This is a genomic window from Streptomyces sp. CLV115 (assembly GCF_038448545.1).
GTDB lineage: Bacteria > Actinomycetota > Actinomycetes > Streptomycetales > Streptomycetaceae > Streptomyces > Streptomyces sanglieri.
The window spans coordinates 1-52,342 of the sequence record NZ_JBCEWQ010000047.1 but is presented as its reverse complement, the minus strand read 5'-3'; the positions used below and the strand labels follow the sequence as shown (position 1 = coordinate 52,342).

The window sequence follows — 52,342 nt, the reverse complement described above, 5'->3', positions numbered from 1 at the left end:
GGGGAGGGCCGTCGAGGGGGTGCGGGCGGCGTTGCCGCAGGCGCTGCGAGCCGTACTCGCCGCGTACCCGGCAGCCGAAGCAGGTGCAGGGCACCTTGCCGTTCGAGTCGGGGAAGTACCGCCAGCCGGTTACCTGGCTGACCGCGCGGATGCGGTGCACCTCGCGCTTGGTGACCGTCCGGGGGACGAACACCTCCCAGCCGCGCGGGTCGGGCAGGGCGGCGACCCGGCGTACGGCCTCGGCGGCCGTGACCGTCGCGGGGTCGCGGTGGTAGCGGCCCAGGGTGACGGGTTCGTCGTCCGGCAGGCGGATGTGCACGGCGACGAGTCCGCGCGGGCCGCTGCGCCGGGACAGTTCGCGCAGCCACTGGTGGGTGAGGGTGTACGAGGGGAGGACGGGGAAGCAGTAGAGACCCCGTGGCAGTGAGGCGTCGCGGCCGTGGCTGATGGCCCGTATTCCGGAGCGGCGGACGCGTGAAGCGTTCGCGGCGGGTGTCAGGTGCACGAACATTGCCATGCGGGCGATGCTAACGAGTGGGTGTGCGCCCGGAGGGGTCCGGTGTGTGTTCTGGGATGCTCGGCGGTGTGGATGCGGGCAGCGTGGTCGTGCAGATGATCGTCGTGCGGTGGTCCGTGTCGTCCCGGGGCGGCGAGGGCGCCCGACTGCGATCCCGGGTGCCGAAGGGTTTCCTGCTGCCCGAGGGGGTGTCCGGGCCCGTCGTCCACCGAGTGGAGTGCGACGAGCTGAACGGGTTCGTGCCGCGCTTCCGTACGTTCGACAGCCTTCGTCCGCTGGAGAGCGACACGCCGTTGCGGCTTGCGGTGGAGGCCGACGGCGTACGTGTCTTCGCCGACCGGAACCGCAGGGTCACCGCTCCTCCGGCGCGTCGGCTGAGGGCCGGGCAGTGGCTGCGCTGGCGGGACACGTCCAGCGGGCGCCGACGGGTCGAGATGACGGTCGTGAACGTCGCGGCCGTCGGCCGTCCGCCGTCGAACCTCTTTCTCGGGGCACCCGCGTACAGCGCCGAATCCGTGGAGACCTGGATCGGGTAACAGGCGGCCCGCCGGTCGTTGTTGATCATCAAGAGTGCAGAATGGGTCGTATGTCGATAACGAACACCCCTGAAACGGCAACGGTCGACGATGCTGAGGAGATCGGCCGCATGCTGGCCAGTGCCTTCGACGACGACCCGATGATGCGCTGGTTCTTCCCCGAGGGCTCCTCCCGCGAGGAGGGGATGGCCCGCTACTTCAGCACGATCTTCGCCCGGCAGTACGTCCGGCACGGCGTGTGCGAGCGGACCGGCGCGGCGGCCGCCTTCTGGGTGTCGCCGGAGGGCCAGGAGAAGGCCGTTCCCGACGCGGAGACCGTTCAGGAGCTGGAGAACATCCTCGGCGACCGGGCTCCGCTGTTCCGTGAGGCCGTCGAGGCGGCGGCCGAGCACGGGCCGAAGGAGCCCCACTGGTACCTGGCGGTGGTCGGCGCGGACCCGGCCGCCCGGGGGCAGGGGCACGGGGCGGCGCTGCTGCGGTCGGGCCTGGCCAAGGCCGACGCGGCGGGCCTGCCGGTCTACCTGGAGTCCTCCAAGCCGGACAACCTGCCCTTCTACGAGCACTTCGGCTTCACCGTGCTCGGCGAGGCGGAGCTGCCGGGCGGCGGACCGAAGCTGTGGGCCATGCGGCGCGCTCCCCGTACGCCGGACGGTGTCTGAGACCCCTCGTACGGAATGACCGGCCGGCGTCGGCTCCGGCGCCGGTCATCAGTCCTGGGCCGGGGCAGAACGGCCCTGGTTCCCAAGGTGGTTCGGCCAGGAGACGGCCACGAGACGGCCAGGAGCGCGGCGGCGGCCATGGAGGGGCCACGGACTTGAGCCGGGGCGGTCCGCCGGGGGCGGTCCCGGTCGCTCGCCCCGGACATGGCAGCCCTCTCCCGTACGGCTCTAGAGCTTGTCGGCGCACAGGAGGCGGTCGCTGCGCACCGGGTCGTCGTCGATCAGCGAGTTCTCGGTGAACATGGCGTCCGCCTCGCCGTCGCACGGGTCGTCGAAGCCGCCCACGATCGCGTCCTCAAGGACCTTCGTGACCTTGTGGGTGGCGCCGTTCTTCCTGCCCGTGGCCCGGCAGGCCACTTCCGAGGCGGGGCTGCCGTTCCCGGCCGTGCTGTGCACGCAGTCACCGACCTGGATCCGCGGGCCACCGCCTCCGCCAGGGTCGCCGGGGTGCGGGGCCTTCAGGTTGCGCATGCAGGCGTAGCCCTCGCCGGAGACCGGCCGGTCCTCCAGGATCGCCATGCTGATCGGGACGTTGACCGCGAAGTCGGTGTCGTCGGAACAGGCGGAGGCCTCGAAGGGGTCGGGGAAGCCGATGTCGGCCCGGTCGACGACCTTCGCGACGGCCTCGGGACCGTCGCAGGGAACCTCGCGGTAGACGTCCTTCTTGCCCGGCTCGGCGGCCGCGCACTCGCCCTCGGCGAGGAACTGCTCTCCGTACGACGGATTCACGGAGGGGGTCGGGGAGGCGACGGCGGATGCCCGGGTCACGTCCGACGGAGTGCCGTCGCCCGCCTTCCCGCAGCCGGTGATCAGCACCAGCGCCGCGACCGCGGCGGCGGTGGCGGTGGCGGCAGCGTGTCTGCCTGATGACGGCGGTATGCGACCGCTCTTCGTGCGCACGGTTCCCCCCTCGGGCTCGATCTCCGATTCTACGATCGACTGCCCTCTCCGGAGCGTGAGTTGCGCGGCGGAACCGGGGCGCGGGCACCGCGACGGGGGGACAGCCCGACCACCGATCCGGATGATCGCCCCATCGCGCCGGCCCCCGACCGGCGGGCACCGTGTGGGGCACAGGGCGGCGGGATGTGAATCCCCATCAGGAGTATCACCGCGGCCAGGACTTCGAGGATTGAGGACGTACACGTGACGAAGCACAAGCGGGCGCTGGCCGGTGCACTCACACTCGCCGTGGCGCTCGGCATCGCGGGGGCCGGGCTCCCGGGGAGCGCCGCCGCCACGACCACCGCCGCGGTGTCCGCGGGACACGGGTCCGCCACCGATCACGCCCGGTTGCAGGAGATCCTCCGGCGGCTGACCACCGTCGACGGCGCGCCCGGAGCCCTTGTCGAGGTGCGGGACCGGCACGGCAGCACGGTGCTGACCAGCGGTGTCGCGGATGTGAAGAGCCAGGCGCCGGTCGACCGCGACAGCAGGTTCCGGATCGGCAGCATGACCAAGATGTTCACGGCGACGGTCATGCTCCAGCTGGTGGGAGAGCACAGTGTCCGCCTCGACGCTCCGGTGGAGCGCTATCTGCCCGGCGTTGTTCGCGGACACGGCAACGACGGACGGAGGATCACCGTCCGTCAGCTGCTCCAGCACACCAGCGGCCTGCCCGATTTCCTCGACCACCTCAAGCCGCAGGAAGTCGTCTCGAACCCGCTGGTCCGCTACGACCCCCGCGACCTCGTGGACCTGGCGCTCAAGTACCCCCGGGTCTTCGAGCCGGGCACCGACTGGGACTACTCCAACACGAACTACCTGCTCGCCGGTCTGATCATCGAGAGGGTGACCGGCAACACGTACGCCGAGGAGGTCCGCGAGCGCATCATCGAACCGCTGCACCTGCACGAGACGTACGTGCCGCACGCCTCGTCGATCCCCGGCCCGCACCCGCGCGGGTACGCCCGGCCCGGCAAGGACGCGCCTCTCCTGGACATCACGGAGGTCGACCCGTCCGTCGGCGGCGCGGCCGGCGGGATGATCTCCAGCGGTACCGATCTCAACCGGTTCCTGGGGGCTCTCCTCCGCGGCGACCTGCTGCGCCCGGCCGAGCTCCGGGAAATGATGAAGACCCGGTGCACCGGCAGCAAGGGCGGCCGCGCGTACGGCCTCGGTCTGGAGAGCCGGCCGCTTCCCGGCGGCGGCCTCTACTGGGGGCACGCCGGTGACTTCCTGGGGTACGAGACGATGGCCGGTGCCACGGTCGACGGCAGGCGGGCGACGGTCGTGGTCAATCTCGGCCCGGGAGGCCCGGACGCCCAGAGCGATGACATCGAGAGCGCCGTCCGGACGGCGCTCTCCGCGGGCCGCCCCTCTGCTCGCCGGTAGCGTGCCCGCGGCGGGGTGGGGCGGCAACGCGGTCCTGCGCGGCACGGCTGCGGCGCTCGCCGCCTTCACCGGGGCCGGGTGCCGGAGGATCAGTACGTGAGGGCGTTGTCCATATCGCTCTGCCAGTACGTGACGAAGCCGTTGTCGCCCCAGAACGTGCCGGCGGGGAGCGTCAGCTCGGCCGGGGCGCCCGTGGAGCCCTGGTCGGCCTTGCCGGTGAAGTACACCGTGAGGTGGGTGCCCTTGTGCAGTTCCTGTCCGTCGGGCTCACCGGACAGCCCGATCGAGGCGTAGGCGGACTGGCCCGGCTCAAGGGTGACCACGGCCTGCGGGATGCTGTCGCGGAGGACCGGGAAGGCGGCCTGGGCGTCGTCGAACCGGAGCCCCGGAGCGTGGTACGCGTAGCAGGGGGCGGAACCGGTGTTGGTCGCGGTGAGCAGCAGGTGGTTGATGGGGCGGCTCACCTTCGTGATGGTGACCTTGGTGTTCGAGCCGGTGCAGGTGACGGGGGACTTGCTGCCGCCCCCGGTGGCGCCGGAGCCGCTCTTCCCGCTGCTGCCGCTGCCGCCGGTGGAGCCCTTGGAAGCGGTGGAGACGTTCTCGGCGGGCGCGTCGGCCTTGCCGCCGCCGGTCTCCTTCGCGTCCCCGGCGTCCTTGCCCGTGTCGGGGGTGGCGGTGCTGCTCGCTGCCGGAGCCGCCGCGTCGGACTTGCCGTCGTTCCCGTTGTCGTTGCCGCCGCAGGCGGTGAGCGAGAGGGCGGCCAGGAGGGCGGTCGCGGCGAGGGCGGTGGTGCGGATGTGGTTGCGCATGGTGCTGGTACTCCCCGTGTGGTGGTGTCGGTGTTCGGTCAGTTGTGGCAGATCAGGAACATGACGATCGCGGTGGACACGATCACCACTCCGATGGCCACGGCATCGATGGGCTCGATGCGGAAGTGGATTCGCACTGCGTTGTCCCGGTGGTCGCTGCGGTGTGGTCACAGATTGCGGGGCGGCGGATTCCGGCCGCAACGCCGAACAGCCCATTGGGGAAGCTGGAATGGCTGCGCGTACTGTGACCTGGGCAGATTCCACGTCCCTGGAACGGCGTTCCGGGACGGACCAGGAGGGGGAACGCCGCAGTGGTGACGCCGGAGGCCGGGGAATTCGCGGCCCTGCTGAAGGAACTGAAGGAACGTTCGGGACGCAGTTACGGGGTGCTCGCCGGGAGACTGCACGTCAGCACGTCGACGCTGCACCGGTACTGCAACGGTGACGCGGTGCCGAACGAGTACGCCCCGGTGGAGCGGCTGGCGCGGTTGTGCGCGGCGACTCCGGAAGAGCTGGTGGAGCTGCACCGGCGGTGGATCGTGGCGGATGCGGCGCGGAGACGCCCCGCCCAGACTGCTCCTGCGGCTGCTCCCGATCCGGCTCCGGCTCCTGCTCCCGCGCCCGTTCCGGCTGCTGTTCCTGCTCCTGAAGAGCCGGTGCGGGATGCGAGTTCCGAGGCCGGGGCCGGTGGCGGCGTGTCAGGGAGCACGTCCGAAGCCGGAGCCGAGCACGAGACCGCATCCGGATCGCTGTCCGGAGCCGAGTCCGGACCCACGATTCTGGCCGGTGGGCCGCGCCGGCCCCGGCGGTTCCCGGCCTCCGCACGGGCACGGGTGCTGCTCGCGGCCGTCGCCGTCGTCGCGCTGAGCGTGCCGACCTCGATCGTCGTCAGCAATCTGTCGGGCGCGGGCAAGGACGACCTCAGCAACGTCCCCGCCGTGGAGCCGAAGTACCCGGACGACGACGCGCGCGCCCGGTCCGGCCCCGACCCGAGCGCCACCGCCTCGCCCGGCGGGACGAAGAAGTCGGGCAAGCCCGTACCGTCCGGCTCGGCGACCGTCTCGTCCCCGCCGTCCGGCGGCGCCTCCGCCACGTCCGGGCGGCGCGGCTCGGGAGCCGGGCCGGGCGGGCAGCAGAGCGGGGGAGTACCGCTGAGCGCCACGATCAGCTCGTACAACTGGGAAGAGCCCTGCGGCCAGCACTACGTACTGGACCAGAAGCCGGAGGACGTGCCTCCGCCGCCCTCGCCGCAGGGCACCCGGGGCTGGGCCAAGGCGCTCGGCGGGGTGGACGGCGGCAGCATGCAGCTCGAAGTCACCGTGCAGGGGAAGTCGGGGCAGGCCGTCGTGCTGAACGGACTGCATGTGCGGACGCTGTCCCGGAAGGCGCCGCTGGCGTGGTCGGCGTACTCGATGGGCGAGGGCTGCGGGAGCGGCGTCACTCCGCAGTCCTTCGACGTCGACCTCGACGACAGCCGGCCGGACCTCACCCCGGTGGCGGGGCAGCAGGGGGACACCCGGGTGCCGCCGAAGGACTTCCCGTTCAAGGTGACCTCCACCGATGTGGAGGTGTTCGACCTCACGGTCCACGTCGAAGGGCACGACGTCAGCTGGTACCTGGACCTGGAGTGGAGCAGCGGCGGCCGGACGGGGATGCTGCGCATCGACGACGGCGGGAAGCCGTTCCGTACCAGCAGCATCCAGGCGCGGCCGAACTACATGTACCGGTACGACACGGCCCAGTGGGTGACCAAGGAGTAGGACCGGCGTCCCTCGTGGTCACGGCCACCGGGCCGGTGCGTACGAATCCGTGCGGACGACCGACCGGCGCCCCGGCAGAGGCGCTCGGCGGTCAGAGGCGCTCCGGGGTCAGAGGCGCTCGGGGGTCCGGATGCCGAGAAGTTCCATGCCCTGGTGCAGGGTGCGGGCGGTGAGGTCCGAGAGGAAGAGGCGGTTCTCGGCCACATCGCCCGGCACCTCGGGCTTGAGCACCGGGCACTGGTCGTAGAACGTCGTGAAGAGCGACGACAGCTGGTAGAGGTACGAGGCCAGCTTGTGCGGCTCGTACGCGGCGGCGACCTCGGCCACGACCTCGGCGAACTGGTCCAGGTGCAGGGCCAGCGCGCGCTCGGCCGGGGCCAGCTCCAGCTCCGGGTGGGGCTGGGACTTCAGCTCGCCCGCCTTGCGCTTGATCGAGCGGGACCGGGCGTGCGCGTACTGGATGTACACGCTGGTGTCGCCGGTCAGCGAGACCATCTGGTCCAGGTCGAACTTGTAGTCCCGGGCGGCCGACGTCGACAGGTCCGCGTACTTCACCGCGCCGATGCCGACCTGCGTGGCCCGCTCGGTGATCTCGTCCTCGGTGAGGTCCTTGGCCTTCTCGCGCACGACGGTGGACGCCCGGTCGATCGCCTCGTCCAGGAGGTCGGCCAGCCGGACCGTCTCGCCCTCACGGGTCTTGAACGGCTTGCCGTCCTTGCCGAGCACCGTGCCGAAGGCGAGCTGCACGGCCTTGACGTCCTCGCTCAGCCAGCCGGCCCGGCGGGCGGTCTCGAAGACCATCTTGAAGTGCAGGGCCTGCCGGGCGTCCACGACGTACAGCAGGGTGCTCGCCTTGAGGTTCTGCACCCGGTCGCGGACCGCGGAGAGGTCGGTCGCCGCGTAGCCGTAGCCGCCGTTCGACTTCTTGACGATCAGCGGCGTCGGGTTGCCGTCGGGGCCCTTCACATCGTCGAAGAAGACACAGAGCGCGCCCTCGGAGCGGACGGCGACGCCCGACTCCTCAAGGATCCGGCAGGTCTCCTCAAGCATGTCGTTGTAGCCGGACTCGCCGACGATGTCGGCGTCCCGGATCTCCATGTCGAGCTTGTCGAAGACCGAGTAGAAGTAGATCTTCGACTCGTCGACGAAGCGCTGCCACATGGCGAGCGTCTCCTCGTCGCCGGCCTGGAGCGCCACGACGCGGTCCCGGGAACGGGCCTTGAACTCCTCGTCGGAGTCGAAGAGCGCGCGCGAGGCCTTGTAGAGCCGGTTCAGCGAGGACATGGCGGCCTCGCCGTCCGCCTCGCTGCCGCCCTCGTGGGTCAGCTCGTCCGGGTGCTCGGTCAGGTACTGGATGAGCATGCCGAACTGGGTGCCCCAGTCGCCGATGTGGTGCCTGCGGACCACGGACTCGCCCGTGAACTCCAGGATCTGCACCATCGCGTCACCGATCACCGCGGAACGCAGGTGGCCGACGTGCATCTCCTTGGCCACGTTCGGCTGGGCGTAGTCGATGACGGTCGTGCCGGCGGCGCTGTTGTACGGCACGCCGAGCCGGCCCGCGTCGTCCGCGGCGCGCGCGGCGAGGGTCTCGACGATCGCCTTGTCGGTGAGCGTGATGTTGAGGAAGCCGGGCCCGGAGACCTCGATCTCCTTGATCAGGTCGCCCGCCGGGATCGCGGCCGTGACCTGCGAGGCGAGCTCGCGCGGGTTGCCCTTGAGCTTCTTGGCGAGGGCCAGGATGCCGTTGGCCTGGAAGTCGGCCCGGTCGCTTCGGCGCAGCAGCGGGTCCGCGGTGCCGGCATCCGGCAGGGCTGCCGTCAGGGCGTCCGCGAGCTGCTGCTGGAGCGTGGAAGCGAGGGAATTGACCGAGGCCATGAGCTGGCTGCCGTTTCCGTAGGAGTACAAGGGATCACGCCCAGTATCCCACGGGGCGCAAAGCCGTTTTCGCGCTGCCGGTGGGACCTGGGAGAATGGGCGTGCCCCTATGAGTCCCACAAGGGTGTTTCCTACGAGTCCTACAAGAGAGAAGGACGTGCAGACCGTGGCTCAGAGTCAGAGCAGCACAGAGACCGACTGGGTCTCCCGCTTCGCGGACGATGTCATCGCCGAATCGGAGCGTCGTGCGCCTGGCAAACCGGTCGTCGTCGCGTCCGGCCTCTCCCCGTCGGGCCCGATCCACCTGGGCAACCTCCGCGAGGTCATGACCCCGCACCTGGTCGCCGACGAGATCCGCCGCCGGGGTCACACCGTCCGGCACCTGATCTCGTGGGACGACTACGACCGGTACCGCAAGGTGCCGAACGGTGTCCCGGGCATCGACGAGTCCTGGGCCGAGCACATCGGCAAGCCGCTGACCTCGGTGCCCGCCCCGGCCGGTTCCGCGTATCCGAACTGGGCCGAGCACTTCAAGGCCGCCATGACCGCCGCGCTGGACGAGCTGGGTGTCGAGTACGACGGCATCAGCCAGACCGAGCAGTACACGGCGGGCACCTACCGCGAGCAGATCCTGCACGCGATGAAGCACCGCGCCGACATCGACGCCGTCCTCGACCGCTACCGGACGAAGAAGGACCCGGCGGCCGCGGGCGCCAAGGGCGGCAAGAAGCCGCAGCAGCAGAAGAAGGTCGACGAGGCCGAGCTGGAGGCCGAGGCGGGCTCCGGCGCGGCGAGCGAGGACGACGGCAGCGGCGGCTCGTCCGGCTACTTCCCGTACAAGCCCTACTGCGGCAACTGCGAGAAGGACCTCACCACCGTCACGTCGTACGACGACGACAGCACCGAGCTGAACTACACCTGCACGGCCTGCGGCTTCGCCGAGACGGTGCGGCTGAGCGAGTTCAACCGCGGCAAGCTGGTCTGGAAGGTCGACTGGCCGATGCGCTGGGCGTACGAGGGCGTGATCTTCGAGCCGAGCGGGGTGGACCACTCCTCGCCGGGCTCGTCGTTCGTCGTCGGCGGCCAGATCGTCCGCGAGATCTTCGACGGGGTGCAGCCGATCGGCCCGATGTACGCCTTCGTCGGCATCTCTGGCATGGCGAAGATGTCCTCCAGCAAGGGCGGCGTGCCGACCCCGGCCGACGCGCTGAAGATCATGGAGGCGCCGCTGCTGCGCTGGCTGTACGCGCGCCGCAAGCCCAACCAGTCCTTCAAGATCGCCTTCGACCAGGAGATCCAGCGGCTCTACGACGAGTGGGACTCGCTGGCGCGCAAGGTCGCCGACGGTTCGGTGCTGCCGGCCGACGCCGCCGCGTACGCGCGGGCCGTCGGCACGGCCGCCGGTGAGCTGCCGAGCACGCCGCGCCCGCTGCCGTACCGGACGCTCGCCTCGGTCGTCGACATCACGGCCGGGCACGACGAGCAGACGCTGCGCATCCTGAGCGAGCTGGACCCGGAGAACCCGCTGACCGCGCTGGACGAGGCGCGGCCGCGGCTGGACCGCGCGGAGAACTGGATCACCAGCCAGGTCCCGGCCGAGGCCCGCACGATCGTGCGCGAAGAGCCGGACAAGGAACTGCTCGGTTCGCTGGACGAGCAGGGCCGCCAGTCGCTGCGGCTGCTCGTGGAGGGGCTGGACTCGCACTGGTCGCTGGACGGGCTCACCACGCTCGTCTACGGCGTGCCGAAGATCCTGGCGGGCCTGGAGCCGGACGCCAAGCCGACGCCCGAGCTGAAGGTCGCGCAGCGGTCGTTCTTCGCGCTGCTGTACCGGCTGCTGGTCAGCCGGGACACGGGGCCGCGGCTGCCCACGCTGCTGCTGGCCGTGGGCGCCGACCGGGTCCGCAGGCTGCTGGGCGCGTAGCGGTTCGTAGCGGGTCGTAGGGATTCGTTCCGGTTCGATTCCGGTTCGTTGTTCACGTAAGGGCCGTCACCCGGTGGATCGGGTGGCGGCCCTTCGGCGTTGCTGCGGCGTCGCTGTGGTGTTGTCCGCGGTGTTGTCTGGGCTGTGGCTGTGGCTGTGGCTGTGGCTCGCGGCTCTCAGGCGATGTGGTCCGCTTCGAGTTCCGCGTGGTAGCGGTTCTTGAACTCCGGCATCATGCGGCGGATCAGCGCCGCGCTGCGCGGGTGCCTGACGTTGTGGCCGTCCGTGACGTGTATGTCCAGGGCGTCGACGCTCGGGTAGTCGTTGTGCTGGTTCACGAACGCGGCGAACACCTCGTACGCGATCGCGGCGAACTCCGCGTCCTCCTGCGCCCACTCGGCGGGGTCCGGCTCGGGCTCCTGGGGCTGTTCCTGGAGCTGTTCCCGGTCCTCGTGGTTCTGCTGGGGCTGCCCCTGCCCCTGCGCCTGTTCCTGCTCCTGCGCCAGTTCCGGGTCCTGCTGCTGGTGCTGTGCGGTACGGGGGCCGGGTACGGCGCCGATCGTGCCCACGCTGCCCAGGGGGCGGGTGCGGCCGCCGGGGCCGGTGGGGACCATCACCGGGGTCGGCTCAAGACCCTCGACGTACGTCGGGTTGTAGGCGCTCTCGTACGCCTCGTCCGGGACCTGGGGTGCCGCGAACCAGGGGCTCTCGTGCGAGCCGGGCCCTTCCTGCTGCCAGTCCTCGGGCAACTCCCCGGCGGCGCCGGGGTCGGAGGGGTGACCGTGTTGCGGGTGCTGCTGCTGTTGCTGATGTTGCGGTTGGGCCTGCTGGTGTTGTTGCTGCTGCTGGTGGTGTACGTGCTGGGCGTGGTCCGGTTCGTACTGCTCGGCGTACTGCTGCTCGGGGGCGTACGGCAACTCGGGCTGGAGCTCGCCGGTTTCGACCTGGGCCAGGGCCTGGGCCGGGGGCAGCAGGGCGGGTTCGATGCCCGCGGCGGCCAGGCCGGCCGGGGCGGTCTCGGCGAGCGGGACGCCGTACTTCGCCAGGCGCAGCGGCATCAGGGACTCGACCGGGGCCTTGCGGCGCCAGCTGCGGCCGAAACGGGCCTGGAGGCGGGCCTGGTAGATCAGCCGGTCCTGTTCGAGCTTGATGACCTGCTCGTAACTGCGGAGCTCCCAGAGCTTCATCCGGCGCCACAGCTTGAACGTCGGTACGGGGGAGAGCAGCCAGCGGGTGAGGCGGACGCCCTCCATGTGCTTGTCGGCCGTGATGTCGGCGATCCGGCCCACCGCGTGGCGGGCGGCCTCGACGGAGACCACGAAGAGCACCGGGATGACCGCGTGCATGCCGACGCCGAGCGGGTCGGGCCAGGCCGCGGCGCCGTTGAAGGCGATCGTCGCGGCGGTCAGCAGCCAGGCGGTCTGGCGCAGCAGCGGGAACGGGATGCGCAGCCAGGTCAGCAGCAGGTCCAGCGCGAGCAGGACACAGATGCCCGCGTCGATGCCGATCGGGAAGACCAGCGAGAAGTCCCCGAAACCCTTCTGGAGGGCGAGCTCGCGCACCGCCGCGTACGACCCCGCGAACCCGATCGCGGCGATGAGTACCGCTCCGGCGACCACGAGACCGATGAGTATCCGGTGGGTTCGTGTCAGCTGCATCGCGGCCACCCGCGTTCCCTCCCCGTTTCCCGTATCCGACGTCAGGTTCTGGCGTCGTGCTGTGACTTCTGGCGGGCACAGCCTGGCACATGGGGGCGCGGGGCATTGCGCGGGGAGGGGCGAAGCCCGGCGCTCGGGGGAGCGCCGGGCTTCGTGAAACCGCCTCCGGGCCGGAGCGTGACCGGCTCTTCGGACGGGCCGGGTGCCGCTAGCCGGCCGTCTTGACGGACGACTTGTGGGCGGAGGTCTTCTTCTTGTCCGTCGACTTCTTGCTGTCGTCGGACTTGTCGTCCTCGGCCTTGCCGTCCGAGGACTTGGGGTCGTCCGCCTTGTCCGTGGCCTTCTCGCCCGGTGTGGCCGTGCCGGCGGCGACCGCGGCCACCGCTTCCTTGGCCGCCTTCTCGGCGCCCTTCATGATGTCGCCGGCGGAGGGGGTCTTCGCGCCCGCGTAGCCCGCACCGTTGTAGGTGAGGGTGATGACGACGTTCTCCGTGCGGGTCACGACCGTGGCGTACTTGAAGTCCTCGCCGGTCTTGCTGAGGTCGTAGGCGATCGTGCTCGCCTGGTCCCCGATGCCCGTGGCGGGCGTTTCGACGACCTTCTTGGCGCCCTCGGCCGCCTTCGCCTTGTCGACCTGCTTCGCGAAGTCCTGCTGCGCGCGCTTGGCGCCGCTGCCCAGGGCCTGGTCCGATTCGAAGCGGGTGAAGCCGACGTCGAGCCAGCGGTACTGGGAGCCCTTCACACCGTTGTCGTCGAGGCCGTTCCAGGAGCAGCCGGCGCGGGAGGTGATGTCGCTGGAGTTGGCTGCCGTGCCGTTCTTGGACTTCGCCGAGGGAACCAGGGACGTGACCGTCTTCTTGGTGATCGACTTGCACGGGTCGGGCAGCGCGGCGAACTTCGCGGGCTCGACGGTCGGTTCCGCCTTCTTGCTCGCGCTCGGCGATGCGGACGACTCGGACGAGCCCGATTCCTTCTTGTCGCCGGAGTCCGACGAGCAGCCGGCGACGACGAGCATCACCGGGACGGCGGCGCAGGCGAGTATGCGGGAGAGTCGCGGGGCTGAACGGTGCATGGTTCCTTCACTCGGGTGGCGCGGCGGGCGGGCTGCCAGGTGGTCGGGCGGGCGGTCGGGCGGTGGTCCGGAGGGTGTTCCGGAAGCTGCTCCGGAGGGTTTTCCGGAGGGCCACGGTACGACGGACTGCGACCGGATGCCGCCTCGGCCGGGGGCCCGGCGGTCGGGAGAGAGGCGGGTCAGGGGCGCCCGGGACGGGTCATTCGCTGAACTTCTCGACCAGCTTCCGGGCCAGCGCCTGGGCCCTCTCCTGCAGTTCCTTGCTGTCGGGGACCACGGTGGAGACGGACGGCTGCTCGGCGTACTCGACGGTCACGATGACGTTCGATGTGCGGAATACCACCTTCACCGTGCGGTGCTGTGCGGCGGAACCTGCCCGGGTGAGCAGATCGTCCAGAAATGCGCTGTCGCCGAGGTCGTCGAGGACGCGCGGCTGAAGGCTCTCGTCCGAGGTGCCGGCGTCGTCGGTGGCCCCGCCGTCGGTGGCGTCGTCCTCGGGGGAGGGGCCGGACAGGGCGTGCGAGGTGACGTCGGAGGCGGCGTCGGAGGCGGCGGACGTCTGCTTCTTCCCGTCCTTGCCCTTCTCGGCCTCCTTCTCCTTGTCCGCCGCGTCCTCCGTGCTCTTCGCGGCGTCGGGGGTCGCGGAGGGAGAGGACAGCCCGGCGGCGGTCTCCTTCTTCGTGTACACCTCGCGGGCGCGGTCGTCGTCGCTCACCGCGGGGTCGTAGGACACGACGCGCTCGAAGTCGATGAACAGGGTGCGCGAGGAGGCGGGGTCCTCGGACTTCCAGCTGCAGCCGACCCGGCGGTCGGTGTTGTAGGTGACGGAGGCGGTGCCCTCGTACGCCTTCTGCTGCTGTTCCTCGGTGAGTTCGTCGGTACCCGGGAGCAGGTCCTTCAGCGTCGAGGTCTCGACGGCGCGGCAAGGCTCGGGAAGAGTGCGGTACTTGCCGGGGGCCGCGGCGGCGACGGTCTCCTCGCCGGGCTTGCTGTCGGCTGCGGAACCACCGGTTCCGGAGTCGGCGCTGCAGCCGACGACGAGCGCTGCCAGTAGCGCGGTGCCGGTTACGAAGGCCATTCGTCGCACGGTCCTGGGCTCCCTTCGTGCGAAAAACGGTTGCCGCCCGATGGCGACCGATGGACACAATGTGTATCGCACGCGCCGCTGTGAATGCCGGTCGACCGACTCATTTGCCGACCTTGGCACCGGTTTTGCGCTTTCAGACTTTTCGGGGGAATCGAGGAATTATGTCTTATGTAGAGGTGCCGGGGGCGAAGGTTCCCATCCGCATGTGGGCCGACCCGGCCTCGGTCGAGGACGTCGCGATGCGGCAGCTGCGCAATGTGGCCACGCTGCCCTGGATCAAGGGTCTCGCCGTCATGCCGGACGTCCATTTCGGCAAGGGCGCGACGGTCGGTTCGGTGATCGCGATGCACGGTGCGGTCTGTCCGGCGGCGGTCGGTGTGGACATCGGCTGCGGAATGTCCGCGGTGAAGACCTCGTTGACGGCCAACGACCTGCCGGGCGACCTGTCCCGGCTGCGGTCGAGCATCGAGCAGGCCATTCCGGTGGGCCGGGGCATGCACGACGACGCCGTGGAGCCGGACGGGTTGTACGGCTTCCGGGCGCCGGGCTGGGACGACTTCTGGGGACGGTTCGACGGGGTGGCCGACGCGGTCAAGTTCCGTCAGGAACGCGCCACGAAGCAGATGGGGACGCTCGGATCGGGCAACCACTTCATCGAGTTCTGCCTCGACGAGGCGGGTTCGGTCTGGCTGATGCTGCACTCCGGATCGCGGAACATCGGCAAGGAACTGGCCGACTTCCACATCGGGCAGGCGCAGAAGCTGCCGCACAACCAGGACCTGATCGACCGGGACCTGGCGGTGTTCATCGCCGACACCCCGGAGATGGCGGCCTACCGGAACGACCTGTTCTGGGCGCAGGAGTACGCGAAGCACAATCGCGCCATCATGATGGCGCTCTTCCAGAACGTGGTCCGCAAGGAGTTCAAGAAGGCCAAGGTGACCTTCGAGCCGGTCATCTCCTGCCACCACAACTACGTGGCGGAGGAGCGGTACGACGGCATGGACCTGCTGGTCACGCGGAAGGGCGCGATCCGTGCGGGGTCCGGGGACTTCGGGATCATCCCCGGGTCGATGGGCACCGGTTCGTACATCGTGAAGGGCCTCGGGAACGAGAAGTCGTTCAACTCGGCCTCGCACGGTGCCGGTCGGAAGATGAGCCGGAACGCCGCGAAGCGGCGCTTCTCGACGCGTGACCTGGAGGACCAGACACGGGGCGTGGAGTGCCGGAAGGACTCCGGCGTCGTGGACGAGATTCCGGCCGCGTACAAGCCGATCGAGAAGGTCATCGAGCAGCAGCGGGACCTGGTGGAGGTCGTCGCCAAGCTCAAGCAGATCGTGTGCGTGAAGGGCTGAATCGGCTCTTCATCGGTTCGACGTCGGTCCATCGTCGGATTTCCGGCAGATCTCCGTCGGCTTTTCTGACGGTTTTCTGCCGTTTTTCTGTCGATTTCTGACGGTCCTTCGCGCGCGGTGGACGGAGGGGCCCGGGACGCGGGTGGTGTGTCCCGGGCCTCTTCCTGTTCCTGTCCGCTTCAGTCTGGTCCGGCCCGGTCTGGCTCGTTCCGGTCCTGTCCGGTCTGGTTCGCTCCGGTTCGCTCAGGTCCGCTCCGGTCAGGCGGTGCGGTGGACCTTGGAGTTGGAGGCCTGGGCGCGGGGGCGGACGACCAGGAGGTCGATGTTGACGTGGCTGGGCCGGGTGACGGCCCAGGAGATGGTGTCGGCCACGTCGTCGGCGGTGAGGGGGGCGTCGACGCCCGCGTACACCTTGGCGGCCTTCTCGGTGTCGCCCCGGAAGCGGGTGGTGGCGAACTCCTCGGTCTTGACCATGCCCGGGGCGACCTCGATGACGCGGACCGGGGTGCCGACGATCTCCAGGCGGAGGGTCTCGGCGAGAACGTGCTCGCCGTGCTTGGCGGCCACATAACCGCCGCCGCCCTCGTACGTGGAGAGGCCCGCGGTGGAGGAGAGGATGACCACCGTGCCGTCGCCGCTCGCGGTGAGGGCGGGGAGCAGGGCCTGGGTGACATTGAGCGTGCCGATGACGTTGGTCTCGTACATCTGGCGCCAGTCGGCGGGGTCGCCGCTGGCGACCGGGTCGGCCCCGAGCGCCCCTCCCGCGTTGTTCACGAGGACGGCGAGGGTACGGAACGCCGTGGCGAACTCGTTCACCGCATCGCGGTCGGTGACGTCCAGCTCGTAGGCCGTGGCCTGGTGGCCCGCCTCGTTGATCTCGGCGGCGAGCGCCTCGATGCGGTCCTTGCGGCGGGCGGTCACCACGACGCGGTAGCCGGCGGCGGCGAGCTGCCGGGCGGTCGCGGCACCGATGCCGCTGCTCGCTCCGGTGATGACGGCGATCGGGGTGGCGGCCATGGCGGACTCCTCGGACAGCTGATCGGTACGGGGGTCAGGATAGGCAGGTGCCGGGCTCAGTGGCCGCGGGGGGCGTACATGATCACTGCCATGCCGGCCAGGCAGATCAGCGCGCCGATCACGTCCCAGCGGTCGGGGCGGTAGCCGTCGGCGACCATGCCCCAGGCGATCGAGCCGGCGACGAAGACCCCGCCGTACGCGGCGAGGATGCGGCCGAACTCGCCGTCCGGCTGAAGCGTGGCGACGAAGCCGTAGGCGCCCAGCGCGATGACGCCCGCCCCGATCCAGATCCAGCCCCGGTGCTCGCGCACGCCCTGCCAGACCAGCCAGGCGCCCCCGATCTCGAAGAGCGCGGCGACGACGAAGAGGGCGACGGATCGGGCGATCGACATGAGGCAAGCGTGTCATGTGAGGAGAAAGGCGCGCCGAACCGGTCGGTAAATACGGATGATTCGGGGCGATCTGTATCTTCGGGGCATGGTAGTGACACAGAGAGCTGCGCGAGCCGTCTCCGCGACGGCACTGTTGGCCGGGAGCGTGGCGCTGGGGTCGGGGGCCGCGGCTGCCGCCCCGTCTGCGGGCGTGTCATCCTCCGTGGCCGTGATCTCCCCTGCGGTCGTGACCTCCCCCGCAGCCGTGGTCTCTCCTGTGTATGTGGCCTCTCCTGTGGCAGTGACCTCCCCCGCGGTCATGACCTCCCCCACGGTCGGCGCGCTGTCCGCGGCTGCCACGCCCTCCGTTCTTCCTGAGCCCTTCGTGGGCATCGCGCCCGAGGCCGATGTGTCGCACCACGGGCATGTCCTGCTGTGGGGCGCGGGACTCAAGGTCCGGGTGCGGACCGAGAACCACGGCCCGTCGAGTCTGACCGGAGTGACCGTGCGCGTGCGGACCTCGGTGGCGCTCGCCGGACGGCAGGTACTTCCGCAGCGCTGTCTGCGGGCCGACCGGCGGACCGTGCTGTGCCGGACGGGCAGCCTGCGCGCCGACGGGGTGCAGGAGCGGCGGATCGCCCTCGAACTGCGGCTCGACGGGCGGCCGGACGAGGTCGTCGTGCGCGTCGACACTCTGTGGAACGGCGGCGCGACCGACCGGAATCCCAAGAACGACGACCACAAGGTGCTGGCCCCGGCCACCGGTGACGAGTACGTGTTCTGACTCCGTACGTGTTCTGACTCCGACTACGTGTTCTGAACCTCCGGCGGGTGACGCGGCGGGTGACGCGAGGAGCGCGCGGTGGGTGACGCCGGCGGGGACGCGAGGGGCGCGCGGCGGGTGGTTCGGGTCCGGTGTTCGCGGGGCCGCTTGATGCGGGCCCGGTGCTCGTCGTGGGCCCCGTGTTCATCGGCCGAGTGCGGCCCGCAGGGCCGTCGGGTCGGGGTGGTCGCTCGCCCAGGCAATGTAGCCGTCGGGGCGGACGAGCAGGGTGGTGGTGCGGTCGCCCCGCCAGTGGGCGTGCACCAACGGGGCCGGTGATGCCGGAGCGGCGGAGCCGTCGGGGGTGACCAGGACGAACGTGCCGTCGCGCAGCAGTTGGTGCAGGCGGCCCTCCTGGAGGCTCAGGTCGGGGGCACGCTTCGCGGTCAGGGGATGCGCGCCGCGCGGGGCCCGGTAGGCGATCGAGATGCCGGAGACCATGCCGATGGCCTTGTCCGAGGCGGGGCGGACGGCGGTCAGCGTCTTGGAGGTGACGGTTCTGACCGTCCGCTGGAGCGGGGTGTGGGCCATGGCGAGGCGGACGAGCGCGCCGCTGGTGCGGAGCACCATCGCGCCGACCGGGTGCCGTTCGGCGTGGTAGCTGTCGAGGAGCGCTTCTGGGTCGGCCGTGTGTCCCCGTAGTACGGCGGCGAGCTTCCAGGAGAGGTTGGCCGCGTCCTGGAGGCCGGTGTTCATGCCCTGGCCGCCCGCGGGGGAGTGGACATGGGCGGCGTCCCCGGCAAGGAAGACCCGGCCGGTCCGGTAGGACGGGGCCTGGCGTTCGTCGCTGTGGAAACGGGAGATCCAGCGGGCTTCGTGCATGCCGAAGTCGGTGCCGAAGGCGGTGCGGCAGATCTCGCGCAGCTCGTCGAGGTCGACGGGGTCGCTGTCGGCCGCCTGGTGTGCGCGGTCCCACCCCATCACTCGGTACCAGCCGTCGCCGAAGGGGGCGACGAACGCGAAGGCGTCTCCCCCGCCGCTGACCGTCAAAATGTCGGAGGGCTCGTCGGTGAGCCGGACATCGGCGAGGACCATCGACCGGATCACCGATCCGCCGGGGAAGGGGAGCCCGAGCGCATGGCGCACGGGGCTGCGCATTCCGTCGGCGCCGACGAGATAGCGGGCGGTGAGGGTGGTCCGGCTGCCGTCCGCCTCGCGGAACTCGGCGGTGACGGACTCCGCTTCGGCGCTCTGGCGGAGCGAGGTCAGCTCCGTCTCGTACCGGAAGTGGACGCCGGCGGTGCGGGCGCGGCGCTCCAGCAGGTGCTCCACCTCGTACTGCGGGGTGATCAGCACGAACGGGAAGCGGGTGTGCAGCCGGGAGAGGTCGAGCGAGAGCTTCCCGAAGAAGCGCAGGGAAGTGAGGGAGGTGCCCGTCCGGATCAGCTCGTCGGCCAGGCCGCGGCTGTCGAGCAGTTCGAGCGTGCGGGCATGCACGGCGAAGGCGCGCGTCATGTTGTTCGTCCGGTGCGGGCGGCGCTCGACGAGTGTGACGGAGATGCCCTGGGCGGCCAGGTCCCCTGCCAGCAGCAGGCCGGTGGGGCCGGCGCCCACGATGAGTACGTCGACGGTTTCGGACGCGGTGTTCGGGGTGGTGGTCATGACTGCCTCCTGGGCCCGTTCATCAGCTGTCACCGTTATGCCAACGACTGTTGGTCAACGCTTGTTGGCAACGGTAGTCCCGGGGGGACTGGCATGTCAACGCTTGTTGGCCTACATTTGTTGGCATGACAGAGCCCGCCACCGCGCCTCGACGCTCGGATGCCACCAAGGCCGCGATCCTCTATGCCGCACGCGAGCGGTTCGCCGCCGACGGGTACGAGCGCGCGACCATCCGGGCCATCGCCCGCGACGCGAACATCGACCCGTCGATGGTCATGCGCTACTACGGCAACAAGGAGGGGCTGTTCGTCGCCGCCTCCTCGATCGACCTGCGGATACCCGAGCTGGGTGCGCTGCCGGGCAAGCACGTGGGTGCGGTGCTGGTCGGGCATTTCCTGGACCGCTGGGAGGGCGACGACGTACTCACGGGCATGCTCAGGGTCAGCGTCACCAATGAAGCGGGCGCCGAGCGGATGCGGGCGATCTTCGCCGAGCAGATCGGCGCGGTCACGGTCGGGGTCTGCCCCGTCCCCGCCGAAGCGGCCCGCCGTGCGGTGCTCGTCGCCTCGCAGATACTCGGAATGGCGCTCGCGCGATACGTGCTGCGGTTCGGGCCCGCCGTCGAGATGTCGCGCGACGAGGTGATCGCCTGGCTCGCGCCCACCGTCCAGCGCTATCTGACCGCAGAGACGCCGTAGCCGGGCCGGGGCGCCGTGGCTGGGCCGGGGCGCCGTGGCCGGCCTGGCCGCTGTGGCCGGACCCGACCCGATCGGACTCGATCCGGCCGGACCGGGCCGGACCCGGCCCGGTTGCTCCTGGCTGCTCCTGACCGGTCCCGACCGGCCCTGACCTGGTCCGACCTGACCCGACCTGACCGGGCCGAGGTGGTTGGCTGCTCCGTACACTCTCTGTATGTCGCAGAAGCCCCAGCCCGGCCGCAGTGCGCTGATGGCCGAGCTGACCGTCGAGTCACGCCGCTACATGGCCGCCTTCGCGCTCTTCAACCAGGCCGTCGCCGACCATCTGCGGCTCCACCCGACCGATCTCCAGTGCCTCAACCTGCTCGGTCTGGAGGCGACGCCGGTCACCACGGGCCACATCGCGGAGCTGACCGGGTTGACCACGGGGTCGGCGACCCGGCTGGTCGACCGGCTGGAGCGGGGCGGGTACGTGACGCGAGAGCGGGACACCGTCGACCGGCGACGGGTGCTCGTCACGACCGTGCCGGAGCGGATGGCGGAGATCGGTGCGGTCTGGGAGCGGCTGAACGGGGCGTGGGCGGCGATGTTCGAGGCGTACGACGACGATGAGGTGGCCCTGCTCATCACCCACATGCGGCGGACGACCGAGCTGAGCGCGCTACAGGTCGAGTCGCTGCGGGAGGCCGCCGGCGGCGCGTGACGGACGGCGGACGGCGGCGCGTGACGGACGGCGGACGGCGGGGCGCCGAGGCGCCGGGATGTCGAGGTACCGGGATGCCGGGCGCCGGGGTTGCGCGCTGTCCGCCGGGGCTGTCCGCCGGGGCTATGCGCCGTCCGCCGATGTGGGCGCGAATTCCCGGAGGGCCCTGGTGACGATCGCCTCCAGGTGGGAGTGGTGGGCGCCCCGCCAGTAGACACGGTCGCACTCCGTGCACTGCGCGAAGACGTCGTACGAGCTCCGGGTGCCGTGCTCCAGCTGATCGCTGACCGTGTCCTTGTCGGCCGCCTTCAGCGGGCCGTTGCAGGCGGTGCACCTGGTCCACGGGGCGAGGTGCGGGGCGAACCGCTCCAGCACATCGCGGAGTTGATTCTCCGGACGGTCGCTGTAGACGTACGCCCCGGCCCAGATCTCGCGCCGGTGCAGCAGCCCCCGGTCCCGTGAGAGCAGTACGCGCCGCTCCTGCGCCGAACGGGCGGCCAGCGCGGGATCGCCGATGTCCTCGCTCTCGTACGCCGCGTCGACACCCAGCAGCCGCAGCCGCCGGGCCAGGGTGCCGAGGTGGACGTCGAGCAGGAACCGCAGAGGCGCGCCCGGGACCTGCTGGGGGCGTGCCACGGCGCGAACCTCGACCAGTTCGCCGGCGCCCGGAATGTGTGAGACCGGCACGGGCCGGCCGTCGACCAGGATCTCTCCGGCCTCGGTGAGCGGGATGCCGAGCGACTCCACGACATGACCGAGGGTGGACGAGCCGTCCGTTGTCACGGCCGTGCGTCCCCGGCGGCGTTCATGCGCGACGAAGAGCCGCAGCTCGGGGGCGACTTCGAGGTGGATCTCCGGTCCGTTCACCCCGCCAGGATGTCATCGGCCGGGGTGTGCCAGCCAGGGGGTTTCGCCGCTCGGGGGTTTCGCCGCTCAGGGGCGGAAAGCCGCGGCGTTCTCCTCGGCCCAGGTGGCGAAGGTACGGGCCGGGTGGCCGGTCAGCTTCTCGACGTCGCTCGTCACCTCGTCCGGGACGCCGTCCAGGGCGGCCGCGTACGCGAGCAGCGCGTCGGCGATCGGACCGGGCATGAAATCGGCCACGGACTCCTTCCATGCGGCCCCGGTCACGGTGTTGACGGTGACGGGGCGCCCGGACGCCGCCGCCAGCATGCCGACCTGCTCGGCGGCGGTGAGCGATTCGGGACCGGTCAGGTGGTACGCCGCGCCCTGCAGGCGGGGCTCGGTGAGCGTGGCGAGGGCGGCTTCGGCGATGTCGGTGGCATGGATGGGGCTGGAGTGGCTGTTGGGGTGGGGAAGGTCGACGGAGCCATGGGTCCGTACCGACTGCACCCACTGGAACGCGTTGCTCATGAAGGATCCCGGGCGCAGCAGCGTCGTGGTGAGGGGCGAGGCGATCGCGGCCTGCTCCACCGCGTGGTGGGAGGAGGCGATCAGGTTCTCCCGGGCGTTCGGGGCCAGGACCGAACTGGAGGAGAGCAGCACGACATGGCTCACCCCGGCGGTCTCGGCCGCGGCGAGGAAGGCGTCGATGCCGGACGGGTCGGCGTAGAGGAAGACGGAGTCGATGCCGTCGAGAGCGGCCCCGAAAGTGGCCGGATCACCGAGGTCGCAGGCCACGACGGGCACGCCGGCGGGCAGTGCGTCGGCCGTGGCGGCAAGGCTCTCGGGGGTGCGCGAGGCCGCGCGGACGGCGTGGCCGTCGCGGTGCAGCAGCGAGACGAGCGTGGAGCCGATGCGGCCCCGGCATCCGGTGACGAGAGTGGTCATGGTGGAGGAATCCCCTCTGCGGGTACGGCAAATATGCTTGCGACAGGAATAAGCTGTGTCGCGCAGATAAATATTGCGGGGGATGGGTGAAGTGTCAAAACGTTTTCGGACGTCCTGGAGCCCCGCTCTCGGAGCACCGCTCCTGGAGCCCCGTCCTCGGAGCACCGCCCCCGGAGCCCTGCCCCTGGTCCCGTCCTCGGAGTTGCTGTCCTGGAGACCTGCCCCTGGAGCCCCGCCCCTGAAGATGCGCGCCCGGGGGCAAGCCTCGGGGGCGCCCCCCGGAGGCGGGGTAACTGCGGCTGCGGTTGCGGCTGCGGCTGTGACTACAAAGCGAGGTGGCCGGGGCCGGGGGCAAGGTCGAGGTCGAGCCGCCAGTCGTTCGTCAGCAGCGCGTGGCCGGGCGGGTACTCGAAGTCGCACTCGCCGATCAGGGTGAAGCCCGCCTTGCGGCACACCGCATTCGACGCGCCGTTCTCCACGGACGGGTAGGCGTGCAGGAAGCGGTGCTTGCGCTCGGCGCGGGCCTGCTCGGCGACTGCCCTCGTGGCGGCCGTCGCGATGCCCAGGCCCTGGTACTCGGGGAGGACGGCCCACCCCGTCTCGTACACCTCCTGGCCCTGCCAGGTCCGCTCCCAGAAGCCGATCGTGCCCACCGCTTCGGCCCTGTCCGCCAGTGCGACGCGGAACATCCTGCCCCGGCCCGTGCGGTCCGCGCTCAGCTCCACGTAACGCCCGTGGCGCGCCATGAGCTGCTCCTCCGTCTCGGGGCCGCCCAAGTGGTCCATCAGCTCAGGGGCGTTGGCGCGGCGGAGCAGCTCCAGGTCGGCATCCGACCAGGCTTCGATCCGTACGGGAGATGAAGCGGCGTGTTCCATACCGGAACTGTAGGACGCGGCACTGACAGCGGGCGGTCAGCGCGGGGCGAACGCCGTCGGGGGTACGCCGACCGTGGCGGTGAAGTCCCTGATCAGGTGGGCCTGGTCGCTGTAGCCGAGCTCCGCGGCGAGCGCCGCCCAGTCCACCTGCGGGTCCGACTCCGCCCGCTCCAGGGCCTCGTGGATGCGGTAGCGGAGGATGACCCACTTGGGGCCGACGCCGACGTACGAGGCGAAGAGCCGCTGGAGCGAGCGCGGCGACAGCCCCGCGGTGCGGGCGAGTTCGTCGACGCGACGCACCGTGCGGTCCGTGCGCACCAGGTCGGCCAGGGCCACCGCGCGTTCGGCCTGCGGGTCGGGTTCCGGGCCGAGCGCCAGCAGGTACCGGTCGAGCGCCGCCACCCGCGCGTCCTCGTCCGCCGGGCCGAGGATGTCGGACGGCGGGGCGGGCGGGGCGAACACCTCGTCGGCGGGGAGCCGCCGCCCCGTCCACTCCGAGACCGGCCGGTCCGGTGCGAACGGCCGGAAGCCGCCGGGCCGGAACTTCACCCCGCAGACCCGGCCCCGGCGCTCCAGCTTCTGCGTGAAGAGCTCCAGCCCGATGCCCGAGACCTCCACGAACCCGGCGGGGCCGGGCCGGGCCGTGCCGTCGTCCTGCTCGAACCGCTGGAAGACCAGGTTCACGGACGGGTGCGGCACCACATGGGAGGCGTACGGCTGGGACAGGTCCCAGTCGATGAGCCAGTAGTTGTCGACGTACGGCCGCAGAACGGCGGCGGGTTCACGGCGGCGGAAACGTACCTGGGCGAAGAGTTCGGGGGCATCGACGATGCCCCGGGTGTCGCGTCGAGGACCGGCCATGGCGGCGATCCTACGATCCGTGGGCGATCCGGGCGCGGACGGTGTCGCGTTTCTTCAAGCGCCCGAACGCCCGGTCGTGCATCGTCGGAGGATGACGAAGATCAGTGAATTGCTGGCCATGGCCGTCGGACCGGCGATGGTGGTGCTGGACGGCATCGACGACGACGGCCTCGACGCCCCCACTCCGTGCGCGGAGTACGACGTGCGGGCCCTGATCAGCCATCTCTTCCAAGTGGTCGTGAACTTCCAGGCCCTGGCGGCCAGGGAGGAGGCCGACTTCGGTACGACGCCGGACATCGTCACCGGGGACTGGCGGGCCCGGTTCGGCGAGGAGGCGGCCGGGCTGGTGGCGGCCTGGGCCGTGCCCGGGGCGGACGAGGGGACCACGGGGGCCATGGGGCTCCCGGCCAGGACCGTCGGGAACATGGTGCTGGGCGATCTGACCGTCCACGCCTGGGACCTGGCGCGGGCCACCGGACAGGAGTTCGCCCCGGCCCCATCCGTACTGGACGAGATCGGCCCCGCGCTGGCCGCGATGGCTCCGATGGCCCGGGAGGCGAAGGTGTTCGGCGAGCCGCACCCCGTGCCGGACGGGGCCGGCCCCTTCGACGAGGTGCTGGCGCTGACCGGCCGGGATCCCGGCTGGCGGCCCCCCGGCGCCTGACGCCGGCGGCTGGCGTCACGCGCCGGCGGGCGAGGGGCCCGGGGCCTCGCCCGCCGATGCCTCCGGTGTGTGGAATGGCCGGATGCGGGCGGGAGCGGGGATACGGATGCGGGGGTGCGCGGGCGGTCTACCGGCTCCACACGTGCACTGCGTCGCCCGCCTCCGACACCGTGTACCAGGTGCCGTCGCCGAGCGTCGTGGGCGCGCCGGATATCGGGAACGGGTACGTGACCTGCGCCGTCAGCCGCATCCGCGCCCCGGCCGTGCTCACCAGCCAGTGGCGGTGTTCGCCGTACTCCGCGTCCCGCTCCGACGTACCGGCGATGACGGTCTCCTCGTCGAGGAAGCCGCAGTCGTAGTCCCAGAGCGCCTCGTCGGCGTCCCGGTCGTCGGGATCGGCCTCGGGATGGCGCGGGACGATGTGCTCGGTGTCGAGTTCGGAGAGTACGCAGCCGTCGTCGATCCGGTGCACGCCGAGCGTCTCCTCGTAGTGGGTCACCGTCAGGAAGCGGTCTCCGGAGGGGCTCACGCCCGTCAGGATCCGTTCGTCGTCGCAGAACTGCTCGACGGAGAGTTTCGCGCCGTCCCACCGGCCCCACCGCAGCGGCACCCCGTCCTGGCCCTCGCCGACGCTCAGCCCCATCCGGGCGGGGTCGGGATGCGGGACGTGGTCGGAGCCGACCGCCACCGTCGCGGTCTCCGCCCGGCCGAGCACCCGTCCGTCGGCTGCGTCGACGACCAGCCACTCGTCCAGCGCCTCCGGATCGGAGCCGGAGGCGGCAACGGGGCCGCGGACATGGGCCCAGACGAGCGTCCCGTCCGCGGAGAACACGGCCGAGCCACTGTCCGCGTACAGATGCCGGCGGTCGGCCGCGTACTCCTCGTACGTGGTGTGGAGGGTGCGGCAACTGCCCTCCCAGCAGCCGTGCGCCACCTCCCAGCGCACCGCCCCCGACGGATCCACCGCGCGTACCGCGTGCACCCCGGCGAAGACCGCGAGGCCGCCGCCCGGCGCCACCGTGCAGGTGCCGAAGGCGCGGGGCCAGGGGGCGGGGAAACGGACCGGCGCCGCGTCCGGGACGTCGGGGTCGACGGCGATCAGTTCGGTGTCGCCGCGCTGGACGAGCAGGCGCCGGACGCCTGTCGACGGCCCGCCGCCGGGACCGGGCCGCGTGTCCGGCCAGTGCAGGAGGTGCGGGGCGTCCGCCGTTTTCCGTGCGTGATCCAGCGGTGCGGCGAGCGTGGTGACAAGGCGTGCGGCGGTGGTGTCGGCCATGGGACGGGCCCTCCCCCTCGTGCGTGAGTGCGTCGACTCGTGCGAGCGTGCGTGCTTCGGTACTCGTGCGTGCCTGCGTGCGTGCCTGAGTGAGTGCTTCGGTACGTCTCGTGCGTGCGTGAGTGCCGAGTTACGACTCGCGCGTGTGCATCGGTACGATTCGCGCGTGCGTGCATCGGTACGGGGAGAACCGTAAGGCCGGCCGGTGGGTGCCTGGCCGGCGGCCTCAGCCCTGGTACGTGTCCGGGACGACGGCGACCGGGCACGGTGAGTAGTGCAGCACCGCGTGGTTGACCGGGCCCAGCTGGAGTCCGTGCCATCCGCTGCTGCGCCGGGCGCCGACGACCAGGAGCTCCGCGTTCTCGGCGGCTTCGATCAGTACCTGGTGGGCCGGGCCCTGTGCGACGGAGCGGTGGACGACGACGGCTCCGGAGCCGCCCTGGCCGGGAGCTCCTTGTGGATCCTGCGCACCTTGTGTCCCTTGTGTCTCCTGTGCCCCCTGTGTCCCTTGTGGCTCCTGTGCCTGCTGCTGTTTCTTCCGGTTCTCCAGGGTTTCCAGGGCCTTCAGGACCTCGTCGAGGTGTTCCTCGGCCTGTCGGCGGTGGGTGGAAGAGGGGACGCCCGGGAGGGGCGGATGGGTCAGGAGCGTGTGCGCGGGGCGGCGCCAGGCGCGTACGGCGGTGAGCTCGCCGTGTCGCGATGCGGCCTGGGCCAGGGCGAAGACGGCGGCGGCCGACGGGCCGGCGTCATCGCTGATCCCGACGACGATGTGGCCGGGTTTCGGCGGTGTGCCGGGCTGCCTCGCCGGGATCACCACGACCGGGCAGTGCGAACGCCCGGCCAGCGCCAGCCCCACGGACCCCAGGAGCATTCCGACGATCCGGCCCCGGCCCCGCGAGCCCAGGACGACGAGCGACGCCTCGTGGCTCTCCTGGACGAGCGCGGCCACCGGGTCCTCGGGCTGCACGTCGGCCACCACGCTCACCTCGGGTCTGAGGTCGCGCACCCGGTCCCGGGCCGAGGCGACCAGGTGCTCGGCGAGGAGCTGTTCGCCGGGCACCCCGGCGTCCGCGGTGGGCCGCAGGCCCTCGTAGTGCTCCCACAGCGACGCGTGCACGACGCGCAGGGGGAGCCGGGAGCGTGACGCCTCGGCCGCGGCCCAGTCCAGGGCGCGCAGGCTGCCCTCCGAGCCGTCCACCCCGACGACCACCGGGAGCCCCATCGCTCCCACCGCCTCTCTCTACGGTTCGATCGTCAGCACCCGGTCCACCCGGCGGCGCGGCGTTCGCGGGCCGGTGGGCCCGTACCCCATGCGGATGACCATCTGGGGGTTCCCCGTGCCGTGGACGGGGTCGCGCAGGACCCAGCGCAGGTCCGGCCATTCGACGGGCTGGGTCGCGAAGGAGGTGGACACCGAGTCCAGCGTGGCGGTGAGCAGGACGCGTTCCAGCGCCTGACCCGCACGGAGCCAGTCCGCCGGGCGGTCGTCAGCGGTGGACAGCAGGGTCAGTTGCGGCCGTCGCTCGAACAGGACGCGGGCCCGGCCCGCCGGGGCGCCGGTGCCGGTGAAATCGCGGTTGGTCGCCCGCTCGGAGGCGTCACGCGGGCCGAAGGCGTAATCCGGGATCCCGTCGTCCGGCGCGTCGGTCTTCGTGAACCGGGTCCAGTGCTGCTGCTCGGCCTCGCGTGCCGGGTCGCCGCGGTCGTAGCCCTCGGCGTCCCGGATCAGGTCGAGCACGGTCTCCAGATGCGGCGAAACCAGGAACACGAGGTCCGCGCCCTCGGCAAGGGCCGCGCTCACCAGGCGGGCGCGGACCTCGTCGGGGATCGGCTGCTCGTCGAACGGGTAGCGGCTGGTGTGCCGGTCCGCGATCGCGGGGTGCAGGGCGCGCAGCGCCCCGTCGGCCCGGTCGCGCGGGGCGTCGGGGCCGGCGTCCAGGCGTACGGCGGCCAGGAACGCCGGATCGGACGGGTCGGGCAGCAGGGTGGTGGCCGCGGCCAGGCCGTGGTGGGCGGCGGACACCCGCAGGTTCAGCAGGGCCGCGCCGCAGCCCACGTGCAGGGCTCGGGCGGTGGGGTCGGCCGCCGGCATCGCCCGCTCGAAGTCGGCCCGGAGGGCGAGGGTGCGGTCGCCGCGCGCGTAGCGGAAGAGCCAGGGCTGGGCGTTGTGCATGGACGGCGCGGCGGTGGCGTCGGCCACGAGGTCGGCAACCATCGTGTCGGTGAGCGTCTGGGCGGACATCTGACCCCCGCGGATCGGGAACTGTCGATGTCTTTCCAGCATGTATCAAGTGCCGCCGTGACGGTACGGGAGAAGGTCCGGGTTTCCGGGATCCCGTCGGGTGGGGGATCGTGGAGGGGAGGCAGGGGAGGGTGGCGGCGGAACTTCGCGCACCGGAGGTGGATCATGACCGTCCCCGTGACCGTAGGCCTGAACGGGACGCCCGCGAGCATCGCCGCGGCGGACTGGGGCGCCCGTGAGGCGGCGCTGAGAGGTCTGCCGCTGCGGCTGGTGAGCGCGTGGGAGTGGCAGCCGTTCTCGTACGCGCCCCTGGCCGGCGGCGAAATGCCCGAGCAGTGGTCCGTGCGGGTGCCGGAGGAGACCGCCGCGGAGCTGCGGCGCCGCTACCCGGGCCTGGACGTCACCGCCGACCGGCTCACCGGCCCGCCGCCCGAGGTGCTGTGCGAGGTCGCGAAGGGGAGCGAGCTGCTGGCCCTCGGGAGCACCGGGCTCGGCCCGCTCGCCGGATTCCTGCTGGGGTCCGTGGCGATGGCGACCGTCGCGCACACCGAGCGGCCGGTCGTCCTCGTACGTGCCCATGAGGGCGAGGGCGACGAGGGCGAGGGCGGGGAAGCGGGCGGTGGTGGCGGTGGGGCGTCGGAGGCGGGTGACCGTGCCGTGGTGCTCGGCATCGACCTGAGCAGCCCCGGGGACGAGACGATCCGGTTCGGCTTCGCGGCCGCCGCAGCCCGGTCGGCGCCGTTGCGGGTGATCAATGGCTGGAATCCGCCGCCCTACTTCGGGCACGGCATCGGTGACGACGAGGGCCGCCGGGCCGAGGTGATCGACCGGACCGCCGCATCGATGCGGGCCGCACTGGAGCCGTGGCGCGAGCGGTACCCGGCCGTCGAGGTGGCCGAGGAGCCCGGGATCGGGCGGCCCGCCCGGCTGCTGTCGGAGGCCGGGGCAGGGGCCGGACTCGTGGTCGTCGGCCGCCGGGCGACCCCGCGCAGGCCCGGACAGCCGCGCATCGGCCACGTCGCCCACGCGGTGATGCACCACTGCCCGGCGCCGGTGGCCGTCGTACCGCAGGCGCTACCGCCGGCGGCGGCCTGAGCGGCCCGGGCGACCGCGGGGAACCACGCGTCCCGACCGGTCTCAGACGGTTGCCCCGAGGCGGTCGACCAGGTGGTGCCAGGCTTCCTCCAGGTGCTCCGGAGGCATGCCGCGCTCGGTGGTGAGGTGGTGGACGAGGGCGGTGTCGATGGAGGCCAGCAGGGTGTGGGCGAGCAGCTCCGGCTCGCCGGGCACCTCCGCCTGCCGCAGCAGCATCGCGAGGTGGTTGAGGCGCAGCCGGAGCGCCGGGACGGCGTAGTTGCGCAGCGGGTCGGTCCGGCTGGCCAGGATCAGCGGGTGGTGATCGCGTTCGTGGCGCAGCACGGCGGGCCCGAAGGCGTGCAGCCGTTCCGCCGCGGGGGCGTCCGGGCCCAGCGGCGGCGGGCCGGAGAGGAAGGCGGCCTGGAGCTGCTTCTCCCGGTGGTCCAGGAGCGCGAGCAGGAGTCCGGCCCGGTCGCCGAAGCGCCGGAAGACCGTTCCCTTGCCGACTCCCGCCGCGGCGGCCACCGACTCCATGGTCAGGTCCGCCGCCCCGCACCCGGTCAGCAGCCGGGAAGCGGCGTCGAGCAGGAGCGTGCGGTTGCGGGCCGCGTCGGCCCGCAGCTGCGGGGGCTCGTCGATCGGGGCGAGCGGGAGATTCGTCCGCGCGTCACCTGGTTCGGGCAGCGGTTCGGGCAGCCTCGGCGTCGGAGGGATATCGGGGCCGGTCATGGTCTCAGCGTAACGCCCGGAAAGGACAAGTGGACCGCGGTCCGTTTAGGTGGTACAACTTTAAACGGACCACGGTCCGCTTGATTCGATCTGCTCGGCGCAACCGACGCGTCCGCTCGGTGCGCCTGTCTCGCCGCCTCCCCGGGAGTTCCTCATGTCTGTACGCATCCTCGCCCTCGTCGGCAGCCTCCGCGCCGGTTCGCACAACCGCCAGCTCGCCGAAGCAGCCGCCAAGCACGCCCCCTCGGGCGTCGAGATCGAGCTGTACGAGGGCCTGGCCGAGGTGCCGTTCTACAACGAGGACATCGACGTCGAGGGAGGCGTCCCGGCCGCCGCCGCCCGGCTGCGTGAGGTGGCGGGGCAGGCCGACGCGTTCCTGCTCTTCTCGCCCGAGTACAACGGCACCATGCCGGCCGTCCTGAAGAACGCCATCGACTGGCTGTCCCGCCCGTTCGGCGTCGGTGCCGTCTCCGGCAAGCCGGTCGCCGTGGTCGGCACCGCCTTCGGTCAGTACGGCGGCGTCTGGGCGCAGGACGACGCCCGCAAGTCCGTCGGCATCGCGGGCGGCGTGGTCCTGGAGGACGTCAAGCTGTCCATCCCCGGCTCCGTGACGCGCTTCGCCGAGACCCACCCGGCCGACGACGCCGAGGTCGTCACCGCGCTCGCCGAGGTGCTCGGCAAGGTGTACTCGGCCGCCTCCGCGGCTGCCTGATCCTGGTCGGACCTGTCCACCGGAGTACCCCCTCGTCGATGACGTGGGGGTACTCGTCGTCGGTGACGTGCTCGCCCGATTCGCTCCCGGAGCCCGGGATCAGGGCCACACCAGGCAGTACGCCTGATGCCCGGCGTCGTGCAGGCGGTGCGAGAAGTCCTGCCACTCGTGCAGCAACTGGTAGACGTTGAACGCGTCGCGCGGGCCGCCGCGGTCCGGGACCGTGGACCAGATGAACGCCGCGGCGCCCACCGACTCCTCGCCGACGCCGCGCAGCGGGTCGACGACCGTCATCGGAAGCTTGACCACCGCGTAGTCGGGGTGCAGCACCACCAGTTCGAGCGGCGGGACCTTGTGCAGCGGTATGCCCTGTATTCCGGTGAGGACCATCGCCGCCACCGTCTCGGGCTTGATCTTGGTGAACATGCCGCCCATGCCCAGCTCGTCACCGCCGAGCTCCTCGGGGCGCATCGAAATGGGCACGCGTGCCGCAGTGGCCCCGTCGGGGGCACCGAAGTACTTGTAGGTCACCCCCACCCGGCCACCACTCCTGCTTCCGGCTTCGCCACCCTGCGCCCCACCGGCCCGTATGCCCTGCTCGCGCTCCGCGTCACGCCGGTGCCGACCCCGCCGGGCAGGCTCGGGCCCCAGGTCGTCGGTCCCTTCGCCCACTCCGCCACCGCGATGCATATCTCATCCACCCGACTACTACTTAGGAGACACAGCCCCCGCCGCGCAACCCGATCATCGTGTCAGTGACCTCCCCCACGGGCGTGCGGTGAAACACCTGTCCGCAAGACCGTCCGCGGCTCTGACACCATGGCTTGTGTGAGCTTTCCCTATGACGCCCCAGTTTCGCAGACGCTTTTCGACCGCGCGTCCCTCGTGACGCCCGGCGGCGTGAACTCTCCCGTACGTGCCTTCCGGGCCGTGGGCGGTACGCCCCGCTTCATGGTGTCCGGCAGCGGTCCTTACCTCACCGACGCCGACGGCCGTGAGTACGTCGACCTCGTGTGTTCGTGGGGGCCGATGATCCTCGGCCACTCCCACCCGGAGGTCATCGCCGCAGTCCAGGAGGCCGTCGCCCGCGGCACCTCGTTCGGTACGCCCGGTGAGGGCGAGGTCGCGCTCGCCGAGGAGATCGTGGCCCGGATCGAGCCCGTGGAGCAGGTGCGGCTGGTGTCGTCCGGCACCGAGGCGACCATGTCCGCGATCCGCCTCGCCCGCGGATTCACCGGCCGGGCCAAGGTGGTGAAGTTCGCCGGCTGCTACCACGGCCACGTCGACGCGCTGCTCGCCGCCGCCGGTTCCGGGGTCGCGACCTTCGGCCTCCCGGACACCCCGGGGGTCACCGGCGCCCAGGCCGGCGACACGATCGTGCTGCCGTACAACGACCTGGCCGCCGTCCGCGAGGCGTTCGCCGCGCACCCCGGCGAGATCGCCTGTGTGATCACCGAGGCGTCGCCGGGCAACATGGGCGTCGTGCCGCCGCTGGACGGTTTCAACGCCGGGCTCAAGGAGCTCTGCGCGGCCAACGGGGCGCTCTACATCTCCGACGAGGTCATGACCGGATTCCGTACGTCGAAGGCCGGCTGGTTCGGCGTCGACGGGGTGCGGCCCGACCTGATGACCTTCGGCAAGGTCATGGGCGGCGGCTTCCCGGCCGCGGCGTTCGGCGGGCGCGCGGACGTGATGGCGCACCTCGCTCCGGCAGGCCCCGTCTACCAGGCGGGCACTCTCTCCGGGAACCCGATCGCCACCGCCGCCGGGCTCGCCCAGCTGCGACTGCTCGACGACGCGGCGTACGCCAAGGTGGACGCGGTCTCCGCGGAGATCCGGGGCCTGGTCAGCGAGGCGCTGGACAAGGAGGGCGTGGCCCACACCGTGCAGGCGGCGAGCAACATGTTCTCCGTCTTCTTCACCGACCGGCCGGTGCGGAACTACGAGGACGCGAAGCAGCAGGAAGCTTTCCGCTTCACCGCCTTCTTCCACTCGCTGCTGTCGCAGGGCGTCTACCTCCCGCCGTCGGCCTTCGAGTCCTGGTTCGTCTCCACCGCCCACGACGCGCAGGCCGTCGAGCGCATCGCCGCCGCCCTGCCCGCCGCCGCCCGCGCCGCCTCGGAGGCCACCGCATGAGCGAGAACGGAAACCGCAAGGACGACGGAGGCCGCAAGGACGTCACCGTCGTCCATCTGATGCGGCACGGCGAGGTGCACAACCCGGAGGGCGTGCTCTACGGGCGACGGCCCGGCTACCACCTCTCCGAGCTCGGCCGGCAGATGGCCGACCGGGTCGCCGAGCACCTGTCCGGCCGCGACATCACCCATGTCGTCGCCTCGCCGCTGGAACGCGCCCAGGAGACGGCCACGCCGATCGCCAAGGCGCACGGCCTGGACCTGGCCACCGACGGCAGGCTCATCGAGGCGGCCAACGTCTTCGAGGGCAAGACCTTCGGCGTCGGCGACGGCGCGCTGCGCAAGCCGGACAACTGGAAGCACCTGACGAACCCGTTCCGCCCGTCGTGGGGCGAGCCGTACATCGAGCAGGTCGTACGGATGATGGGCGCGCTGGACGCGGCGCGCGACGCGGCCCGCGGCCACGAGGCGGTGTGCGTCAGCCACCAGCTGCCGATCTGGATCGTGCGCAGCTTCGTCGAGCGGCGGCGGCTCTGGCACGACCCGCGCAAGCGGCAGTGCACCCTCGCCTCGCTGACCAGCTTCACGTACCAGGGCGACAAGATCGTGTCGGTCGGGTACTCGGAGCCGGCCCGGGACCTGGTGCCGGCGCACCTGCGGGCCGGGGCGAAGCCGGTGAAGGGGAAGTCGAAGGCGTTCGGCGCGTAGCCGGCCGGAGGCCGGTGGGGAGCGGTGCCGAGGAGCGCCCCCGCGCGGCCCGGTCACTGAATTTTCCTCGATCGCCGGACGGGCCGGATGTGCCGCTCGTCCGGCGATTCGCGTTCTGACGCGATTGGCGTCCCGTCTGGCGATTCGCGTCCCGTCCGGCGATCGTTTCCCTGACGCGCTCCGGCGGCGGTCGAACGCTGCCCCTGCCCCGCTCCGGCGGCGGTCGAGCACTGCTCCCGCCCCGTCCGACCTGCTAGGTCACGCGTTCGCTCATGGCCAGGGTCTGGTCTCGCAAAGATTAATGTGTTAATCAGCGGAACCCTCGTGTTGATTCCACCATCTAAGCCTTCGCCAGTTTGTATGGACTTAAGGCAAAACGACCGCAGATGGGGTAATCATGCGCGACATCAGCCGAAGGGGTCTGCTCGGAGCCGGGCTGGGGGCCGCTGCCGCGATCGGGGTGGCGGGCTGCGGCGCCTTCGGCTCTTCGGGCTCGGGCCGGTCGGGGACCACGGGGGAGAAGGGGACCGACGAGGCCACCCGGGGGACCGGGCCCGCGAAGAAGGACGTCAAGGAGATCGGGGACGGTTCCACCGCGGACACCGGGAAGCAGCCGCACCAGCCCGCCAAGCCGGTGCCGCTCGAACCCGGGCAGACGCCGCCGCAGTTCGTGATCTTCTCCTGGGACGGCGCCGGCGAGGTCGGCAACGGACTCTTCCCGCGCTTTTTGGAACTCGCCAAGGATCATGACGCGGCGATGACCTTCTTCCTGTCCGGGCTCTATCTGCTGCCCGAGTCGAAGAAGTCCATGTACCGGCCGCCCAACAACCCCGTCGGCGCCTCGGACATCGGATATCTCACCGACGGTCACATCAAGGAGACGCTGAAGAACGTCCGGCAGGCATGGCTCGACGGACACGAGATCGGCACCCACTTCAACGGGCATTTCTGCAGCGGTTCCGGATCGGTCGCCAACTGGTCGTCCGCGCAGTGGCGCAACGAAATCGATCAGGCGGTCTCATTCGTCACCGAATGGCGCACGAACACCGGCTGGACCGACCTCGATCCGCTGCCTTTCGACTACCGCAAGGAACTGATCGGCGGCCGCGCTCCCTGCCTGCTCGGCCAGGAGAATCTGCTGCCCACGGCGAGCAGGCTCGGCTGGCGCTACGACGCCAGTTCGCCCGGCGGCACCCAGGTCTGGCCCAAGAAGCGGGAAGGGGTCTGGGACCTGCCGCTCCAGGCGATGCCCTTCCCCGGGCACACCTTCGAGGTCCTCTCGATGGACTACAACATCCTCGCCAACCAGTCGCTGAATTCGACCAAGGGCATGCCTTCGCGCTATCCCGAATGGCGTGAGCAGGCCACCCAGTCGTACCTCGCCGGTTTCAACCGCGCGTACTCGTCGAATCGCGCGCCCTTCTACATCGGAAACCACTTCGAGGAGTGGAACGGCGGCATCTACATGGACGCGGTCGAGGAAGTGATCAAGAAAATCGCGGGGAAGCCGGATGTGCGCCTCGTCTCCTTCCGGCAGTTCGTCGACTGGCTCGACGTCCAGACTCCGGCCGTGCTCGACAAGCTCCGCACACTGCAGGTCGGTCAGTCGCCCGAAGGCGGCTGGAACGCCTTCTTTAAACAAGCCTGACAACGGGCTTTACGGGCACCGAGGGGGGTGCCCGAGATCGCCGGAACCCTCATGCGAAACTTTTCACATGAGCCATGGCCGCGCACCCCGACGCCGCTTCACCCTGCTCGCCGCCCCCGTTGCGGCCGCCGCCCTCGCCCTCACGCTGACCGCGTGCGGCGGGGACGGCAACAAGGCCGGCGGCGGTGGCAACACGAACTTCGTCACGGGCAGTGGCGGCATCTCCACCGTCGACAAGGGCGACCGCAAGGCCGCCCCGAAGCTGGACGGCGAGACCCTCGACGGCAAGCAGCTCGACGTCGCCTCCTACAAGGGCAAGGTCGTCGTGCTGAACATGTGGGGCTCCTGGTGCGGGCCCTGCCGTCTTGAGGCCCAGTACTTCTCCCGGGTCGCCAGGGAGATGAAGGGCAAGGACATCCAGTTCGTCGGGATCAACACCCGGGACGCCCAGAAGGGCCCCGCGGTGAGCTTCGAGAAGGACTACGGAGTCCCGTACCCGAGCCTCTTCGACCCGACCGGCAAGCTCATGCTCCGCTTCCCCAAGGGCACGCTGCGTCCGCAGGCCATCCCGTCGACCGTGGTGCTGGACCGGGACGGGAAGATCGCCGCCCGTTCGCTGGCCGCGCTCGACTCCGACCAGCTGCACAAGATGATCGACCCGCTGATGGCGGAGAAGTGATCAGGTGATCGCCCTCGCCGTCGCCGGCCAGAACGAGACCGTGATGAGCGGGGCCCTGGTGGTCGCCCTGCCCCTGGCCGTACTCGCCGGGCTCGTCTCGTTCTTCTCGCCGTGCGTCCTGCCGCTCGTCCCCGGCTACCTCAGTTACGTCACCGGGGTCAGCGGCACGGACCTGGCGCAGGCCAGGCGAGGGCGCATGGTCACCGGCGCCTCCCTGTTCGTGCTCGGCTTCACCGCCGTGTTCGTCTCCGGCGGCGCGCTCTTCGGCTTCTTCGGCCAGACCCTCCAGCAGCACAGCGAGATCCTCACCAAGATCCTCGGCGGGCTGATGATCCTCATGGGCATCTTCTTCATGGGCCTGATGCCCTGGATGACCCAGCGTGAGTTCCGTATCCACAAGAGGCCGGTGACCGGGCTGGCGGGCGCGCCCGTGCTGGGCGCCCTCTTCGGGATCGGCTGGACCCCGTGCCTGGGCCCCACCCTCAGTTCGGTGAGCATCCTCGCGGTGGAGCAGGGCACCGCCGGGCGCGGGGCGATACTGACCGTCGCGTACTGCCTCGGCCTCGGCGTCCCCTTCGTGCTCGCCGCCGTCGCCTTCCGCAAGGCGCTCGGCGCGTTCGGCTGGGTCAAGCGCCACTACGCATGGGTCATGCGCATCGGCGGCGTCATGATGATCGTGACCGGTCTCCTCCTGCTGACCGGCGTGTGGGGCACGATGATGCAGCAATTGCAGGTCTGGTCCAACGGCTTCACGGTGGGGATCTGAGTTCCATGAGCAACACCAAGTCCAACCCCCCCGCCGCGGAGCGGGAGGCCCAAGACGAGCGGGAGACGGAGAACGCCCGCGAGCTGGGCGCGGCCGGCTCCCGGCTCTCCACCGCCCCGAGCGAGGAGAGCTCGGCAGGGCTCCCGGCGATGGGTGTCATCGGCTGGGCCCGCTGGTTCTGGCGGCAGCTCACCTCGATGCGGGTCGCGCTGATCCTGCTCTTCCTGCTGTCGCTCGGCGCCATCCCCGGCTCGCTGATCCCGCAGAACAGCGTGGACGAGATGAAGGTGGAGACCTTCAAGAAGGCCCACACCACCGTCTCGCCGATCTACGAGAAGCTCCAGTTCTTCGACGTCTACAGCTCGGTGTGGTTCTCCGCGATCTACATCCTGCTGTTCGTCTCGCTCATCGGCTGCATCGTGCCGCGCACCGGCCAGTTCGTCGGCCAGCTGCGCAGCCGGCCGCCGGGCGCCCCCAAGCGCCTGACCAGGTTGCCCGCGTACACCACCTGGCGCACCGGGGCCGAGCCCGAGCAGGTCCGCGAGGCCGCGCTCGCGATGATGCGGAAGCGGCGCTACCGCGCGCACACCGCGGGCGACGCGGTCGCCGCGGAGAAGGGCTATCTGCGCGAGGCCGGGAACCTGGTCTTCCACGTCGCCCTGATCGTGATGCTGGTGGCGTTCGCCTTCGGACAGCTCTTCAAGTCCGAGGGCGGCAAGCTGGTCGTCGAGGGCGACGGCTTCTCCAACACGATCACCCAGTACGACAACTTCAAGTCCGGTTCGCTCTTCGACGCCGACTCCCTCGCCCCGTTCAGCTTCAAGCTCGACAAGTTCACCGGCACGTACGAGCGCAGCGGCCCCCAGAGGGGTACGCCCAGGACCTACGAGGCCCATGTGACGTACGAGAAGGGCGCGTACGGCAAGCCGCAGAAGTCCGTCATCAGGGTCAACGAGCCCCTGGTCGTCGACAGCACCAAGGTCTACCTCAACGCGCACGGCTACGCGCCGATCGTCTCCGTCAAGGACGGCAAGGGCAAGGAGGTCTACCGGAGCGCGGTGCCGCTGCTGCCCATCGACAACAACGTCACCTCCACCGGTGCGATCAAGGTCTTCGACGGCTACCGCGACAAGAACGGCAAGAAGACCCAGCTGGGCTTCCAGGCGTTCTTCGTGCCGACCTTCGCGGGCAACGGCAAGGGCACGATGTTCTCGCAGTTCCCGGCCCCCGACATGCCCGTCCTGGCACTCAACGGCTACCAGGGCTACCTCGGCCCCGACTCCGGGCTGGCGCAGAACGTGTACCAGCTGGACAAGTCCAAGATGACGGAGTTCAAGGACGCCGAGGGCAAGCAGCTCAAGCAGCGGCTGCTGGTCGGCGAGACGATGAAGCTGCCCGACGGCGCGGGCTCCATCACCTTCGAGGGCATCCAGGAATGGGCCAGCTTCCAGATCACCGAGCAGCCGGCCACCGGCTGGGCGCTCACCGGGGCCGTCGCCGCGATCGCCGGACTCGCCGGCTCGCTGTTCATCCAGCGGCGCCGGGTCTGGGTGCGGGCGGTGCGCGGCGCGGACGGCGTCACGGTCGTCGAAATGGCGGGTCTCGGCCGCAGCGAGTCCGCGAAGCTTCCCGAGGAGCTGGCCGGTCTCGCGGTCGCGCTCATCGCATCGGCACCCCCCGTGCCCGACGCCGCACCGGGCGCCGAGCCCGGTTCATCCCCCGAACCCGATTCCGACTCCGTCGAAGAATCCTCCGAAGAACCTGCCGAAGGGGCTGAGAAGTGAATCTCGCCGCCGCAACCAACGAGAACCTGGCGCACACCAGCAATGTGCTGATCTATTCGTCGATGGCCGTCTACACCCTGGCCTTCTTCGCCCACATCGCGGAGTGGGTGTTCGGCAGCCGCAGCAAGGTCGGCCGCACCGCCGCCGCGCTGACCGGCGAGGGCGCGGGCGCCGCCGCCTCGGTGAAGGTGCAGGTCGCGCAGCAGGGCGGCGGCACCGCCGTGCTGGAGCGCCCGAAGATCATCACGCGCGCGGCGGCCGGTACCCGCGACGTGCCGGACGGGCCCGGCGCGGCCGGCGGCACGTTCAAGGGCGACCTCTACGGGCGGATGGCGGTCTCCATGACCGTGCTCGCCTTCCTCGTCCAGGCCGGCGGGGTCCTCACCCGCGCGATGTCCGTGCAGCGTGCCCCCTGGGGCAACATGTACGAGTTCTCCATCACCTTCTCCACGGTGGCGGTCGGCGCGTACCTGATCCTGCTCGCGCTGAAGAAGAACGTCCGCTGGATGGGACTGCTCCTGGTCACCACGGTGCTGCTGGACCTCGGCATCGCGACCACCTGGCTCTACACCGACAGCGACCAGCTGGTGCCCGCGCTGCACTCGTACTGGCTGTGGATCCACGTCTCCACCGCCATCATCTGCGGCGCCGTGTTCTTCCTCGGCGGCGTCGGCACGCTGATGTACCTGTTCCGCGACAGCTACGAGAACAAGCTCGCGAACGGGGGCGAGCCGGGTGCATTCGCGCATTCCGTACTCTCCCGACTGCCCTCGGCCGCCTCGCTCGACAAGTTCTCGTACCGGATCAACGCGGCCGTCTTCCCGCTGTGGACGTTCACGATCATCGCGGGCGCCATCTGGGCGGGCGACGCCTGGGGCCGCTACTGGGGCTGGGACCCCAAGGAGGTCTGGTCCTTCATCACCTGGGTCGCGTACGCCTGTTACCTGCACGCCCGTGCCACCGCCGGCTGGAAGGGCCGCAAGGCCGCGTACCTGGCGCTGATTGCCTTCGGCTGCTGGATCTTCAACTACTACGGTGTGAACATCTTCGTCACCGGCAAGCACTCCTACGCCGGCGTCTGACCCGGTCCCGTACGGGTGCGGATCCCGCACCACCGGGCCACGCTGGAACCATGACCGATGCGACCGACGTCATCGAGCCCGGTACCAGCGAGACCCACGGTGACCTGCACACTCTGAGGTTCACGCTACGGCTGCCCCACCCGGTGCCCCGGGTGTGGGCAGCCGTTGCCAGTTCCGGGGGGCTGCGCGGCTGGCTGGCCGCCGCCGACCCCTTCGAGCCGCGGATGGGCGGAGCGATCACGCTGCGCTGGCTCAACACCGACCAGGAGGGGCAGGCGACGGTCGCGCCCGGCACCGTCACCGCCTGGGACGTCGAGCGGGTCGCCGAGTACACCCTCGAAGGGCTCCACGGCCGCATCCGCTTCCACCTGGAGCCGCCGCGCGGCGACCATGTGCTGCTGAGGTTCACCAACGAGTTCCGGGGCGACGACGAACTGCGCCTGGACTGCCTGGCCGGCTGGCACGACCACTTCCGCTACCTGGTGGACGCGCTCGACGGGTACCCCGCCGACTGGTCGAAGTGGACCCCGCTCCGGTGGGCCGGGCTGCGTGAGCAGTACGCGGCGGCCGAGCGCTGACCGGTCACGGCGCCGAGGCCGGCGGCAGGCACTTCGGATCCGGCGGCCCGCCCTCCGGCCAGGCGATCGCCACGAACCGCTGAACGGCGTCCCCGGGCGCCAGCTCCACCACCGGAACCGCCTTGTTGTACGGGTTGCCGTGGTTGTCCAGGCAGATCCAGCCGCCGGCCCCCGACACCTTCAGCGAACTCTTCACCCGCGGCCACTGCTCGCCCACGTCCGCGAGCTGCGGCAGCCGGCTGTCCTGCCCGGTCGCCTGCCGGACGGCGTGCACCGCCAGGGCCATCGCGTCGTGCGCGACGATGACCTGGCCGTCGGTCAGGGACTGGTGGTCCGTCGGGCCGATCGGACCGGCCGGCGCCTTCGACACCGTGGCCAGCAGATCCAGGAAGTCCCGGTAGTCCGCCGCGGAACCGCCCGTCGCCTTCCCGTTCCCCTTCTCCGTCGCCCAGGCGTCCGGGTGCGCCAGCGAGGCATAGCGGACGGTCACCTTCCGGCGCAGCGCGCTCCGGTCGAGCTTCTTGTCGTTGCCGAGGTACGAGCCCTCGTCGCCGGTCAGGATCGTGAACGCGCGGTTCTGGCAGCCCCGGGCCCCCAGCGCGTTGATGAACTGCCGCAGCTGGACGTGGCGTCCGGCGAAGAACACCGTCTCCGCGTCCGTGTCGCAGATCAGGTGGGTGATCTGCTGGAAGGTGTTGGCCGTGGTGCCCTCGTCGTTGGGGTCGCCGCGCGAGGTGAACAGCTCCGGCTGGTACCGGGTGCCCTTCACCAGCTCGGTGAAGGCCGCCCGCAGGGTGTCGGTGTAGTGGTCGCCGGTACGGGTGTCCTGCACCAGCAGCGCCTTGGCGGCCCTGACCTGCCCGAAGCGGGCCAGGGCGCGGGCCTCGTCCCGGTTGGTCGGCGAGACCCGGGCCAGACCGGGGAACGGGTCGTCCTTCGGGCCGTTGGCGATGTCGTCGGCCGTGATCGTGGTGCCGACGACCGCGATGCGCGCGGCGGTCAGCTCCTTGACCGCGGACTTGACCTGGGTACTGCTGGTGGCGACGCCCGAGACGGCCCGCAGGTTGTCCGGAGCCCCGGTCATCGTCTTCAGCCGGTCCACCGTCGGCCGCCACAGCAGGTTGTTCTTCCCGGTGTTGGCGAGCACCAGCCGGATCTTCGGCACCTGGTCGTTGGAGAGATGGTTGGCCCGGTACTGCGCGGCGAACGCGCCCTGCAGCTCCCGCTGCATCTTGGTCTGCATCGCCCCGTCCGTCGACGTCAGCGGCAGCAGCAGCGCGATCGTCGCGTACCTCCCGGACTTCAGGCCGGCGTTCTCGCGGGCGATGGCCGCGGCGACCTCGGTCAGCTTCGGGCGCCCGAAGTCGTAACCGTCGCCGGAGACACCGACGCACTCGTCGCTGCCCTGCGGCCGCTCGACGCCCTTCGCGCAGGAGCGGTCCTCGGGGGCGGTCAGCCGGCCGATGCCGTACCAGCCGGAGGTGATCACCAGGGCGCCGGCCAGCACCGAGGTGACGAGCTTCTGCCGGGTCGTGTACCAGAGGCGGTAGCGCAGTGGATTACGCATCCAGGCCACCGTTCCCCCGCTGTCGCCGCTGCCCGCCGCCGTCCGCAGCCGGCTCTCCCGGGGGCATGGACAGCGGACGCCAGGCCCTGACGTCCCGGGGCCAGTGCGACGCCGCGTCCCACAGCACGCTGTTGCCCGTGGGATGCCTGCCGGACAGTTGCCGCAGTTCGTGCGCCATCTTGTCGATCACCTCTTCGTCCGGCAGGGCCAGTGGATCGGACAGCAACCAGATGCCGTGCAGCAGCCGGCGCAGCAGCACATGGAGCTCCGCGACCGCCGGTTCGAGCCCCCTCGGCGCCGCGTTGTCCGCCCGGCCGAGCGCGACCGCGCGCCGCGGATCGGGGCCGGCGGACCCCCGGACGCGGGGGTACGGCGCCGAGGCGATGAAGCGCAGCGATTCGAGCCACGCCGCGACGTCCGGCTCCTCGAACCGCAGCCGCAGATGCCCCACGCACGCCTCCGCGTCGCCCAGCACCAGCTTCTGGTGCAGCAGATGCGGGACGCTCGGGCGCCGGCCGCCGGGCCCGTACGCCCCGCGCAGCGAGACATGTACCGCCTGCCACACCGCGTACGAGGGGTGGTCGTCGTCCTGGAACCGCAGCCGGTGCAGCAGCAGCGCGCGCAGCAGCGGATCGGCGACGAAGTGACCGGGCCCGACCGGCCAGTCGTCCGCCCGCAGCGCGTCCCGCATCCGCAGTGCCACATCGCCGTCCGGCGAGCCCCGGCCCAGCCGGCTCTCCGCCAGCAGCCGCGCCGACTCCTCGCCGTGCGCGGCGGCCAGCACGCTCAGGAACTCCAGCCGCTGCCCGGACCCCGGCAGCAACCGGGCCAGCAGCTCGTCCGCGACCCGGGCCGGTGCCCGGTCCTCGCGCACCTCCACCACGCAGTCCAGCAGCGATCCCGGCACCAGCGAGGCGGGCTCCGGCGTCTCGCCCGCCGCCAGCGCCAGCAGCTCCACCGCCAGCGGACGCCCGCCCGTCAGCCGGTGCACCCCCCGGGCCAGCCCGGCCGGGATGCGGCCCGCCCGGTCGTACCGGTCGAACGCGGAGCGCACCTGTTCCGGGCCCAGCGGTGTCAGCTCCACGGCCAGGATCCCGGCCGTCACCCCCGTGCCCCTGGACCAGTGCGAGCCGTGCGCCACCTCGGGCAGCCGCCGCCGCACCGCATGGCTCAGCCCCTCGTGGTCCCGGACCCGGGCGGAGGCGAACACCGCGATCCGGTCGAGCACCCCGGCGGCCCGCTGCCGCAGCAGCGGCTCCACCAGCTGCCGGCCCAGCGGGGTGTGCGCGTTGTCGACGAGCAGCACCGGCCGGCCCCGGCGGGCGCCCCAGGCCAGGCCCCCGTAGGCCGCGACCAGGTCCGCGGCCAGCGCGAGCACCAGATGGTCCTCGGCCCGGCGGCGCAGATCGCCGCCGCGCTCGAAGTCGACCGCCAGCTGCCGCAGCCCGATCCGGCCGTTGCCGCCCGCGTGCGGATAGCTTCCGTACCAGTCGGCCGAGCGTCGCTGGAAGCGGTTGAACGATTCCTCCAGGACCGTCTCGACCGTGGCCTCCGCGACCATCCCGGCCATCGGGGCCACCGAGTCGAAGGCGCTGGCGGCCAGCTTCGTCAGCACCTTGGTGACCCAGCCGGTCGCCGCGTCCCCACGGCCGTCCACGGTCGCCAGCATCGGGCCGAGCGACTGGAGATCGCGCCGCGCCCGGGTCTCGTCCTCGCGGGTCCAGGAGATGGAGGCGACCGCCACCAGCCCGAGGCTCAGCCGGGGGAACTGCACCGGACGGGCGGCCCGCACCCTGGCCGTGAGCTGGGTGGCGAGCTCCGGCAGCGCCCCGGTGACCGGGGTCCAGCCGGGCCCCGCGTCGTCCGGGGCCACGACGGCCTCGCAGTCGACCAGGGCGACCGGGGTGATCTCCCGGTAGAGGTGGCGCAGTTGCTTGAGGACGGCGGTCTTGCCCATGCCGCGGCCGCCGGTGAGCACGGCGACCGGCAGATCGTCGCGGTGCTCGTAGCCGACCCGGACGGAGCCGTGCGGAGTGAGGCCGGTCAGGCGCGCGGCAAGTCCGTCGTCGTCGAAGATCGCCTCGCGTCCGTACAGCTCTCTCTGCACAGCACCCCCAGCGCCGGAGCTCCATCCGATCTGTCACACCGTCAACACGAGCGTATCGCCCGGGTGTTGGGGAGTGGAGGGGATTTTCGAACGTTCCGGGGGAGTGTGCGGCCGGGGATCAGCCGGCGCCGATGTCCTCGTTCCAGAGGTCGGGGTGGTCGCGCACGAACTCCCGCATGAGCGCGACGCATTCGGCGTCGTCGAGCAGCACGATCTCCACCCCGTGCCGGGCCAGCCAGTCGTGCCCGCCGCTGAACGTGCGCGCCTCGCCGATCACCACCCGCGAGATCCCGAACTGCCGCACGAGTCCGCTGCAGTACCAGCACGGGGAGAGCGTCGTCACCATCGTCGTGCCGCGGTACGAGCGCTGCCGCCCGGCGGCGCGGAACGCGGCGGTCTCCGCGTGCAGCGACGGATCGCCGTCCTGGACGCGGCGATTGCGACCACGGCCGAGGAGCGCCCCGTCCGCCCCGTACAGGGCGGCGCCGATGGGAACACCGCCCTCGGCAAGACCCGTACGGGCCTCGGCGAGGGCGGTGGCGAGCATGGTCGCGTCGTTCATACGTACGTGGTCCGGGAGCTACTCGCCGGAGGGGCTCGGGCTGTCGCCGTTCTCGCGGCGCTTCAGCTCCTCCTCGCGGCGGCGCAGATCGGCCTCCCAGTCCTTGAGGAGCGACTCGTCCTTCTTGTTCTCGTCCTTCAGCGCTTTCAGGAACTCCGGATTGTCGTCCGGCGCCACCCACTGCGAACGGTGGTTGCGGTGCCACTCGGACGGCGTACGGCCCCCGGCGGGCGCGTGGCGCATCTTGCCCGCGGCCAGCCAGACGATCGGGCCGACGATCCAGAACAGCAGGATGATGAAGACCCAGGCGATCTTCGGCAGGTGCTTGGCCTCGTCCTCGGGGGTGTTCAGGCAGTCGATGAACGCATAGATCGTCAGCGCCAGAGGCAGGAGATAGATCAGGGCCCGGAACATGATGGAAAGGTCCCCCTGCGGAGAGTTGGCGGGGCTTGTCCCGCCCCGGTTCGGGCCCAGGGTATCCGGTGGCCGTGACATATCACGGCGAGCGGGGTGAACCGGCCGGGGTACGGGGGCGCGCGGGTCACGGCCGGCCGGGGTGGGGCCCCCGGGGTGATCGGCGACGGTGATGACAAACTGGACGGCATGGCTTACGACGATCTTCGTTCCCTCCTCCGGGCCCTGGAGCGCGAGGGCGAGCTCAAGCGCATCAAGGCCGAGGTCGACCCCTACCTGGAGGTCGGCGAGATCGTCGACCGGGTGAACAAGGCGGGCGGCCCCGCGCTGCTCTTCGAGAACGTCAAGGGGTCCTCGATGCCCCTGGCCATGAACGTCTTCGGTACCGACAAGCGGCTGCTCAAGGCGCTCGGCCTGAAGTCGTACGCCGACATCAGCGACAAGATCGGCGGGCTGCTCAAGCCGGAGCTGCCGCACGGCTTCGTCGGGGTGCGGGAGGCCTTCGGGAAGCTCGGCTCGATGGTGCACGTGCCGCCGAAGAAGGTGAAGCAGGAGAGCGCCCCGGTGCAGGAGGTCGTCCTCACCGGCGACGACGTGGACCTGGACCGGCTGCCCGCGCTCTTCACCTGGCCCGAGGACGGCGGCTCCTTCTTCAACCTGGGGCTCACCCACACCAAGCACCCGGAGACCGGCGTGCGGAACCTGGGGCTGTACCGGCTCCAGCGCCACGACAGGCGCACCATCGGGATGCACTGGCAGATCCACAAGGACAGCCGCAACCACTACCAGGTCGCCGCCAAGCGCGGCGAGCGGCTGCCGGTGGCCATCGCCTTCGGCGCCCCTCCCGCGGTGACGTACGCCTCCACCGCGCCGCTGCCGGGGGACATCGACGAGTACCTCTTCGCCGGGTTCATCCAGGGCAAGCGGATCGAGATGGTCGACTGCAAGACCGTGCCGCTCCAGGTCCCGGCGCAGGCCGAGGTCGTCATCGAGGGCTGGCTGGAGCCCGGCGAGATGCTTCCCGAGGGACCGTTCGGCGACCACACCGGTTTCTACACGCCGCAGGAACCGTTCCCCGCGCTGACCATCGACTGCGTGACCATGCGGAAGCGTCCGCTGCTCCAGTCGATCGTGGTGGGCCGGCCGCCGACCGAGGACGGGCCGCTGGGGCGGGCCACCGAACGGTTCTTCCTGCCGCTCCTCAAGATCATCGTGCCGGACATCGTGGACTACCACCTGCCCGAGGCGGGCGGCTTCCACAACTGTGCGATCGTCTCGATCGACAAGAAGTACCCCAAGCACGCCCAGAAGGTGATGAGCGCGATCTGGGGCGCGCACATGATGTCGCTGACCAAGCTGATCGTGGTCGTGGACTCCGACTGCGACGTCCACGATCTGCACGAGGTCGCCTGGCGGGCACTCGGCAACACGGACTACGCGCGGGACCTGACCGTCACCGAGGGGCCGGTCGACCATCTCGACCACGCCTCCTACCAGCAGTTCTGGGGCGGCAAGGCGGGCATCGACGCGACGAGGAAGTGGCCCGAGGAGGGCTACACCCGGGACGGAGGCTGGCCGGAGATGGTCGAGTCCGACCCCGAGACGGCGGCGAAGGTCGACCGCCGGTGGAAGGAATACGGACTGTGAGCGCAGCCGAAGCAGCAGCACTGGGCTCAGGGCCCGTACATCCGACCGGCAAGGTCAAGGCGTTCCTGCGGCTCGTGATGATCGAGCACTCGGTCTTCGCGCTGCCCTTCGCGTACATCGCCGCCCTGACCGCGATGTTCCGGGCGAACGGTTCCATTCACTGGGTCACGCTGCTGCTCGTCACCGTCGCGATGGTGGGGCTGCGGACCTTCGCGATGGCCTGCAACCGGATCATCGACCGGGAGATCGACGCCCGGAACCCGCGCACCGCGAGCCGGGAGCTGGTCACCGGGGCGGTCTCGGTGAAGTCGGCGTGGACGGGGGCGCTCGTCGCCGTCGTCGCCTTCCTCGGCGCGGCCGCGCTGCTGAACCCGCTCTGCCTGGCGCTCGCGCCGGTCGCCGTCGTGCCGATGGTGGTCTATCCGTACGGCAAGCGGTTCACCCACTACCCGCACGCCATTCTCGGTCTCGCGCAGGCCATAGGGCCGATCGGTGCCTGGCTGGCGGTGACCGGCAGCTGGTCCTGGGAGGCGGTGATCCTCGGCCTCGCGGTCGGGATCTGGATCGGTGGCTTCGACCTGATCTTCGGCTGCCAGGACGTCCAGGCGGACCGGGCGCACGGGGTGCGTTCGGTGCCGGCCCGGTTCGGCATTCCGGCCGCGCTGTGGGGCGCCCGGGTCTGCCACGCGGTGACGACCGGGCTGCTGGTCTGGTTCGGGCTGGCCACCGGGGCCGGGCTCTTCTACTGGATCGGCATGGTGATCGTCGCCGTCGCGTTCGTGTACGAGCACCGGGTGGTGCGGCCGCACGATCTGTCCCGGCTGAACCGGGCGTTCTTCTCGGTCAACGGGTTCATCGGCATCGCGCTCTTCGCCTGTGCGCTGCTGGATCTGCTGGTGCGGGGCCTGACGGTCTGAGCCGGTCCCGGGCCGTGTCCGGCAGACCGGGGACCTCGCCCTCGACCGGCCGCCCAGGGCGCGGCGCGCCGGTTTGACGAGGTGGGCCGGCTGTCGCGGTCAAGATCCGCCGCGTCACGGGTTCGTCCCGGCGGCCGGCGGTCGCGGGCAACCGCGCGACGACGGCGGGAACCGCTGTGCGGCCAGGGGCGGCGCGGCCCGGCGCGGTGCGGTGCGCCCGTTCGGGTTCTGTGCGTGTAACAGGGGTGTATTAGCGGGTGGTTGGGCGGAACGCGTGGTCCCGCCGGGCTTCTCTTGGTGGGCAGAAACGCTCGCTCGTACCGATCCGTACCGAGCAACCGCACCCCCCACCGATCCTGAGGAAGTAACGATGCGCGTACGCAAGCTCACCTTCGCAGCCCTGGCCGTCGCCGCAGGTCTCTCGCTCACGGCCTGCCAGAACGGCGAGGACGACCTGGGACAGACCGCTCCGCCGTCGTCCGCGTCCGGTGCGGCTTCCGCGAGCAATGGTTCGGGTTCGGGTGGCGCGGACCAGGGCGGCGGGAAGGACTCCGACGGGAAGGGGTCCGGTGGGCAGGGCACGGCCGCCGGGACCGGTTCCAACGAGAACGGCAAGACCGGCAAGTGCCGCACCGACGAGCTGGAGATCAGCGCGACGGACGCCACCGTCGGCGGCGACACCGACGGCACCGTCGCGGTGGAGCTCAAGAACGGCGGGGGCAGGGACTGTCTGCTCTCCGGGTACGCGGGTGTCGATCTGAAGACGAGCGCGGGGTCGCTGTCGGCGGTGCGTACGGGTGAGAAGTCGACCCCGATGACTCTCAAGGACGGGAAGTCGGTGTACTTCGGCATCAGCTACCCGGTCAACGAGTCGGGTGGTTCCGGTGTCCGGGTCACGGGGCTGGTGGTGACCCCGCCGGACGAGACGAAGTCGGTCACCCTCGACTGGCCGGGTGCCGCGTCGCTGCCCGTCACGGACGGGTCCGGTTCCCAGGTGAAGGTCGGCCCGATGGGCAGCGCCGGCCAGGGCGAGGGCTGACCCGGACACACCGGCTCCGCCCGCGCTCTACGGTATGAGCGGCCGAACGGGCGTCGCCGTGCCCCGGCCGCGCGCGGGGCGGCGGAAGACGAACGCCGCCGCCACACCCGCCGCCAGCCCGAAGAGGTGCCCCTGCCAGCTGACCGAGGTGTTGGCGGGGGAGATCCCCACCAGGATCGACGAGCCCCATGTCGCGCCGATCAGCAGTCCGGCGCCGACGTCGAGCATTCTGCGGTCCACGAAGCCCCGGACGAGCAGATAGCCGAAGAGGCCGAAGACCAGCCCGGACGCGCCCGCCGTGTTGGAGCCGCTCGGCGAGACCAGCCAGACGCCGAGCCCGTCGACCACGATGATCATCGCGGTCACGGCGGCGAATCTGCGGACACCGCTGAGCGCGGCGAGGAAGCCGAAGACCAGCAGCGGCACGCTGTTGGAGGCGACATGGCCGAAGCCGAAGTGGATGAACGACGCGGGCACCACGTCCAGCAGCTCGGCGGCCCGGCGGGGCTCTATCCCGAAGCCGTCCAGCGAGTGACCGGTCGAGGCGTCGACGATTTCGAGCAGCCAGAGGAAGGCCACCCAGCCCAGCATCAGCTTGGCCGCGGTCCTCGCGCGCCCGCCCGCACCCCATGCCGGTGCGGATCGGTCCGGCATCACGGCCATCGTGCCCCCTGGTGTCCCCTGACGTTCCCGGTCGTCCTGCTCCCGACCCTGGAACGACCGGGGCACCTTACCCGGTTCCGCTTTCGTACCGCCGGATAGGCTCGGGTATGTGAATTCCGGGACTTCAGTAAGTCAGCACCAGCGACAGCCTTGGATTGTCGGGGTTTCAGGCGCTTCGGGCACCCCTTTCGCCGCCGCAGTGCTGCGCGGCCTGCTGGCCGCCGGGGAGAGCGTCGACCTGGTGGTGAGCCGGGCCTCGCGGCTGACCCTGCTGGACGAGACCGGGATCGCCTTCCGCGACGCGCACTGGCAGGAGGACCTGCGCGGCTGGCTGGCGCGCGGGGCGGACGGGAAGCCGCACACCTTCGACGTGGACGTCGACGACGTACGGCACTGGGCGGCCGGTGACCTCGCGGCGGGGCCGTCCTCGGGTTCGTACCCGGCGAAGGGGATGCTGATCGTCCCGGCCTCGACGGCCTGTGTGGCCGGAGTGGCGCTCGGGCTCTCGAAGGATCTGCTCCAGCGGGCCGCGAGCGTGACGCTCAAGGAGCGGCGGAAGCTGGTCGTAGCGGTGCGGGAGACTCCGCTGAACGGTCAGACGCTGAAGCATCTGGTGAGCCTGGACGAGGCGGGCGCCGTGGTGCTGCCCGCCTCTCCGGCGTTCTACGCGGGGGCGACGCACATCCAGGATCTGGTGGACTTCGTCGCCGGGCGGGTACTGGACGCGGCGGGGGTGCCGCACGACCTGTACCGCCGGTGGGAGGGAGAGCTCGGTGGCGGCTCCCGCGACTCCCGTGGCTGAGCCTCGGGTCAGCGCTTCTTCATGGCGCGCGGCTTACGGGTCCGGTCGACCCGGTGCGCGGCGGCGGGCTGGTGGGCACGCGAGCGGTTGGCCAGGTCCTGCAGCTCGCGCATTCGGGCGTAGGCCATCTCGATCGTGTACACGGTGTTTTCACTCCTGAAGATTCGAAAGCATTTTTTGGATGTTCTAGAAGATTTGCAGGCGATGAAGCCCGCATGCCTTAGATTCTACACATAGACTCGCGATACTGCTGAATAATGGAAGGTTTCAGTCACATGGACGCGGTGGACAGGCAGCTCATCCAGGCCCTCAGAGAGAACGGCAGGGCCTCGTACGCCGAGCTGGGGCGGCTCGTCGGGCTCTCCGGGCCCAGCGTCACCGACCGCATCAACCGGCTGGAAACCGCCGGTGTCATCACCGGCTACCGCGCCACCGTCGACGCCGCTTCCCTCGGGCTCGGGGTCACGGCCCTGATCGGCATCTCGCTCTCCGACGCGGCCGATCACGAGGACGTGGCGCGCCGGCTGAAGGACCTGGCGGAGATCGAGGACGCCTGGTTCATCGCGGGTGACGACTCGTACATGCTCAAGGTGCGCGTCGGTGACGTGGACGGTCTGGAGAAGACCATCCGCCGGCTCAGCGGCACGCGGGGTGTCTCGCGCACCCGGACCACGATCGTGCTCTCCACCAAGTGGGAGAACCGGGTCGGGGAACTTCCCGAGGAGCCGTAGGCGTAACGTGGTGGAGCCCCCGGGGACCGGGGGTTTCGCCCGGTGTCAACCGTCCGGGAAACGCACAGCACGTCGACAACTGGGAGGCAGCCGCATGGACGTCGGGCTCAAGCGCGAGCTGGAGGAGAAGGTCCGCGCAGGAGAGCGGCTGACCCGTGAGGACGGCATCGCCCTCTACGAGTCGGACGACCTGGCCTGGCTCGGTGGCCTCGCCCATGAGGTGCGCACGCGGATGAACGGCGACGTCGTGCACTTCAACGTCAACCGGCACCTCAACATGACGAACGTGTGCACCGCGTCGTGCGCGTACTGCTCGTTCCAGCGCAAGCCGGGCGAGAAGGACGCGTACACCATGCGCATCGAGGAGGCCGTCCGCCTCGCGAAGGCGATGGAGGGCGAGAGCCTCACCGAGCTGCACATCGTCAACGGGCTGCACCCCACGCTGCCCTGGCGCTACTACCCGCGCTCGCTCTCCGCCCTGAAGGAGGCCCTGCCGCAGGTCTCCCTCAAGGCCTTCACCGCCACCGAGATCCACCACTTCGAGACCATCTCCGGGCTCTCCGCCTCCGAGATCCTGGACGAGCTGATCGAGGCCGGCCTGGAGTCGCTGACCGGCGGCGGCGCGGAGATCTTCGACTGGGAGGTCCGTCAGCACATCGTGGACCACGCCACCCATTGGGAGGACTGGTCGCGGATCCACCGCCTGGCGCACGAGAAGGGTCTCAAGACCCCGGCGACCATGCTGTACGGGCACATCGAGGAGCCCCGGCACCGCGTCGACCACGTGCTGCGGCTGCGTGAGCTCCAGGACGAGACGAACGGCTTCCAGGTCTTCATCCCGCTGCGCTACCAGCACGACTTCGTGGACATGAAGGACGGCAAGGTCCGCAACAAGCTCCAGGCGCGCACGACGATGGCGACCGGCGCCGAGGCGCTGAAGACCTTCGCGGTCTCCCGGCTGCTCTTCGACAACGTCCCGCACGTCAAGGTCTTCTGGGTGATGCACGGGGTGCAGACCGCCCAGCTCGCGCTGCAGCACGGTGCGGACGACATGGACGGCTCGGTCGTCGAGTACAAGATCACGCACGACGCGGACAACTACGGCACGCCGAACAAGCTCGGCCGTGAGGACCTGCTGGACCTGATCCGCGACGCGGGCTTCCGCCCGGTCGAGCGCAACACCCGGTACGAGATCATCCGCGAGTACCCGGGCCCGGACGCCGGGCGGCGCGAGTCGCCGCAGCCGATGCGCGTCTGACCCGCGAGCCTCCAGCAGTCCAGATGTACGGGAGCCCCGGCCGCCGGCGAATTCCAGGGGTCGTTGCAACACAGAGGTCAACTGGCTGTGGCCAGGAGCTTAGTGAGACGCTTGGCTGGGGTTTCCCAGCCAAGCGTTTTGCGTGGCCGGCTGTTCAGTTCGGCGGCGACG

The 52,342-nt window shown here is 70.9% G+C and carries 50 protein-coding genes and 1 pseudogene; 26 read left to right on the top strand and 25 right to left on the bottom strand.

The annotated features are described in order from the left end of the window. A pseudogene (locus AADR41_RS18360) lies at positions 1-517 on the bottom strand (HEAT repeat domain-containing protein); the annotation flags it as partial. Between the two features lie 68 nt (positions 518-585). Between AADR41_RS18360 and AADR41_RS18355 the strand changes: the two are divergent. After that, complete coding sequence (locus tag AADR41_RS18355; RefSeq protein ID WP_342282490.1) at positions 586-1,053, top strand: hypothetical protein; 468 nt, start codon at positions 586-588, stop codon at positions 1,051-1,053. A gap of 41 nt (positions 1,054-1,094) precedes the next feature. After that, on the top strand, positions 1,095-1,712 hold the full coding sequence (locus tag AADR41_RS18350) for a GNAT family N-acetyltransferase (RefSeq protein ID WP_342282489.1): 618 nt from the start codon (positions 1,095-1,097) through the stop codon (positions 1,710-1,712). Between the two features lie 228 nt (positions 1,713-1,940). Here AADR41_RS18350 and AADR41_RS18345 read toward each other — a convergent pair whose 3' ends face one another. Next, positions 1,941-2,672 carry a hypothetical protein gene (locus tag AADR41_RS18345; protein ID WP_342282488.1) on the bottom strand — a complete coding sequence of 244 codons (732 nt, stop codon included), beginning with the start codon at positions 2,670-2,672 and terminating at the stop codon, positions 1,941-1,943. A 243-nt stretch (positions 2,673-2,915) separates the two neighbouring features. Between AADR41_RS18345 and AADR41_RS18340 the strand changes: the two genes are divergently transcribed. Next, on the top strand, positions 2,916-4,103 hold the full coding sequence (locus tag AADR41_RS18340; protein WP_342282487.1) for a serine hydrolase domain-containing protein: 1,188 nt from the start codon (positions 2,916-2,918) through the stop codon (positions 4,101-4,103). 89 nt (positions 4,104-4,192) lie between these two features. Here the strand turns inward: AADR41_RS18340 and AADR41_RS18335 are convergent, their stop codons facing one another. After that, positions 4,193-4,912, bottom strand: coding sequence for a DUF4232 domain-containing protein (locus tag AADR41_RS18335; protein ID WP_342282486.1), 720 nt, complete (start codon positions 4,910-4,912; stop codon positions 4,193-4,195). A 311-nt stretch (positions 4,913-5,223) separates the two neighbouring features. On the opposite strand from AADR41_RS18335, the gene AADR41_RS18330 reads away from it, so the two are divergent. Further along, complete coding sequence (locus AADR41_RS18330; RefSeq protein WP_342282485.1) at positions 5,224-6,672, top strand: helix-turn-helix domain-containing protein; 1,449 nt, start codon at positions 5,224-5,226, stop codon at positions 6,670-6,672. A gap of 108 nt (positions 6,673-6,780) precedes the next feature. Here AADR41_RS18330 and argS read toward each other — a convergent pair whose 3' ends face one another. Next, complete coding sequence (gene argS / locus AADR41_RS18325) at positions 6,781-8,550, bottom strand: arginine--tRNA ligase (RefSeq protein ID WP_342282492.1); 1,770 nt, start codon at positions 8,548-8,550, stop codon at positions 6,781-6,783. Between the two features lie 157 nt (positions 8,551-8,707). On the opposite strand from argS, the gene lysS reads away from it, so the two are divergent. Further along, positions 8,708-10,474: a lysine--tRNA ligase gene (gene lysS / locus AADR41_RS18320; protein WP_342282484.1), complete on the top strand. Its 1,767-nt coding sequence runs from the start codon at positions 8,708-8,710 to the stop codon at positions 10,472-10,474. Positions 10,475-10,650: 176 nt separating this feature from the next. Here lysS and AADR41_RS18315 read toward each other — a convergent pair whose 3' ends face one another. The 3 genes from AADR41_RS18315 to AADR41_RS18305 all read right to left on the bottom strand — a co-directional run bounded on the left by AADR41_RS18315 (position 10,651) and on the right by AADR41_RS18305 (position 14,282). Next, on the bottom strand, positions 10,651-12,132 hold the full coding sequence (locus AADR41_RS18315; protein WP_342282483.1) for a DUF2637 domain-containing protein: 1,482 nt from the start codon (positions 12,130-12,132) through the stop codon (positions 10,651-10,653). Between the two features lie 208 nt (positions 12,133-12,340). Next, the gene (locus AADR41_RS18310) at positions 12,341-13,204 is read right to left on the bottom strand and encodes a DUF3558 family protein (RefSeq protein ID WP_342282482.1); all 864 of its coding nucleotides are present in this window, start codon (positions 13,202-13,204) and stop codon (positions 12,341-12,343) included. Positions 13,205-13,403: 199 nt separating this feature from the next. Further along, complete coding sequence (locus tag AADR41_RS18305; protein WP_342282481.1) at positions 13,404-14,282, bottom strand: DUF3558 domain-containing protein; 879 nt, start codon at positions 14,280-14,282, stop codon at positions 13,404-13,406. A gap of 170 nt (positions 14,283-14,452) precedes the next feature. Between AADR41_RS18305 and AADR41_RS18300 the strand changes: the two genes are divergently transcribed. Continuing rightward, on the top strand, positions 14,453-15,646 hold the full coding sequence (locus AADR41_RS18300) for an RtcB family protein (protein ID WP_342282480.1): 1,194 nt from the start codon (positions 14,453-14,455) through the stop codon (positions 15,644-15,646). A gap of 258 nt (positions 15,647-15,904) precedes the next feature. On the opposite strand, the gene AADR41_RS18295 is transcribed toward AADR41_RS18300, so the two are convergent. Further along, a complete protein-coding gene (locus AADR41_RS18295) occupies positions 15,905-16,663 on the bottom strand; it encodes an SDR family NAD(P)-dependent oxidoreductase (RefSeq protein WP_259930095.1) in 759 nt (252 codons plus the stop codon). A 56-nt stretch (positions 16,664-16,719) separates the two neighbouring features. Further along, positions 16,720-17,055: a YnfA family protein gene (locus tag AADR41_RS18290; RefSeq protein WP_342282479.1), complete on the bottom strand. Its 336-nt coding sequence runs from the start codon at positions 17,053-17,055 to the stop codon at positions 16,720-16,722. 280 nt (positions 17,056-17,335) lie between these two features. Between AADR41_RS18290 and AADR41_RS18285 the strand changes: the two genes are divergently transcribed. After that, on the top strand, positions 17,336-17,818 hold the full coding sequence (locus AADR41_RS18285) for a hypothetical protein (RefSeq protein ID WP_342282478.1): 483 nt from the start codon (positions 17,336-17,338) through the stop codon (positions 17,816-17,818). 183 nt (positions 17,819-18,001) lie between these two features. On the opposite strand, the gene AADR41_RS18280 is transcribed toward AADR41_RS18285, so the two are convergent. Beyond that, positions 18,002-19,459, bottom strand: coding sequence for an FAD-dependent monooxygenase (locus tag AADR41_RS18280; protein ID WP_342282477.1), 1,458 nt, complete (start codon positions 19,457-19,459; stop codon positions 18,002-18,004). A 125-nt stretch (positions 19,460-19,584) separates the two neighbouring features. Here AADR41_RS18280 and AADR41_RS18275 point away from each other — a divergent pair, with 125 nt between their 5' ends. Together AADR41_RS18275 and AADR41_RS18270 are read left to right on the top strand one after the other, a co-directional pair. Continuing rightward, positions 19,585-20,157, top strand: coding sequence for a TetR/AcrR family transcriptional regulator (locus AADR41_RS18275; protein WP_342282476.1), 573 nt, complete (start codon positions 19,585-19,587; stop codon positions 20,155-20,157). A 214-nt stretch (positions 20,158-20,371) separates the two neighbouring features. Next, positions 20,372-20,860: a MarR family winged helix-turn-helix transcriptional regulator gene (locus AADR41_RS18270; RefSeq protein WP_342282475.1), complete on the top strand. Its 489-nt coding sequence runs from the start codon at positions 20,372-20,374 to the stop codon at positions 20,858-20,860. Positions 20,861-20,983: 123 nt separating this feature from the next. Here the strand turns inward: AADR41_RS18270 and AADR41_RS18265 are convergent, their stop codons facing one another. From AADR41_RS18265 to AADR41_RS18250, 4 genes are all read right to left on the bottom strand, one after another. Continuing rightward, positions 20,984-21,727, bottom strand: coding sequence for a Mut7-C RNAse domain-containing protein (locus tag AADR41_RS18265; protein ID WP_342282474.1), 744 nt, complete (start codon positions 21,725-21,727; stop codon positions 20,984-20,986). Positions 21,728-21,793: 66 nt separating this feature from the next. Beyond that, on the bottom strand, positions 21,794-22,648 hold the full coding sequence (locus AADR41_RS18260) for an NAD(P)H-binding protein (RefSeq protein ID WP_342282473.1): 855 nt from the start codon (positions 22,646-22,648) through the stop codon (positions 21,794-21,796). Positions 22,649-22,971: 323 nt separating this feature from the next. Beyond that, on the bottom strand, positions 22,972-23,523 hold the full coding sequence (locus AADR41_RS18255) for a GNAT family N-acetyltransferase (protein ID WP_342282472.1): 552 nt from the start codon (positions 23,521-23,523) through the stop codon (positions 22,972-22,974). A gap of 36 nt (positions 23,524-23,559) precedes the next feature. Further along, a complete protein-coding gene (locus AADR41_RS18250) occupies positions 23,560-24,384 on the bottom strand; it encodes a helix-turn-helix domain-containing protein (RefSeq protein ID WP_342282471.1) in 825 nt (274 codons plus the stop codon). A gap of 91 nt (positions 24,385-24,475) precedes the next feature. Here AADR41_RS18250 and AADR41_RS18245 point away from each other — a divergent pair, with 91 nt between their 5' ends. Then, on the top strand, positions 24,476-25,048 hold the full coding sequence (locus tag AADR41_RS18245; protein ID WP_342282470.1) for a TIGR03086 family metal-binding protein: 573 nt from the start codon (positions 24,476-24,478) through the stop codon (positions 25,046-25,048). A 127-nt stretch (positions 25,049-25,175) separates the two neighbouring features. Here AADR41_RS18245 and AADR41_RS18240 read toward each other — a convergent pair whose 3' ends face one another. The 3 genes from AADR41_RS18240 to AADR41_RS18230 form a co-directional block, all read right to left on the bottom strand. After that, the gene (locus tag AADR41_RS18240; protein WP_342282469.1) at positions 25,176-26,324 is read right to left on the bottom strand and encodes a hypothetical protein; all 1,149 of its coding nucleotides are present in this window, start codon (positions 26,322-26,324) and stop codon (positions 25,176-25,178) included. A 226-nt stretch (positions 26,325-26,550) separates the two neighbouring features. Then, positions 26,551-27,546, bottom strand: a complete 996-nt coding sequence (locus tag AADR41_RS18235) for a universal stress protein (protein WP_342282491.1) — start codon at positions 27,544-27,546, stop codon at positions 26,551-26,553. A gap of 18 nt (positions 27,547-27,564) precedes the next feature. Then, on the bottom strand, positions 27,565-28,566 hold the full coding sequence (locus AADR41_RS18230) for an Acg family FMN-binding oxidoreductase (RefSeq protein ID WP_342282468.1): 1,002 nt from the start codon (positions 28,564-28,566) through the stop codon (positions 27,565-27,567). A gap of 165 nt (positions 28,567-28,731) precedes the next feature. On the opposite strand from AADR41_RS18230, the gene AADR41_RS18225 reads away from it, so the two are divergent. Then, a complete protein-coding gene (locus AADR41_RS18225) occupies positions 28,732-29,661 on the top strand; it encodes a universal stress protein (RefSeq protein ID WP_342282467.1) in 930 nt (309 codons plus the stop codon). A gap of 42 nt (positions 29,662-29,703) precedes the next feature. Here the strand turns inward: AADR41_RS18225 and AADR41_RS18220 are convergent, their stop codons facing one another. Continuing rightward, positions 29,704-30,372 (bottom strand): TetR/AcrR family transcriptional regulator, encoded by a 669-nt coding sequence (locus tag AADR41_RS18220; protein ID WP_342282466.1) that lies wholly within the window; start codon positions 30,370-30,372, stop codon positions 29,704-29,706. 154 nt (positions 30,373-30,526) lie between these two features. Between AADR41_RS18220 and AADR41_RS18215 the strand changes: the two genes are divergently transcribed. Next, complete coding sequence (locus AADR41_RS18215) at positions 30,527-31,084, top strand: NADPH-dependent FMN reductase (protein ID WP_342282465.1); 558 nt, start codon at positions 30,527-30,529, stop codon at positions 31,082-31,084. Between the two features lie 99 nt (positions 31,085-31,183). Here the strand turns inward: AADR41_RS18215 and AADR41_RS18210 are convergent, their stop codons facing one another. Further along, positions 31,184-31,774 (bottom strand): hypothetical protein, encoded by a 591-nt coding sequence (locus tag AADR41_RS18210; protein WP_342282464.1) that lies wholly within the window; start codon positions 31,772-31,774, stop codon positions 31,184-31,186. A 129-nt stretch (positions 31,775-31,903) separates the two neighbouring features. Here AADR41_RS18210 and hemL point away from each other — a divergent pair, with 129 nt between their 5' ends. The 8 genes from hemL (at position 31,904) to AADR41_RS18170 (ending at position 40,464) form a co-directional block, all read left to right on the top strand. Continuing rightward, positions 31,904-33,220 carry a glutamate-1-semialdehyde 2,1-aminomutase gene (gene hemL / locus AADR41_RS18205; protein WP_446751067.1) on the top strand — a complete coding sequence of 439 codons (1,317 nt, stop codon included), beginning with the start codon at positions 31,904-31,906 and terminating at the stop codon, positions 33,218-33,220. After that, a complete protein-coding gene (locus AADR41_RS18200) occupies positions 33,217-33,927 on the top strand; it encodes a histidine phosphatase family protein (RefSeq protein WP_342282462.1) in 711 nt (236 codons plus the stop codon). The genes hemL and AADR41_RS18200 overlap by 4 nt, the downstream gene beginning before the upstream one ends. Positions 33,928-34,324: 397 nt before the next feature. Further along, positions 34,325-35,575, top strand: coding sequence for a hypothetical protein (locus AADR41_RS18195; RefSeq protein WP_342282461.1), 1,251 nt, complete (start codon positions 34,325-34,327; stop codon positions 35,573-35,575). A 67-nt stretch (positions 35,576-35,642) separates the two neighbouring features. Further along, positions 35,643-36,254: a TlpA family protein disulfide reductase gene (locus AADR41_RS18190; protein WP_342282460.1), complete on the top strand. Its 612-nt coding sequence runs from the start codon at positions 35,643-35,645 to the stop codon at positions 36,252-36,254. Positions 36,255-36,297: 43 nt separating this feature from the next. Continuing rightward, entirely contained in the window at positions 36,298-37,020 is a 723-nt protein-coding gene (locus AADR41_RS18185; RefSeq protein ID WP_446751068.1) for a cytochrome c biogenesis CcdA family protein, read from the top strand. Positions 37,021-37,025: 5 nt separating this feature from the next. After that, positions 37,026-38,804, top strand: coding sequence for a cytochrome c biogenesis protein ResB (gene resB / locus AADR41_RS18180; protein ID WP_342282458.1), 1,779 nt, complete (start codon positions 37,026-37,028; stop codon positions 38,802-38,804). Beyond that, positions 38,801-39,886, top strand: coding sequence for a c-type cytochrome biogenesis protein CcsB (gene ccsB / locus AADR41_RS18175; RefSeq protein ID WP_342282457.1), 1,086 nt, complete (start codon positions 38,801-38,803; stop codon positions 39,884-39,886). The genes resB and ccsB overlap by 4 nt, the downstream gene beginning before the upstream one ends. A 50-nt stretch (positions 39,887-39,936) precedes the next feature. Beyond that, the gene (locus tag AADR41_RS18170; RefSeq protein WP_342282456.1) at positions 39,937-40,464 is read left to right on the top strand and encodes an SRPBCC domain-containing protein; all 528 of its coding nucleotides are present in this window, start codon (positions 39,937-39,939) and stop codon (positions 40,462-40,464) included. Between the two features lie 4 nt (positions 40,465-40,468). On the opposite strand, the gene AADR41_RS18165 is transcribed toward AADR41_RS18170, so the two are convergent. The 4 genes from AADR41_RS18165 to AADR41_RS18150 form a co-directional block, all read right to left on the bottom strand. Then, complete coding sequence (locus AADR41_RS18165) at positions 40,469-42,031, bottom strand: hypothetical protein (protein ID WP_342282455.1); 1,563 nt, start codon at positions 42,029-42,031, stop codon at positions 40,469-40,471. Beyond that, positions 42,024-44,138 (bottom strand): hypothetical protein, encoded by a 2,115-nt coding sequence (locus tag AADR41_RS18160; RefSeq protein ID WP_342282454.1) that lies wholly within the window; start codon positions 44,136-44,138, stop codon positions 42,024-42,026. The genes AADR41_RS18165 and AADR41_RS18160 overlap by 8 nt, the downstream gene beginning before the upstream one ends. Before the next feature lie 118 nt (positions 44,139-44,256). Continuing rightward, positions 44,257-44,700, bottom strand: a complete 444-nt coding sequence (locus AADR41_RS18155) for a nucleoside deaminase (RefSeq protein ID WP_342282453.1) — start codon at positions 44,698-44,700, stop codon at positions 44,257-44,259. 18 nt (positions 44,701-44,718) lie between these two features. Beyond that, entirely contained in the window at positions 44,719-45,114 is a 396-nt protein-coding gene (locus AADR41_RS18150) for a PLD nuclease N-terminal domain-containing protein (protein ID WP_342282452.1), read from the bottom strand. A 189-nt stretch (positions 45,115-45,303) separates the two neighbouring features. On the opposite strand from AADR41_RS18150, the gene AADR41_RS18145 reads away from it, so the two are divergent. The 3 genes from AADR41_RS18145 (at position 45,304) to AADR41_RS18135 (ending at position 48,717) form a co-directional block, all read left to right on the top strand. Continuing rightward, complete coding sequence (locus AADR41_RS18145) at positions 45,304-46,761, top strand: menaquinone biosynthesis decarboxylase (protein WP_342282451.1); 1,458 nt, start codon at positions 45,304-45,306, stop codon at positions 46,759-46,761. Continuing rightward, the gene (gene mqnP, locus AADR41_RS18140; RefSeq protein WP_342282450.1) at positions 46,758-47,678 is read left to right on the top strand and encodes a menaquinone biosynthesis prenyltransferase MqnP; all 921 of its coding nucleotides are present in this window, start codon (positions 46,758-46,760) and stop codon (positions 47,676-47,678) included. The genes AADR41_RS18145 and mqnP overlap by 4 nt, the downstream gene beginning before the upstream one ends. Before the next feature lie 370 nt (positions 47,679-48,048). Continuing rightward, positions 48,049-48,717 carry a DUF4232 domain-containing protein gene (locus AADR41_RS18135; protein ID WP_342282449.1) on the top strand — a complete coding sequence of 223 codons (669 nt, stop codon included), beginning with the start codon at positions 48,049-48,051 and terminating at the stop codon, positions 48,715-48,717. A gap of 27 nt (positions 48,718-48,744) precedes the next feature. On the opposite strand, the gene AADR41_RS18130 is transcribed toward AADR41_RS18135, so the two are convergent. Next, a complete protein-coding gene (locus AADR41_RS18130) occupies positions 48,745-49,371 on the bottom strand; it encodes a rhomboid family intramembrane serine protease (RefSeq protein WP_342282448.1) in 627 nt (208 codons plus the stop codon). 118 nt (positions 49,372-49,489) lie between these two features. Between AADR41_RS18130 and AADR41_RS18125 the strand changes: the two genes are divergently transcribed. Then, on the top strand, positions 49,490-50,182 hold the full coding sequence (locus AADR41_RS18125; RefSeq protein WP_342282447.1) for a UbiX family flavin prenyltransferase: 693 nt from the start codon (positions 49,490-49,492) through the stop codon (positions 50,180-50,182). A gap of 8 nt (positions 50,183-50,190) precedes the next feature. Here the strand turns inward: AADR41_RS18125 and AADR41_RS18120 are convergent, their stop codons facing one another. Next, complete coding sequence (locus AADR41_RS18120; RefSeq protein WP_256260259.1) at positions 50,191-50,325, bottom strand: hypothetical protein; 135 nt, start codon at positions 50,323-50,325, stop codon at positions 50,191-50,193. Between the two features lie 132 nt (positions 50,326-50,457). On the opposite strand from AADR41_RS18120, the gene AADR41_RS18115 reads away from it, so the two are divergent. After that, on the top strand, positions 50,458-50,913 hold the full coding sequence (locus AADR41_RS18115; RefSeq protein WP_342282446.1) for an Lrp/AsnC family transcriptional regulator: 456 nt from the start codon (positions 50,458-50,460) through the stop codon (positions 50,911-50,913). Between the two features lie 94 nt (positions 50,914-51,007). Continuing rightward, complete coding sequence (gene mqnE, locus AADR41_RS18110; RefSeq protein ID WP_342282445.1) at positions 51,008-52,171, top strand: aminofutalosine synthase MqnE; 1,164 nt, start codon at positions 51,008-51,010, stop codon at positions 52,169-52,171. The last annotated feature ends 171 nt before the right edge of the window (positions 52,172-52,342 follow it).

What these genes read in the sequence shown, in the direction of transcription:
- AADR41_RS18235 (WP_342282491.1), bottom strand. Translation starts at nt 27,546, where the DNA reads ATGGGGCTCCCGGTGGTCGTCGGGGTGGACGGCTCGGAGGGCAGCCTG.
- AADR41_RS18135 (WP_342282449.1), top strand. Translation starts at nt 48,049, where the DNA reads ATGCGCGTACGCAAGCTCACCTTCGCAGCCCTGGCCGTCGCCGCAGGT.
- AADR41_RS18255 (WP_342282472.1), bottom strand. Translation starts at nt 23,523, where the DNA reads ATGGAACACGCCGCTTCATCTCCCGTACGGATCGAAGCCTGGTCGGAT.
- AADR41_RS18260 (WP_342282473.1), bottom strand. Translation starts at nt 22,648, where the DNA reads ATGACCACTCTCGTCACCGGATGCCGGGGCCGCATCGGCTCCACGCTC.
- AADR41_RS18240 (WP_342282469.1), bottom strand. Translation starts at nt 26,324, where the DNA reads ATGGCCGACACCACCGCCGCACGCCTTGTCACCACGCTCGCCGCACCG.
- AADR41_RS18230 (WP_342282468.1), bottom strand. Translation starts at nt 28,566, where the DNA reads ATGTCCGCCCAGACGCTCACCGACACGATGGTTGCCGACCTCGTGGCC.
- AADR41_RS18270 (WP_342282475.1), top strand. Translation starts at nt 20,372, where the DNA reads ATGTCGCAGAAGCCCCAGCCCGGCCGCAGTGCGCTGATGGCCGAGCTG.
- AADR41_RS18185 (WP_446751068.1), top strand. Translation starts at nt 36,298, where the DNA reads ATGAGCGGGGCCCTGGTGGTCGCCCTGCCCCTGGCCGTACTCGCCGGG.
- AADR41_RS18295 (WP_259930095.1), bottom strand. Translation starts at nt 16,663, where the DNA reads ATGGCCGCCACCCCGATCGCCGTCATCACCGGAGCGAGCAGCGGCATC.
- AADR41_RS18310 (WP_342282482.1), bottom strand. Translation starts at nt 13,204, where the DNA reads ATGCACCGTTCAGCCCCGCGACTCTCCCGCATACTCGCCTGCGCCGCC.
- AADR41_RS18280 (WP_342282477.1), bottom strand. Translation starts at nt 19,459, where the DNA reads ATGACCACCACCCCGAACACCGCGTCCGAAACCGTCGACGTACTCATC.
- AADR41_RS18305 (WP_342282481.1), bottom strand. Translation starts at nt 14,282, where the DNA reads ATGGCCTTCGTAACCGGCACCGCGCTACTGGCAGCGCTCGTCGTCGGC.
- AADR41_RS18315 (WP_342282483.1), bottom strand. Translation starts at nt 12,132, where the DNA reads ATGCAGCTGACACGAACCCACCGGATACTCATCGGTCTCGTGGTCGCC.
- AADR41_RS18335 (WP_342282486.1), bottom strand. Translation starts at nt 4,912, where the DNA reads ATGCGCAACCACATCCGCACCACCGCCCTCGCCGCGACCGCCCTCCTG.
- resB (WP_342282458.1), top strand. Translation starts at nt 37,026, where the DNA reads ATGAGCAACACCAAGTCCAACCCCCCCGCCGCGGAGCGGGAGGCCCAA.
- AADR41_RS18300 (WP_342282480.1), top strand. Translation starts at nt 14,453, where the DNA reads ATGTCTTATGTAGAGGTGCCGGGGGCGAAGGTTCCCATCCGCATGTGG.
- AADR41_RS18225 (WP_342282467.1), top strand. Translation starts at nt 28,732, where the DNA reads ATGACCGTCCCCGTGACCGTAGGCCTGAACGGGACGCCCGCGAGCATC.
- AADR41_RS18195 (WP_342282461.1), top strand. Translation starts at nt 34,325, where the DNA reads ATGCGCGACATCAGCCGAAGGGGTCTGCTCGGAGCCGGGCTGGGGGCC.
- AADR41_RS18210 (WP_342282464.1), bottom strand. Translation starts at nt 31,774, where the DNA reads ATGCATCGCGGTGGCGGAGTGGGCGAAGGGACCGACGACCTGGGGCCC.
- AADR41_RS18250 (WP_342282471.1), bottom strand. Translation starts at nt 24,384, where the DNA reads ATGGCCGGTCCTCGACGCGACACCCGGGGCATCGTCGATGCCCCCGAA.
- AADR41_RS18350 (WP_342282489.1), top strand. Translation starts at nt 1,095, where the DNA reads ATGGGTCGTATGTCGATAACGAACACCCCTGAAACGGCAACGGTCGAC.
- mqnE (WP_342282445.1), top strand. Translation starts at nt 51,008, where the DNA reads ATGGACGTCGGGCTCAAGCGCGAGCTGGAGGAGAAGGTCCGCGCAGGA.
- AADR41_RS18245 (WP_342282470.1), top strand. Translation starts at nt 24,476, where the DNA reads ATGACGAAGATCAGTGAATTGCTGGCCATGGCCGTCGGACCGGCGATG.
- AADR41_RS18165 (WP_342282455.1), bottom strand. Translation starts at nt 42,031, where the DNA reads ATGCGTAATCCACTGCGCTACCGCCTCTGGTACACGACCCGGCAGAAG.
- AADR41_RS18220 (WP_342282466.1), bottom strand. Translation starts at nt 30,372, where the DNA reads ATGACCGGCCCCGATATCCCTCCGACGCCGAGGCTGCCCGAACCGCTG.
- AADR41_RS18155 (WP_342282453.1), bottom strand. Translation starts at nt 44,700, where the DNA reads ATGAACGACGCGACCATGCTCGCCACCGCCCTCGCCGAGGCCCGTACG.
- AADR41_RS18150 (WP_342282452.1), bottom strand. Translation starts at nt 45,114, where the DNA reads ATGTTCCGGGCCCTGATCTATCTCCTGCCTCTGGCGCTGACGATCTAT.
- AADR41_RS18190 (WP_342282460.1), top strand. Translation starts at nt 35,643, where the DNA reads ATGAGCCATGGCCGCGCACCCCGACGCCGCTTCACCCTGCTCGCCGCC.
- hemL (WP_446751067.1), top strand. Translation starts at nt 31,904, where the DNA reads ATGGCTTGTGTGAGCTTTCCCTATGACGCCCCAGTTTCGCAGACGCTT.
- AADR41_RS18145 (WP_342282451.1), top strand. Translation starts at nt 45,304, where the DNA reads ATGGCTTACGACGATCTTCGTTCCCTCCTCCGGGCCCTGGAGCGCGAG.
- AADR41_RS18290 (WP_342282479.1), bottom strand. Translation starts at nt 17,055, where the DNA reads ATGTCGATCGCCCGATCCGTCGCCCTCTTCGTCGTCGCCGCGCTCTTC.
- AADR41_RS18215 (WP_342282465.1), top strand. Translation starts at nt 30,527, where the DNA reads ATGTCTGTACGCATCCTCGCCCTCGTCGGCAGCCTCCGCGCCGGTTCG.
- AADR41_RS18170 (WP_342282456.1), top strand. Translation starts at nt 39,937, where the DNA reads ATGACCGATGCGACCGACGTCATCGAGCCCGGTACCAGCGAGACCCAC.
- AADR41_RS18115 (WP_342282446.1), top strand. Translation starts at nt 50,458, where the DNA reads ATGGACGCGGTGGACAGGCAGCTCATCCAGGCCCTCAGAGAGAACGGC.
- AADR41_RS18200 (WP_342282462.1), top strand. Translation starts at nt 33,217, where the DNA reads ATGAGCGAGAACGGAAACCGCAAGGACGACGGAGGCCGCAAGGACGTC.
- AADR41_RS18130 (WP_342282448.1), bottom strand. Translation starts at nt 49,371, where the DNA reads ATGCCGGACCGATCCGCACCGGCATGGGGTGCGGGCGGGCGCGCGAGG.
- AADR41_RS18275 (WP_342282476.1), top strand. Translation starts at nt 19,585, where the DNA reads ATGACAGAGCCCGCCACCGCGCCTCGACGCTCGGATGCCACCAAGGCC.
- argS (WP_342282492.1), bottom strand. Translation starts at nt 8,550, where the DNA reads ATGGCCTCGGTCAATTCCCTCGCTTCCACGCTCCAGCAGCAGCTCGCG.